Raw genomic sequence first — 56,527 nt, 5'->3', positions numbered from 1 at the left:
GTGTCGGCCGACGGTCCAGAGGTGGACGGCGTTGCGCTGCGGGCGGTGGCGTACGCGTTCCCAGTCGGGCAGCAGCCGGGTGATCAGGCCTTCGGCGTCGAGGGCCTCCCAGACGGCGACGGTGGGCTCTCCGGCGCCGAGGAGGGTGACGAACTCCTCGCGGGCTTCGGCGGGCCAGGGTACGGGCAGCGGCGGGGCGGTGGCGGCGAGCCTCCGGACGGCGTGCGGGGAGAGCGGCAGCCCGGCCTGGGCGGCCGCGGCGGCGGCCCGCAGCAGCAGCACCGGGTCGCGTTCGGGCCTGGCGGTACGGGCGAGGGCGACCTCCCCGTCGTGTTCGACGACGCCGTCGGCGAGGGGGGTGCGTTCGGGTTCGGCGCGCCGGGCGCCGCCGGTGAGGACGGTCCGGATCCGGCGGCGGGCGCTGCGGGCGCGCAGGACCCGGTGGACCTCGCGCCAGGTGACGTCGCCCGCGTAGGCGATGGTCCCGGCGGCCTCGTACACGCGGCGGAGCAGGGCGTCGGCGTCGAGGACGCCGAGCCGGGCGGCGGTCTGGTCCTGGTCCTCCAGGGCGAGCCGGTCGCCGGCGCGGCCGGTGGTGAGGTGGAGGGCGTCGCGGGTGTCGAGGAGGGTGCGGCGGGCGTCGGCGAGTCCGTCGCGCGGGGCGTCGGCCAGCCAGGAGGCGGCGACGGCGCGCAGTGCGGTGGCGTCCCGGAGTCCGCCGCGGGCCTCTTTGAGGTCGGGTTCGAGGAGGTGGTGGAGGTCGCCGTGGCGTTCGGCGCGTTCCCGGCAGAGTTCGGCGAGTTCGGGGAGGCGTCCGGGGGCGCGGTTGCGCCAGTCGGCGAGGACGGTGGCGCGCAGGGAGGCGACGAGTCCGGGGTCTCCGGCGACGGGCCGGGCGTCGAGGAGTCCGAGGTGGACCTTGAGGTCGGCGCCGGCGGTGGTACGGACCTCGGCGGGGGTGCGTACGGAGTGGTCGAGGGCGAGGCCGAGGTCCCAGACCGGGTACCAGATGCGGTCGGCGAGCGCGGCGACGGCACGGGGGTCGGCGGTGCCGTCGTGGAGGAGGAGCAGGTCGAGGTCGCTGCGGGGGGAGAGTTCGCCCCGGCCGTAGCCGCCGACGGCGACCAGTGCGGAGCCGGGTACCCGGGTGTCCCGCTGTGCGACGCGCATCAGATGGCCGAGCCACCGGTCGGTGAGTGCGGCGAGTGCGGCGCGGCGGGGCGCTCCGGGCGTCCGGGGGTCGTTGAGCAGGTGCAGCCGGGCTGCGGCGTATCCGGCGGCGGGCTCGGCGGCCCCGGGCGCCGGGCGGGCCGGGTCCGGCGCCCGTACAGGAGTCGCGGGGGTGGCGGGTGAACCGGCCGGCCCGGTTCCGGGCGCCGGGGGCGGGTCCGTCCGCGCTGTCGGTGGTTCGTGGCTCCGCACCATGGGTTTCTCCTCCGTTGGGTTCCCGCCGCCGTCCGGAACGCCCGGTCCCGGGTGCCGTGCACGGGCGCACGGCCCCGGGGCCCCGGGCGGTTCAGAGGGCGTCGGGCCCGCGTTCGCCGGTGCGGACGCGGACGGCCGTGTCGACGGGGACGCTCCACACCTTCCCGTCCCCGATCTTGCCGGTGCGGGCGGCCTTCACGACGACCTCGATGAGCTGTTCGGCGTCGTCGTCCTCGGCGAGGACTTCGATCCGGATCTTGGGGACGAGGTCGACGGTGTACTCGGCGCCGCGGTAGACCTCGGTGTGCCCGCGCTGGCGTCCGTAGCCGCTGGCCTCGGTGACGGTCAGGCCGTGGACCCCGAAGGCCTGGAGCGCCTCTTTGATCTCGTCGAGCCGGTGCGGTTTGACGACGGCGGTGATGAGCTTCATGCGTCCACCTTCCTGGTGCTGTCCACGGTCACGAGCAGATCGCCGGATTCACCGGGGTCACCGGAGGCTTCGGAGTCCGGGGCGGGGGCTGCCGCCGTCCGGGTGCCGGTGCCGCCGCCCGCGCCGCTGAAGTCGTACGCGGTCTCCGCGTGCTCGTGCCGGTCGATGCCGGAGATCTCGACCTCTTCGTCGACCCGCATGCCGATGGTCCGGTGGAGGACGAACGCCAGGGCGGCCGAGACCACCAGGGAGTAGGCGAGGACGGCCGCGACGCCGATGGCCTGCTTGCCGAGCTGTTCGAGACCGCCGCCGTAGAAGAGGCCCTTGGCGTCGGACTGTACGCCTCCGGTGGCGAAGAAGCCGACGAGGAGGGAGCCCGCGATACCGCCGACCAGGTGAACGCCGACGACGTCGAGGGAGTCGTCGTACCCGAGCTTGAACTTCAGTCCGACGGCCCAGGCGCAGAGCACACCGGAGATCGCGCCGACGGCGATGGCGCCGAGCGGGGAGACGGCGCCGCCCGCGGGGGTGATCGCGACCAGTCCGGCGACGGCGCCGGAAGCGGCGCCCAGGGTGGTGCAGGCGCCGTGCCGGAGCTTCTCGTACGCCAGCCAGGCGAGCATCGCCGCGGCGGTCGCGACCTGCGTGTTGACGAACATGACCGCCCCGACGCCGTCGTCGTTGCCGAGCCACGATCCGGCGTTGAAGCCGAACCAGCCGAACCACAGGAGGGCGGCGCCGAGCATCACCAGCGGCAGGCTGTGGGGCCGCATCGGGTCCTTCTTGAAGCCGACCCGTTTGCCGATGACGAGGATGACGCCGAGGGCGGCGGCCCCGGCGTTGATGTGGACGGCGGTGCCGCCCGCGAAGTCGATGACGCCCATCTCGAACAGCCAGCCGCCCGCGCCCCATACCCAGTGGGCGACGGGGAAGTAGACGACGGTGGCCCACAGGGTGATGAACAGGGCCCAGGCGCCGAATTTGACCCGGTCCGCGAGGGCGCCGCTGATCAGGGCGGGGGTGATGACGGCGAACATCAGCTGGAAGACGGCGAAGACGTAGACGGGGACGGTGTAGCCGTCCCAGAGTTCGGTGACGCCGATACCGCTCAGCCCGGCGTAGTCGGACGACCAGCCGATGACACCGCCGTGGTCGGTGCCGAAGGCGAGGCCGAAGCCGTAGAAGACCCACAGGAGGGTCACGATGCCGAGGCTGATGAAGCTCATCATCAGCATGTTGAGGGTGGATTTCACCCGGACCATGCCTCCGTAGAAGAAGGCGAGTCCGGGTGTCATCAGCATCACCAGGGCGGAGCAGATGAGCAGGAAGCCGGTGTTGGCGGCGGACAGTGCCGGGGCTTCCGCGGCTAGCGTCGGGATGCCTTCGGGCATCGGCGTCTCCTCGTCGTCGGTGCGGCCGCGTGCGGTGGGACCTGCGGGCGGGGCCGGGGACGGGCCCGCCCGGGGGACGTGGGGGGCATGGACGACGAGAGTGGCGTGGCGGGGTTTCGGGTGATGGGGCCGCTTGTTTCGCGCCGGTGACGAAGGGGGCGGCCGTGTTACGCGGCCATGAACGCCGCCGGCGGGCCGCAGGGGCACGGGGCGGGTACCGAGCCGGGTACGGGGTTCCGTACGGAGCGGATACGGGCCGGTACGGGCGGTGGCGGAGCCAGGACGGCACCGCGGGGCGGCCCGGGGCGGGTGTGCTCCGCCGGCGGGAACGGCATACGGGCCTTCGGGGCCGCCGGGGAGGCGGCGGGGCATCCGCCGGGGGCCGGGGGTGGACGCTCCCCCGGCCGGCCGGTCGTCAGACGGCCCGCGCGGTCTCCGGCAACTGCGCGGTCAGCTTGTCCGTCAGGTCGAGAACCTCGGCGACGTCACCGAAGTCCCGGGCCGCGGTGTCGACGGTCTTGCGGAGCCGGTTGTTGACGCGTTCGGAGCGGACCCGGCGGGCGACGGTCAGCGCCTGCCCGGCCAGTTCGGTGGCCTGTTCGGGCTCCCGCTTCAGCAGATGGACGGTGGCCATGCCGATCAGGTTCAGTGCGTAGGACCGCTGGTGGACCGGATCGTCGTGGAAGAGCCGGACCGCGCGGTCCATCAGGGGTTCGGCGAGGGAGGCGTAGGTCGGGCTGCGCCCGGCGACATAGGCGAGATCGCGGTAGGAGTGGGCGTTCTCGCCGTTCAGTTCGGCCTCGTTGAAGAAGCGGATCCAGTCCGGTTCGCGTTCGCCGTCGAGACCGGCGTCCGCGAAGGTGTCCTCGGCCATCCGGACGGCCCGTTTGCATTTGCTGGGCTGGCCCATATTGGCGTAGGCGCGGGCCTCCATCGCGTAGAGCATGGCCTGGGTACGGGCGGTGGCGCAGTCGCGGCTGCCGTACTGGGCGAGGTGGACGAGTTCGAGGGCGTCGTCGGGCCGGCCGAGGTGGATCATCTGGCGGCTCATGGAGGAGAGGATGTACGAGCCGAGCGGTTTGTCCCCGGCTTCCTTGGCGGCGTGCAGCGCGAGGACGAAGTACTTCTGGGCGGTGGGCTGGAGGCCGACGTCGTAGCTCATCCAGCCGGCCAGCTCGGCCAGCTCGGCGGCGCAGGTGAAGAGGCGGGCCGCGGAACGCTCCGGATGGGCTTCCTGGAGGAGGTCGGTGACCTCGTGGAGCTGGCCCACGACCGCCTTGCGGCGCAGCCCCCCGCCGCACTGGGCGTCCCACTGGCGGAACATGACCGTCGTGGACTCCAGCAGCTCCAGTTCGGGGCCGGAGAGCCGGGGCGGGCGGTGGCCGGACTGCGGTCCGGGGGCCGGGGTGCCGGGGGCGCCCGGTTCGCCGCCGGGGGTCGGCACCAGCCAGCGCTGCATCGGTTCGACGAGGGCGGGCCCGGCGGCCAGCGCCAGCGACGTACCGAGGAAGCCGCGCCGGGCCAGCATCAGGTCGCTGCGGGAGAACTCGCTGAGCAGGGAGACGGTCTGCGGCCCCGCCCACGGCAGGTCGACCCCGGAGGACGAGGGGGTCTGGTGTGCCGTGCGCAGCCCGAGGCTCTCGACGGCGACGACCGTGCCGAAGCGTTCGGAGAACAGTTCGGAGAGGATGCGGGGAATCGGTTCGCGCGGCTGTTCGCCGTCCAGCCAGCGGCGCACCCGGGAGGTGTCGGTGCTGATGTGGTGGGCGCCCATCTCCCGGGCCCGGCGGTTGACCTGCCGCGCCAGTTCTCCTTTGGACCAGCCGCTGCGTACGAACCACGAACCGAGCAACTCGTTCGGGCGCTTGCCGGTTCCGGTGTTCGCACCGGTTCCGCTGCCGTCCACTGGTACGCCCCCATTCATGAAGTTCATGAGGCCCGGGACGGAAACCCGGGGCCTGAAATCCGAAGCCGTCGGCCGGAATCCCCCACCGGCCGCTGCCAGGATGCCGCGGCCGGGAGCCTTATGTACGGAACTTGCAGAAAGGTCGACCGAATCCACACAGGTGAGCGGGGCGACTCCGGCAGGTCCGACGGCAGACACTGTCCCAGAGTTCGGGCACCGAAAGTAATCCTACGATCACCGCTCGATGCATCGGAATCCAGAAACGCCACCATTCGCCACCCCTTCGAATGAACTCCCCGGCCGCCGGGCGCGATTCACTTGACAGTGGGCGGGCCGAAGTCGGCGGATCGGTGCACCCGTCGGCGTGTGGCGCGAAGTTCACTCCCCCTCGCACCTCGGTGCGCCCTCACACCTTCACCGGTTGCGACGCTGTGCCACGAGGACACTTCGGGTCGTAACCACCGGCGAGCAGATGACGTTGGAGGGGGCATGGGCTTCACGATCGGCGGCAGCCGGGGGATCCGGGACATCCGGTCCGCCCGGCCCGGCTCTCGGCGTCGCGGACGCGCGGCGGAGCGTGCGGTGACGGCGGTGGCGGAGTACACCGGGCTGTGGGGCTGGGCCGTGGTGCCGGGCGCCGGGGCGGTGGCGGACGGCGGGGCCGGGCCGGGGGGCGGGTGCCCGTGCGGTGCCGCCGAGTGCCGCTCCCCCGGGGTGCATCCGCTGCCGTTCGCCGCGGAGATCCCGGCGGGTGCCACGCTCGACGAGGTGGGCGAGGCCTGGGCCGCGGTGGCCGGAGCGGCCGTGCTGCTACCGGTGGGGCGCTCCTTCGACGTACTCGATGTGGCGGCGGACGCCGGGCGGCGGGCGCTGGTGCGGATGGAGCGGATGGGGCTGCCGCTGGGGCCGGTCACGGCGGGCCCGGACGGGCGCTGCCGGTTCTTCGTGGCGCCGGGTGCCGCTGCCGCGCTGCCGGAGCTGCTGTACCGGATGGGCTGGGACGACGCCGATCTGGATCTGCACTGTCCGGGTCCGGACGAGTACATCGCCGCTCCGCCGTCGGAGTTCGCAGGGCCGGGCCCGGTCGACTGGCTGCGGCCGCCTTCGCTGGACACGGCCGCGGCGCCGCCGGAGGCCCGGCTGCTGCTGGGGACGTTGGCGTACAGCTGTCACCGCTCGGCGGTGCAGGGCTGCGCGGGGGACCGTACGTCCTGAGCGGCCCCGCCCCCGGCCCGGCCGCCGCGCCGCTGCGGGACGGCGGGCCCGGGGGCGCCGGCGGGTTCAGTCGCCGATGAGGGCGTCGACGAACGCCTCCGGCTCGAAGGGCGCGAGATCGTCCGGGCCCTCGCCCAGTCCGACGAGCTTCACGGGTACGCCCAGCTCGCGCTGGACGGCGACGACGATGCCGCCCTTGGCGGTGCCGTCGAGCTTGGTCAGGACGATGCCGGTGATGTCGACGACCTCGGCGAAGACCCGGGCCTGGACGAGCCCGTTCTGCCCGGTGGTGGCGTCGAGGACGAGGAGGATCTCGTCGAGCGGACCGTGCTTCTCGACGACGCGCTTCACCTTGCCCAGCTCGTCCATCAGGCCGGTCTTGGTGTGCAGCCGTCCGGCGGTGTCGATGAGGACGACGTCGGCGCCCTCGGCGATGCCCTCCTTGACGGCGTCGAAGGCGATGGACGCGGGGTCGCCGCCCTCGGGGCCGCGTACGGTACGGGCGCCGACCCGCTCGCCCCAGGTCTGGAGCTGGTCGGCGGCGGCGGCGCGGAAGGTGTCCGCGGCGCCGAGGACGACCGAGCGGCCGTCGGCGACCAGGACCCGGGCGAGCTTGCCGGTGGTCGTGGTCTTGCCGGTGCCGTTGACGCCGACGACCATTACGACGCCGGGGGTGTCGACGCCGCTCTCGGTCTTCACCGTGCGGTCGAAGCCGGTGCCGATGAGGGTGAGCAGTTCCTCGCGGAGCAGGGCGCGCAGTTCGTCGGGGGTACGGGTGCCGAGGACGCGCACCCGTTCGCGCAGCCGCTCCACCAGTTCCTGGGTGGGGGCGACGCCGACGTCGGCGATGAGGAGGGTCTCCTCGATCTCCTCCCAGGTGTCCTCGTCGAGGTGCTCACGGGACAGCAGGGTGAGCAGGCCCTTGCCGAGGGAGTTCTGGGAGCGGGCGAGGCGGGCGCGCAGCCGGATCAGCCGGCCCGCGGTGGGTTCGGGGACCTCGATTTCGGGGGCGGTCCCGGCGGGCGCCGGTGCGGCGGCCTCGCCGGGTGCCTCGGCGGGGGCTCCGGCCTCCGGGAGGCCGACCTCCTCGATGGTGCGGCGCGGTTCTTCCCGGGGTGTCTCCGCCTCGTCGCCGACATGCGGCTCGGCGGGCGGAGCGGTGATGGTCGGAGTGCTCTGCGGGGCCGACGGCGGCAACTGCTTCTTACGGCGGCCGCTGATCACGAGCCCGCTGATGGCGCCGACCGCGACCAGGGCGATGACTACAGCAAGGATGACGATTTCCATAACCCACCCAGTATCGGGCACACCCCCTCCGGGTCCGCCGGGCGCGCCCGGAACCGGAAGCGGCGGCTCCGGCCGGGGGCGGCGCGGGGGCCGGGTTCCGGCCGTCCTGTGCCCCTGGCAGGACCGGGCCGGGCGGGGGCGGTACGGGGTACGGCCCGGCGTTCCCGGGAGGGGCCGGTACGGGACCGGGTCCGATGGGGAGAAAACCGGATGACCCGCCCGGGACGGCCGGGTTAACGTCCCCGGCATGACCGTTGTGGACCATCGGACCATTCCGGACGCGCATCTGGACCGCGCTCTGGACCTGCACTATCTGGTGTTTTTGGAGAAGGACGCCGAGGGGGAGACCCGCAAGCTGCACCGGGAGATCCTGGAGCGCTGCGACGTCGTCGGCGCTTACGAGGGTGAGCAGCTGGTGGGGCTGCTGGCGGCGCGTCCGCTGTCGCTGTCGGTACCGGGCGGGGAGCTGGAGTGCGCGGGTGTGACCTTCGTCTCGGTGGCTCCGACGCACCGCAGACGGGGGGTGCTCCGGGGGATGATCGCGGAGCTGATGCGGCGGTGCGCCGGGCGGGGGGTCCCGCTGGCCGCGCTCTGGGAGTCGGATACGGCGATCTACGGGCGCTTCGGCTTCGAGCCGGCGACCCGTGCGTACACCGTGGAGATCGACACGGAGCATCCGCTGGCGCTGCGGATCGACCCGGACGAGCGGCCCCTGCGGCTGGTGTCTCCGGACGAGGCGCCGGGGGTCGTGGGCGCGGCGCATGCGGCGGCCCGCTCCGGGCGGGCGGGCCGGGTCGCGCGGGACGACTTCTGGTGGCGGCAGCACATCCTCCGGCCGGAGGACGTGGACGACGACGACTTCAGCCCGCCGCGGGTGGTGGTGCTGGGCGAGGCGGACGAGCCGCCCGCCGGTTACGTCATTTACCGGACCGCGTCCGACCGCGAGGGCCGGGGCAAGCTGCACATCGGTGAGCTGGAGGCCGAGTCGCCCGCGGTGGCGGCGGCGCTGTGGCGCTATGTGACCTCGGTCGACCTGGTCGACCAGGTGCGGGCGTGGGGGCGGCCGCTGGACGATCCGCTGCTGCGGTTCACCGCCGACCGGGACCAGATCAGTGTCGTCAAGGAGTTTCCCGCGCTCTGGCTGCGGCTGGTGGACGTGCCGGGGGCGCTGGCCGGCCGTACCTGGTCGGCGCCGGTCGACGTGGTGCTGGAGGTGACCGACGCGGCGGTGGCCGAGAACGCGGGCCGCTATCGGCTCGCCGTCGGCCCGGACGCCTCGCCGGGCGGTACGGGGCTGACGGCCCGGGTGGCGCGGACGGACGCGGCGCCCGATCTGACGCTCGACGTCCGTGAGCTGGCGGCCTGCTACCTGGGCGATCTCGACCCGGCCGAGCTGGTGCGGGCCGGTCTGGTCATCGAGCACACGGCGGGCGCCGCGGCGGCGCTGGGCGCGGCTTCCCGTACGGAGCTGCTGCCGCATACGACGGACGAGTTCTGACGGACGCCGGGCCCTCGGCGGGCGGCTCCGGACGATGCCGGGCCGAACGCTCCCGGCGAACGGGAAACGCTCCGCTCCGGTCCGGTCCGGTCCGGTCCGGTCCGGTCCGGTCCGGCGAACGGGAACGCTCCGGTCCGGCGAACGGTTCCCCGATCCCCTCCGGTGTCGGCCGGGACCCGAGGCGGAGTCCGGCAGCGGGCCGGGCCCGGGGCCGTACCGGGGGGGCATCGGCTCCGGGAAGCATCCGTCGCAGCACGCCGTCCGCCCGGAGGGCGGGGCCTGCGGCCGGGTGCGGGTATCCCCCGGGGCGCAGCGGGAAGGCGCTCGGGGTACCACCCGGCACACCTCACGAGTGCCCGTGCCGGGCGCCGAGGGCCGACCCGAGCGGGGAGCCGTAGCACCGGGAGGAACGGGCCGTCACACGCGGACCACGGCCCCCGGGGGCACATCCGGTATGCGGCAGCGGGGCGGATCCGTGAGCCGCGGCGACCCGCCCCGGCCGGGCACTCCGGAACCCCGGGGCCGCAGGCCGCGGGGTTCCGGAGCGTACAGCTCCGCACCCGAGCCGGAGGTACGGGCCGGCCCCCCTGCTACCCGGGAGGCACGCCGCCCGGCGGCAGGGCCGCTCCCCCGCCGCGCTGCCCGGCGGCCCAGTTCTGCAGCTCCGTCGTGGTCGCGCCCTCGACCTCCGCCAGCAGTCGGCGCCGCGCCTCCTCGTCCCGCTCCTCCTCGGGTACGAGACGGTGGCGCCGGATCGCCAGATGCAGCCGTGACCAGGCCTCCGCCGCCAGTACATACCGCTCGTTGTGATGGAAGACCTGGCGGAAGCCGCCGATGAAGACGGCGGCTCCGGCCAGGGTCGCGGTGATCGCCGCGGGTGCCTGGATGCCCGCCGCCACCACCGTGGCCGCCCCGGTGAGCAGGGCGGTCACTTCGGTGAACTGGTGTTTGCGGCGGCTGCGGTCGCGGATCCGCGCATACCAGGCGAGCTGTTCGCCGGCGTAGGCCAGTACGGCCTCGTCGGCCCCGGTGCCCGCGCCTTCGGGCTGCGACGGCGCCGCCGGCGGCGCCGGATCCGGTGTGCCGGGCTGTGCGGGCAACGGCTCCGGCCCGGAGGGTTCTCGGGGAATCGTCGGCATGAGCCCATGCTGCCCCACCGGCCTCCCGGCGTCGCCGCCCTTCACATCTGACGGTCCGTCAATTACGGTGCGCGCGCCGGACCCGCGACCGGCGGAGCGGAGGCAGCGCGCCATGACCTTCACCATCGTCCGCGTCAATCTCGTCGCCCCCGGGGCGTCCCCCGACGCGCTCGCGGCCCGCTACCGCACCGCGGTGGACATGGCGGTCTACGCCGACGGGCACGGAATCGCCACCGTCCAGACCGAGGAACACCACGGCGCCGAGAACAACTGGCTGCCCTCGCCGTTCGTCTTCGCCGGGGCGGTCCTGGGCGCCACCCGCCGGATCACGGTCACCGTCTCCGCCGCCGTCGGCCCGCTCTACGATCCGCTGCGGCTCGCCGAGGACATCGCCGTCCTCGACCTGCTGGGCTCCGGACGGCTGATCACGGTCCTGGGCATCGGCTACCGGCGCGAGGAGTACGAACGCTCCGGTGTGCCCTGGACCCACCGCGGCCCGCTCCAGGACGAAATCCTGGAGACGCTGCTCGCCGCCTGGTCCGGGGAGCCGTTCCCGTACCGCGGCCGTACGGTACGGGTCACGCCGCGTCCGTACACCCGCCCCCGTCCGCCGCTGCTGGTCGGCGGCTCGTCACGGGCGGCCGCCCGCCGCGCGGCCCGCCTCGGGCTGCCGTTCTTCCCCAGCGCCCATCTGCCGGACCTGGTGGCGTACTACGAGGAACAGCGGGCCCGGTACGGCACCAAGGGCTGGACCACCATGCCGGAACCGGTGACTCCGCTGCTGCACCTCTCCGACGACCCGGACCGCACCTGGGCCGTCCACGGCGCACACTTCCTGCACGAGGCCAGAACCTACGCCTCCTGGTCGGCACCGGGCGTCCGCTCCGCCGTCCGGTCGGGTGCGACGACGGTCGCGGAGCTGCGCGCCGAGGGCGTGTACCGGATCGTGACACCCGACGAGTGCGTGGCGCTGGCCGCCGGGGCGCCGTCGCTGATCCTGCACCCGCTCTGCGGCGGCATGCCGGAGGAGGAGGGCTGGCGGTCGCTCCGGCTGCTGTGCCGGGAGGTGGTTCCCCGCCTCGGGCGGCCGGCGCAGGCGGCGGGCGTTCAGCCCATCTCCTCCAGCGGCTTGCCCTTGGTCTCCCTGACGAAGAGCAGCACGAAGGGGATGGAGAGCGCGGCGAAGCAGGCGTAGATGATGTACGTGGCAGAGAGGTTCCAGTCCGCCAGGCTCGGGAAGCTGGCGGTGATCGCCCAGTTGGCGATCCACTGCGCGGACGCGGCGACACCGAGTGCCGCGGCCCTGATCTTGTTGGGGAACATCTCGCCGAGCAGCACCCAGACGACCACACCCCACGACAGGGCGAAGAACAGGACGAACACATGGGCGGCGACCAGGGCCACCGCCCCCTCCGTACCGGGCAGCTTGCCGTTGACCAGGGGCGCCGAGAAGGCCCAGGCCTCGAAGGCCAGGGCGATCGCCATTCCGGCGGAGCCGATCAGCGCCAGCGGCCTGCGGCCGATCCGGTCGACGAACACCATCGCGATCACGGTACCGACGATGTTCACGATGGAGGTGGTGAAGGAGTAGAAGAAGGAGCCGGAGGGGTCGATACCGACCGACTGCCAGAGCGTCGTCGAGTAGTAGAACACCACATTGATGCCGACGAGCTGCTGGAAGACGGAGAGCCCGATACCGACCCAGACGATCGGCAGGAATCCGAACCGGCTGCCGAGCAGGTCCCGGAACGTCGACTTGTGCTCGCGGCGCATCGCCTGTTCGATCTCGGCGACTCTGCGGTCCAGGTCGATGTGCTCGCCCTCGACCTCCGTCAGGACCTTCCTCGCCCGTTCGGTCTTGCCCGCGGACAGCAGATAGCGGGGCGATTCGGGGATGGCGAAGGAGAGCAGTCCGTACAGTACGGCGGGCACCACCATCACGCCGAGCATCCACTGCCAGGCCTCCAGACCGCCGATCTCGCCGCGCTGCTCGCCGTCGGCGAGCTGGAGGATGCCGAAGTTCACCAACTGGGAGACGGCGATGCCGATGACGATCGCCGCCTGCTGGAACGAGGCCAGCCGGCCCCGGTAGGCGGGCGGGGAGACCTCGGCGATGTACGCGGGCCCGATCACGGACGCCATACCGATCGCGAAACCGCCGATGATGCGCCACATCGCCAGATCCCACAGGGCGAACGGCAGGGCCGAGCCGATCGCGCTCGCGGTGAAGAGGACGGAGGCGATCCGCATACAGGCGATCCGGCCGATACGGTCGGCGATCCGGCCCGCGGTGGCGGCCCCGATCGCACAGCCGATCAGGGCGATCGCGATGACCTGGGCGAGTTCGGCGGAGCCGATGGCGTAGCGGTCGCGGATGGCCTCGACGGCGCCGTTGATGACCGAGCTGTCGTAGCCGAAGAGAAAGCCGCCCATCGCGGCCGCGGCGGTGATGAAGACGACATGGCCGAGATGCTCGGGATGGTCGGAAGCGGACCCCGGCGGGGTGGGTGGCTGCGCGGTGCTGGACACATCTACTCCTGGGGCCGACTCCGGTGGGAGCCCTTCAAGTGGCGCACACCTCGTGCCCGCCCACCACTTGAGCTGCTGCTTCAGTGTTCACGGCAGACACCGGCGGATGGGCCGATTCATGCGGGCCCGTCGGCCGCGAAGGCGGGCGTACGCCGGTTCGGAAGGCACCGCGGTACGGCGCGGCCCGCCGCCCCTGAACGCCGAGGGCGCTCCCCGCGGAGACCCGCCGCCGGGGCCCGCGCCCCCCCTCCGGGGCAATACACCTAGCGCAGGCGCTGGCTGACGACCTTGGAGACCCCGTCGCCCTGCATCGACACCCCGTACAGCGCGTCCGCGACCTCCATCGTGCGCTTCTGGTGGGTGATCACGATGAGCTGTGAGGACTCCTGGAGCTCCTGCATGATCCGGATCAGCCGCTGGAGGTTGGTGTCGTCGAGTGCCGCCTCCACCTCGTCCATCACATAGAAGGGGCTGGGCCGGGCCTTGAAGATGGAGACCAGCATCGCCACCGCCGTCAGCGAGCGCTCACCGCCGGAGAGCAGGGAGAGCCGCTTCACCTTCTTCCCCGGCGGCCGGGCCTCGACGTCCACACCGGTGGTGAGCATGTTCTCGGGGTCGGTGAGCACGAGCCGTCCCTCCCCGCCGGGGAAGAGCCGCGAGAACACCCCCTCGAACTCCCGCGCCGTGTCCCGGTACGCCTCGGTGAACACCTGCTCGACCCGTTCGTCGACCTCCTTGACGACCGTCAGCAGATCGGTCCGGGTCTTCTTCAGGTCCGCGAGCTGCTCGGAGAGGAACTGGTGGCGTTCCTCCAGCGCCGCGAACTCCTCCAGTGCCAGCGGGTTCACCTTGCCGAGCTGCTGGTACGCCCGCTCCGCGGCCTTCAGCCGCTTCTCCTGTCCGGCCCGGTCGAAGGGCCGGGGCAGGTTGCGGGGGTGCCCGGGGTCGTCCGGCAGCTCTTCGCCGTCGGCGGGCGGGGACGGCGGTACGGGCTGGTCGGGGCCGTACTCCGCGACCAGACCCGCGGGCTCGACGCCCAGCTCCTCCAGCGCCCGGGTTTCGAGCTGTTCGATCCGGAGGCGCTTCTCGGCGCCGAGGACCTCGCCCCGGTGCACCGAGTCCGTCAGCCGGTCCAGCGCACTCTTGAGTTCGCGGCCCCGGGCCCGGAACCGGCCGAGACCGGCTTCCCGTTCGGCCCGTGCGCCTTCGGCGGCGGTACGTTCCTCCGCGGCCCGGGCCAGGGACACCTCGACATGGGCCAGCAGACATCCGGCCCCGGCGCCGACGGCCGTGGCGACCGCGGCCTCGTGGCGCAGCCGGTCGCGGAGCCGTTCGGCACGGACCCGCGCTTCGCGCTCGGCGCGCGCCCCCCGGTCCAGGGCGTCCGCCCGGCCCACGAGGCCCTTGGCCCGCTCCTCGTGGGTGCGGACCTGGAGACGGGCCTCCATCTCGGTCTGGCGCGCGTTGGCCCCGTCGGCCGCGAGCCGGTCCCGTACCTGGGTGTCGGGCTCCTCCGTCTCCGTACCCCCGGGGACGTCCTCCTGCGCGGCGGCCAGCTTCGCGGCGAGTTCCCCGGCGTCGGTACGGGCCCGCTCCAGCGCCTCCCGGGCCCTGGCGACGGCCGCTTCGGTGCGCTCGGCCTCGCCGGTAGCGGCCCTGGCCTGGCCGGCGAGCCCCCCGAGGCGGCCGGAGAAGGCGGACTTCTCCCGTTCGGCGGTACGGCGCCGCTCGCCCAGTTCCTCGACGAGCGCGGCACAGGCGGTACGGTCCCCGGCGGCGCGCTCGCGGGCCTCGGCCAGTTCGGCGCAGCGGACGTCGAGTCCGGCGAGGGCGGCCGTGGCCTCGTCGACGGAGGCCTGGACCTCCAGCAGGCTGGGCGCCGCGGCCGAACCCCCCTGGGCGAAGTGCGCGCCCAGGACATCGCCGTCGGCGGTGACGGCGGTCAGCCCGGGGCGGGCGTAGACCAACTCCTCCGCCTCCTCCAGGGTGCCGACGACGACCGTGTCCCGGACGAGCCTGCGGACGGCGGGCATCAGTTCGGCGGGGCCGCGCACCAGATCGGCGACGCGCGGCGGCCCGCCGATGGTCCGGCCGGGTCCCGGCGCGGGGTCGACGGGGGCATCGGGGGCGTCGCCGAGCAGTATCGCGGCCCGGCCCGCCTCGGACTTCCGCAGCAGCCGCAGGGCTTCGGCGGCGGCCGAAGGGCCCGCCACGGCGACGGCGTCGGCGGCGGCGCCGAGGGCGGCGGCGACCGGGATCTCGTACCCCTGGGTGACGGAGAGCAGATCGGACGCCGGTCCCAGCAGCCCGGTGAGCTGCTCGCGGGCGGCCAGCAGCGCCCCGGTGCCGTCCTTGCGGCGCAGCCCGAGCGCGAGGGCGTCGCGGCGGGCGGCGACGGCGGCCCGTTCCCGTTCGGCGGCGGCCTGGGCGTCCCGGGCGGCGGTGAGCGCGTCCTCGGCCCCGGCCAGTTCGCGGCGGGCGGTGTCGTGGCGTTCGCCGAGTTCGGTGCCGCCCGCGTCGAGCCCGTCGGCCTCGGCCCGCAGCTCCTCGTACGCCTCCTGCGCGGTGACCGCCCGCTCCCGCGCCTCGTCCCGGGCGGCGGCCAGCCGTTCGATCTCGGCCTGGGCGGCGGCGGCCCGGCCCTGTGCCGCGGTGGCCTGGGCGCCGAGCCGGGCGAGCTGCTCGCGACGGTCCGCGATCGCACGGGCGACATCCTTGAGGCGGCGCTCCTCGGCGGCCCACTGCCGTTCCAGTTCGGCCCGGTGTTCGACGGTGTCCTCCAGGGCGCGTTCGGCCGCCTCCAGAGCGGCCGACAGTTCGGCCTCCTGTTCGCGGATCCGGGCGGCCTCGCGCTCCATGTCCTCGGGGTCCCGGCCGCGCCGCTCCTCCGTGGGCCGGTCGGTGGCGCTGCGGACCCGGGCGTCGGCGAGGGAGACCGTGCCGCGGACGCGTTCGGCGAGCCGGGAGAGTTCGTTCCAGGTCTGCTGGGCCCGCTCCAGCCGGGGCGCGAGCCTGCGTACCTCGTCCTCCAGTGCCGCCTCCCGGGCCAGCGCCTCCTTCAGCTCCCGCTCGGTGCCCTCCTTGCGCTCCTTCAGCGCGGCCTCGTCGGCGATCTCGGACCGCAGGGCCTCCCGGAGCCGGACCAGATCGTCGGCGAGGAGCCGCAGCCGGGCGTCCCGGAGATCGGCCTGGATGACGGCGGCCCGGCGGGCGACCGCGGCCTGCCGGCCCAGCGGTTTGAGCTGCCGCCGGAGTTCGTCGGTCAGATCCTGGACCCGGGCGAGGTTCGCCTGCATCGCGTCCAGCTTCCGCAGCGCCTTCTCCTTGCGCTTGCGGTGCTTCAGTACGCCCGCGGCCTCTTCGATAAAGGCCCGGCGGCCCATCGGATCGGCGTGGAGTACGGAGTCGAGCTGCCCCTGCCCGACGATGACATGCATCTCCCGGCCGATACCGGAGTCGGAGAGCAGTTCCTGGATATCGAGCAGTCGGCAGGTGTCCCCGTTGAGCTGGTACTCGCTGCCGCCGTTGCGGAACATGATCCGCGTAATGGTGACCTCGGCGTACTCGATGGGGAGGGCGCCGTCGGAGTTGTCGATGGTCAGGGAGACCTCGGCGCGGCCGAGCGGGGGGCGTCCGGTGGTGCCGGCGAAGATGACGTCTTCCATCTTTCCGCCGCGCAGCGATTTCGCCCCCTGTTCGCCCATGACCCAGGAGAGGGCGTCCACCACATTGGACTTGCCCGAACCATTGGGGCCCACGACACAGGTGATGCCCGGCTCGAACCGCAGAGTGGTGGCCGAGGCGAAGGATTTGAACCCGCGCAGGGTCATGGCCTTGAGGTGCACGCAGCCGGACTCTACCTTCCGCACCGCTCGGGAGACCGGTGGCCACCCGTGGTTCTCCTGCGGTTTCACCGTAGGAGGCGCAGGGCACACAGTGGGTAAGGAGCAGTCGTCGGCGCGGGGGCGCGGGCCAGGGGCCCGCATATGCGGCCGGCAGGGTCGGACAGCGGGGGAAGGACAGCGGAAAGACCTCGGTGAAAGCACCGGGCCGGACAGCGGAAAAGACGCGGCGGTAACACCGCGGCGGAAAGTACAGAGCGCAAGAAAGAAGGGACGCCGAGGCGTCCCTTGCATATCTTTGCGCGGTGTATCTCCGGCGGATCTCCTCCGCGCTCAGGTGAGCGCGGGCTCCGCCTGCGGTACGTCGATGTCGATGCTGTCGAGCAGCGAATCGCCGGGGTGCTGAGCAACGGCAGCACTCAGCGCGTCGTTCTCGGACTGGATCCGTACGAGTTCGGATTCGAGGTCCTGGACGCGCTGCTGAAGCCGTCGCATCTCGGCGAGGAGTCGCGGGTCGGAACCGCCGACGTAACCGAGAAGCGCCTTTGCCATGATGGATGGTCCTCCACAATGAGTGACCGACCGATGCGGTGTGGGTCGTGGGATTCGCACCCGCTGGTGCTCGGCAGTGGCGGTGACTGCTCTGGTCTCGCTGCGGTTCCTACTGCCGGACAGTCGGGGTGCGCGGGGCTTCCAGAGTCTCACCAAAAAGTTTGACGGTCAACACGATCACGCCCCTCTGGCGCGGCCGAACCGGTGCGCGTCCGGCCGCTCACAGGGCGGCACCGACGGCCTTCCGGGGCCCGGGGGCATGGAGATCATCCGTACTGGGGCGCAGCCTCGCACGTACCGCCGATATTGGCAACCACCAGGGGCTTTCTGCCCGGAGCGGGGGTCGGGGGGTGCCGGAACGCATCCGCCGTGCGGGTGGCCGGAGGGGCTGTCGGCGGGGTGCCCGTCAGCGGATCGCGAATCCGTCGTAACCACCGCGCGGAGTGTCCCAGATCTCAGTCACACCGTCGACGCGTCCGGGTGTGTCGCCGGAGCGAAGCCACTCCAGCAAACGGTGGCAATTCTCACGCGGCCCCTCGGCCACGATCTGCACCCTGCCGTCGTCGAGATTGAGGGCGAATCCCGTGAGCCCCCCGATCTCCAGAGCGTTTGCCCTGGTGAACCAGCGGAAGCCCACGCCTTGTACGCGCCCGCGTACCCAGGCGGTCAGTCGTGCGGCATCGTTCATGGCGTCACCGTAGCCTCCGAGTTGCTCACGGGACACTTCCGTCCCAGGGCTCATGGCGTACAGTCCCCTCGCAACGAACGTCACCCGTTCGGGCGAGCCTGTTTCCGGTTTTGCCCGGATGGGGTCCGGTAAGCGATGTGTTCGGCTTACTCCGGGCTCCACGGCAACTCCACGGCAAAAGGAAGGCACAGCCAGATGGGACGTCATCGAAGCGCCGGCAAGCGCAGGGGCGCGCCGCTGCGGACGGGGCTGCTGGGGGCCTCCGCCGCCGTGGCCATGGGTGCCGTGGCCGTCGCGTCCGGGCTGCTGCCGGGCGGCGACACCTTCGTCTCCGGCGGGGACGCATCCCCCGGCGGCGAGGTCCGCGCCGAGGGCCGGGCGACGCTGAACACCCAGGGCGACACCGGTGCCGGGCCGACCCCTCCGGCGTCCGGCGCCCCCACGGGCCCCACCGCCCCGCATCTGCCGTCGGCCTCCCCGACCGGCACCCCTGGCAAGGCGCCGTCCACCGCACCGCCCGGGAAGAAGACCGACCCGGCGGCCGGCCGGACCACCGAGTCCCGGACCCCGTCCGTCCCCGCGCAGAGGTCGCAGGAGCCGCGGACCGCCACCCCCGAGCGGGCCGTGCGCCCCTCCCCCACCCGCACCGCGGAGCCCCAGCGGAAAGCCGCCTCCACCACGGAGACGGCGATGGAGGCGGAGGTGCTGGAGCTGGTGAACCAGGAGCGTGCCAAGGTCGGCTGCAGCCCGCTGCGGTACGACGCCGCTCTCGCCCGCCTCGCCGGGAACTTCAGCGACGATATGGCGGTGCGCGGTTTCTTCGACCACACCGACCCGGACGGCGACTCGCCCTGGGACCGGGCGAAGCAGGCGGGTGTGAAGAACCTGGCCGCCGAGAACATCGCCCGCGGCCAGGCGGACGCGGAGGCCGTGATGGACGCCTGGATGAAGAGCGACGGACACCGCGCGAACATCCTCAACTGCGACTACAAGACCCTCGGCGTCGGCGTCCGGCTGGGCGGCGGCGGCCCCTGGTGGACGCAGAACTTCGGCTACTGACTCCGCCGGGCGCCTCGCCGGGCCGCCCTGCCCGGAGCTGCGGCCGGAGCCGTCAGGGCCGCGGCGGGCGCTGGCAGCGCGGGCAGTAGTAGCTGGACCGGTTCATCCACGGATTGCGGCGCATCGGTGAACCGCAGCGCCGGCACGGTTCGCCCTCCCGGCCGTAGGCGTCGAGCGACCGGTCGAAGTAGCCCGATTCGCCGTTGACGTTGACGTACAGGCTGTCGAAGCTGGTGCCGCCCTCCGCGAGGGCCGCCGTCATCACATCCCTTACATGGCCGAGCAGCTCGGTCGCCCGCGGCCGGGTCAGGGTCGCCGTGGGGCGGTCGTAGTGGAGCCTCGTCCGCCAGAGGGCCTCGTCCGCGTAGATATTGCCCACTCCGCTGATCAGCGACTGGTCCAGCAGCGCCCGTTTGACCGTGGTGCGCCGCAGTTTCAGCGCGTTCAGGAACGCCGGATCGTCGAAGGCCGGGTCCAGGGGGTCGCGGGCGATATGCGCGATGGCGTCCGGCAGCCCGTCGGGGGTGTTCTCGTGGACCGAGAGCCCGCCGAAGGTGCGCTGGTCGACGAAGCGCAGCTCGGTGCCGATGGAGTCGTCGAAACGGATCCGGATCCGCAGATGCCGTTCGTCGGGTGTGCCTTCGGGCTGGACCAGGAGCTGTCCGCTCATCCCGAGATGGCCGAGGAGTGAGCTGCCGGTCCGGCCCAGCGAGAACCACAGATACTTGCCGCGGCGGCAGGCGAGGCCGAGGCTCTGCCCGGTCAGCTGTGCGGTGAAGTCGACGGGCCCGGCCGGATGGCGGCGGACGGCGCGCGGATGGAGGACCTGTGCCTCGGCGATCGTCCGCCCGGTGACCCAGCGCAGGAGTCCCCTGCGTACGACCTCGACCTCGGGCAGTTCGGGCACGGAGTCCTCCGGATACGCTCTTGCCGACGTCCGCAGGGTACCTCCGAACGGGTGGTGCACAGCATCGAGCCCCCGTCCGGCCCGGACGGGGGCTCGACCTGCCGTGCGTCGCTACGGGAGCGACCGGGAATCAGGCGCGGGCCGACTCCTGGCCGTCGTTCGCCCCGCTCGCACCGGCCGCGGAGTTCCCGGCAGTGCCGTCGGCGGCTTCCGCTTCCGGGGCGTTGCCGGATACGGCGGCCGCCCGTGCGTCGGCGGCGGCGCGGATCTCCCGCCAGGCCGACTCGGCGGCCTGCTGCTCCGCTTCCTTCTTGCTGCGGCCGGTACCGGTGCCGTACGAGACACCACCGACGCGGGCAGCAGCGGTGAAGGTCTTCTCGTGGTCCGGACCCGTCTCGGTGACGAGGTACTCCGGGACTCCGAGGCCCTCGGCGGCGGTCAGCTCCTGGAGACTGGTCTTCCAGTCGAGTCCCGCGCCCAGGTTGGACGATTTCTCGATCAGCGGGTCGAAGAGCCGGTGCACCAGCTCGGACGCCGCGTCGAGTCCCCGGTCCAGATAGACCGCGCCGATCACCGCTTCGAGGGTGTCGGCGAGGATGGACGCCTTGTCCCGGCCGCCCGTGCCCTCTTCGCCCCGGCCGAGCCGGATGAAGGAGCCCAGGTCGAGCCCGCGGCCCACCCCGGCGAGTGCCCGGGAGTTGACGACCGCGGCCCGCAGCTTCGCGAGCTGCCCCTCGGGCAGATCGGGGTGGCTGCGGTAAAGGGTGTCGGTGACCACCAGGCCGAGGACGGAGTCCCCGAGGAACTCCAGCCGCTCGTTGGTGGGCAGCCCGCCGTTCTCGTACGCGTACGAGCGGTGGGTCAGCGCACGCACCAGAAGGGCGGACTCGACCTGGTAGCCGAGCCGCCCTTCCAGAAGCGTGTGGGACGAGGCTGCGTTGACTGCGTCGGCGTTGTCCGCCGGCTTTCCGTCACCGGCGTTGGACAGCTCTGACATCAGGCCTCTCACCAGCCGCTCAGACCTCGAGGACCTGGCGCTTGTTGTAGGTGCCGCAGCTCGGGCACGCGATGTGCTGCTGCTTGGGCTCCTGGCAACGCTCACACGAAACCAGGGTGGGGACCGCAGCCTTCCACTGCGACCGGCGGTGGCGCGTGTTGCTGCGCGACATCTTCCGCTTCGGAACAGCCACGGCTACTTCTCCTGCTTCTCGTCGACGCCGGCGTCGGCGCCGCCCATGTTGTCCTTCTCGCCGTCCCTCATGGTGCCGGCGAGTCCTTGCAGTGCCGCCCAACGAATGTCGGTGGCATCGTGGTGGTGGTCCGGGTCGTCGTCGAGCCGGATTCCGCACTGAGGGCAGAGTCCGGCACAGTCCTCCCGGCACACCGGCTGCATCGGCAGTGCGAGCACCACCGCGTCACGCAGCACGGGCTCAAGGTCGAACAGGCCGTCCTTGAGGAACACGACGTTCTCGTCCTCGGCATCGTCGCCGGGCGCCGCGGCGGCGCCGCGGATCCGGTCATCGGTGTCGGGGTACGTGAACATCTCCTGGAAGTCCGCGGCGACATCGAGGCGCAGCGGCTCCAGACACCTTACGCACTCCCCCTCGGCCGAGGCACGGGCGGTGCCTGTGACAAGCACCCCTTCCATGACCGACTCCAGCCGGAGCTCCAGCTCGACGGAGTCGCCCTCGGGAACTCCGACGACCTCCTCGATGCCGAGGTCCTTCGGCGCCGACACGCTGCGGGAGAGCCGCTGGAGCGCACCGGGACGCCGGCCCAGCTCGTGCGTGTCGAACACGAGGGGGTTGCGGTGGTCGAGGCGGGCGTTCAGGGCTGTTCCTGCTTTCACGTCGTGCCGATGCACCGGGCTGATGCTTCGGGGGATGGGCTGACGTCCCCAGCGACGGGGGAAGCGGGCAGCCGGGATCGCGAACGAGGCGCGACCGAAGAACCAGGATACTGGACCGGGCGCCGTCGGCCCAATCCGGCCCCCGGGGGCCGGGCCGTTCCACCGGGGCGACCGCCCTCAGCGACCCCCCGGGCCATAGGATTCGCCCGTTTCATGAATTTTATACGTTTCTTCCGGCCGGAGCCGGTGCGCGGGCTCGTACGGGGCCGGGACCCGGACCGGGTCCAGGGGGCGGGCGGGCGTCCCGTACGGGTCCGGCTGCTGTGCCGGGATCGAGGGCGCCGCCCCGTACCCCGGTCCGAAGGACTCCGGTACGGCGGCTCCCGCCGGCGGTCCGGCCGGTTCCGCCAGACCGGCCAGATACTCGGCGTCACTGGTGGCCCGCTCGGGGGCCGGGTCCGCCGGATCCGCCCAGGCCGCCGGAGCATCGAGCGGGAACCGCTCCTCCGGCGACTCCGTTGCCGTCCGGCCCTGGAGGGTGGTCCGGCCGCGTCCCACCGCGTCGAGGGTGCGGGTGAGCACCTCCTCGAAGGCGCCGAGGGTGGCGTCGGCGTAGGCCCCCGCGCCGCCGGGCGGCAGCGGGCCACCGTCCTGCGGACCGTCCGGGGCTCCGGCGGCCAGCCGTTCCCGGCCGAGGCCGACGGAGCCGATGGTGCGGGTGAGGACGACCTCGAAGTTGGCCAGCTTGGCGTCGACGTAGTCGTCGGCCTCGGCACGGATCTCCTCGGCGGCCCGGCGCGCCTCGTCGAGGATGCGGTCGGCCTCGGCCCGCGAGTCGAGGGCCACCCGGCTGCCGGAGAGCAGTTCGCCGCGTTCGGTGTGGGCGTCCCGGAGGATCCGCCGGGCCTCCTCACGGGCCCGGGTGACCGTCCGCTCCTGCTCTCCGATCAGCTCCCGGGCCCGGTCGAGGGAGCCCGGCAGCGCGGCCCTCGCCTCGTCGAGCAGGGTCAGCAGCTCGGCCCGGTTGACCACGCACGACGCCGACATGGGCAGGGCCCGGGCGCCGGTCACGACCGCCGTGATCTCGTCGAGCTTCTTCTGCACGTCCACCGTGGTCCGCCGCTTTCCGCACGCGTCGTCGCGCGCTGTCGGGACTGGCGCAGCCGACTGACTGGCGCAGCCGACTGTACGGGCCGCGGGCCGCGGCGCGCCGTCACTTCCCGGCGAGGCGGCGGCGGAGGGCTTCGTGGACCGGCGGGGGCAGCAGATGGGAGACGTCGCCGCCCCAGGCCGCGACCTCCTTGACCAGGCTGGAGGAGAGGAAGCTGTAGGTCGGGTTGGTGGGGACGAAGAGGGTTTCGACACCCGACAGGCCGTTGTTCATCTGGGCCATCTGCAGTTCGTAGTCGAAGTCGCTGACGGCCCGCAGGCCCTTCACGATGGCGGGGATGTCCCGCTCCTTGCAGAAGTCGACGAGGAGGCCGTGGTGGGACTCGACGACGACGTTCCCGTACTCGCCGGTCACCTGGCGGATCAGGTCCATCCGCTCCTCGACGGTGAACAGGCCCTTCTTGGAATTGTTGATCATCACCGCGACGTGGACGACGTCGTACAGCTTGGAGGCTCGGGCGATGATGTCGAGGTGGCCGTTGGTGATGGGGTCGAACGACCCCGGACAGACTGCGCGGCGCACTGGAAGTCCCTCGCTCTCCGGTCCGGTCATGAAGCGTCTTCGCACGTGGATGCCTCGTCGCAGACAGAGGCGGCGCGACCGTACCAAAACGTTCCCTCGCCGTAGCGACGGGATCGCAGCGGCTCGAATCCGGCGGGCCAGCGGAAGGTTCCGCCCCTGGTGCTCCGTTCCACGGTGACGAGCGCCTCCTCCGTCAGCCACCCCTGGGCGGCGAGTGTGAGGAGGATCTCCCGTAGATCATCGTCGGCGACGGCGTACGGAGGGTCGAGGAAGACGGCGTCGTAGGGCCCGGCCGGGGCCGGTCCTGCGACGATCTGCTCGGCCCTGCCGGTACGGACCTCCGCTCCCGGGAGCCCGAGGGCCCGGACGTTCTCCCGGATCACCCGGGCGGCGCGGGCGTCGGCCTCCACCAGCAGTGCGTGCGCGGCGCCCCGGGAGAGCGCCTCCAGGCCGACCGCCCCGGAGCCCGCGTACAGATCGGCGACCCGGATGCCCTCCACCGTGCCCAGCAGGGCCTGCCAGGTGGAGAAGAGTCCTTCGCGAGCCCGGTCGGACGTGGGGCGGGTGCCGGTGCCGGGGGGTACGGCGAGGCGGCGTCCGCCGGCGGTGCCGGCGATCACGCGGGTCATCTCGGTCCTCGGAGTCGGTGGGGAACGGCGGTGGCGGTCGGGTCGGGTCCCGCGGTGTGCGGGAACCGGCCGCCGTGATCAGTCTCTCAGCCGGACACGGGGATGCGCGCGGCCGGGCCGCGGTCCCGGCCGGGACCGTGCCCGAGCCCAGCGCGCCGTCCGCCCGACGGGCGGCGCCCACGGCCTTGCGCAGGGAGGGCGGGAGGGGCACCCGGGAATCCTGCGACACCGCCCGGGTCTCCCCCTCTCTGCCCGCGGCGTCCGGCTGGATCCGGTCGGGGAGCTACGACGGATGCAACGGACAAGGCCCCCTCGGCGTCGGCACTGCCACCTTCGCGGCCGAAGCCGGCAGTGCCGGGCACCCCCCTGGGCTGCTGCCCGGCGGGAGTGACCCCGGCCCCCCACCCGGGCCGCCGGGCGCGGGGGAAGCTCGGTGGCCGGGGCAACCCCGGCGGTAGCGGGGACGCGGTACGCGGGCCCGGCGCGATCCGGGAGGGACGGCTCAGCCCTTCTCCAGATACTGCTCGCGCTCCTCGTCCAGCAGGGCGTCGAGGGCGATCCGCAGTTCGGGGAGGCCGTCCAGACCGGGGTCCGCGGCGACGACGGCGGCGGCCTCCTCGCGGGCGGCCGCGATGATCTCCTCGTCGTCGATGACGGCGAGCATCCGCAGGGAGGAGCGGACACCCGACTGCGCCTGGCCGAGGACATCGCCCTCGCGGCGCTGTTCGAGGTCGATACGGGACAGCTCGAAGCCGTCGAGGGTGGCGGCGACGGCGGCGAGCCGGGACCGGGCCGGGCTCGCCTCGGGTGCCTCGGTGACCAGCAGACAGAGCCCGGGGGCCGAGCCCCGGCCGACCCGGCCGCGCAGCTGGTGCAGCTGGGAGACGCCGAACCGGTCCGCGTCCATGATCACCATCGCGGTGGCGTTGGGGACGTTCACCCCGACTTCGATCACGGTCGTCGCGACCAGGACGTCGACCTCGCCCGCGGCGAAACGGCGCATGACGCCGTCCTTGTCGTCCGGGGGCATCCTGCCGTGCAGCACCTCCACACGGAGCCCGGCCAGCGGGCCCGCGGCAAGGTCGGCGGCGACGTCGAGGACGGCCAGCGGGGGCCGTTTGCCGTCGGCGCCCTCGGCGGGCCCCGCGTCCGGGCCCGACTGCTTCTTCGACGGCTTCTCGTCGGCCTCGTCACCGATCCGCGGGCACACCACATACGCCTGGTGTCCCTTGCCGGCCTCCTCCCGGACCCGCTCCCAGGCCCGGGCGAGGAAATGCGGTTTGTCCTGGGCGGGCACCACATGGCTGGCGATCGGGGAGCGCCCGGCCGGGAGCTGGTCGAGGACGGAGGTCTCCAGATCGCCGAAGACCGTCATGGCGACCGTCCGCGGGATGGGGGTGGCCGTCATCACCAGCAGATGCGGCGGCTGCTGCCCCTTGGAGCGCAGCGCGTCCCGCTGCTCCACCCCGAAGCGGTGCTGTTCGTCGACGACGACCAGACCGAGGTCGTGGAACCGGACCTTGTCCTCGATCAGGGCGTGGGTGCCGATGACGATGCCCGCCTCGCCGGTGACCAGGTCCAGCAGGGCCTGGCGCCGGGCCGGGACGCCCATCGAGCCGGTGAGGAGCACGATTTTGGTGGCGTGTTCGACGCCGCCCAGCATGCCGCCTTCGGCCAGGTCGCCCATCATCTCCACGATGGAACGGTGGTGCTGCTGGGCCAGCACCTCGGTGGGGGCGAGCATCGCGGCCTGGCCGCCCGCGTCGACGACGGCGAGCATCGCCCGCAGGGCGACCAGGGTCTTGCCGGAGCCGACCTCGCCCTGGAGCAGCCGGTGCATGGGGTGTTCGGTGGCCAGATCGCCGAAGATCTCGGCGGTGACCTTCCGCTGGCCCTCGGTGAGGGTGAACGGGAGCCGGGCGTCGAAGGCGGTGAGGAGTCCGTCCGGCGCGGGTCGGCGGGCGACCGCGGGGAGCTGGGCGTCGGCGTACCGCCGTCTGGCGAGGGCGACCTGGAGGACGAAGGCCTCGTCCCATTTGAGCCGGGCGCGGGCGTCCTCGATATCGGCCTTCGTCCGGGGCCGGTGGACCTTGAGCAGGGCCTCCGGCAGCGGTACGAAGCCGCGGCCCTCGCGGAGCGCCTCCGGCAGCGGGTCGACGGCCTCCCCGGCCCGCGGCAGCACCGCGTCCACCGCCTTGGCGATCTTCCAGGACTCCATGCCCTTGCAGGCGGGGTAGATCGGGATGAGGGCGCCCGCCCAGGACTCGACGGCGGAGGAGTCGGCCCCCCCGGCCCCCTCTGCCGCCTCGGTGCCGTCCGCGCCCAGTTTTGCGTAGGTGGGATGGGCCAGTTGCAGCTTGCGGTTGAAGACCGACACCTTCCCGGCGAACATGGCGCGGCTGCCGGGCGGCAGTTCCGACTGGGGTTTGTGCACGCCGCGGCCGAAGAACACGAGCTGGAGCCGGCCGCTGCCGTCGGTGATCGTCAGCTCCAGGCGTTTGCCGCGGCCGCCGTTGAAGGTGTGGACCCGGGCGTCCGCGACCTGGGCGACCACCGTGACGTCCTCGTCGAGCGGCAGCTCGGAGAGCCGGGTCAGCTGGCCCCGCTCCTCGTACCGCCGCGGATAGTGGTGCAGCAGATCCCCGACGGTGTGCAGACCGAGCTGCTCGCCGAGCACCTTCGCGGTGGCGGGGCCGAGCGTCTTCTTGAGGGGTTCACTCAGGACGGACACGGCATCCATTGCACACCACGCCACCGACAATCGGGGCCGCCGCCCCTCCCGGAGGGTGTCACTCCACCCCGATGAGCAGCGGGCTCGCGCCGTGGCCGCTCTCGTACACGACCGTGTCCACCGCCAGGTGCGCGTCACGTACGTGCCGCTCCAGCCGTGCGGCGGTGCCGGGGCCGTCGGGCAGATCGGCGGAGAGGACCAGGGTCACCAGTTCGCCGCCCGCGGCCAGCATCCGGTCCAGGACCGCGACGGCGGTGGCGGTGAGGTCCGTACCGATGACGGCGACGTCGCCGTCGATCAGTCCGAGGACGTCACCGGCCTGGCAGACGCCCGCGGTGGTCCACGAGCGGTGTTCGGCGACCGCCAGTTCGGCGTAGCGGGTGGCCCCGGCCGCCGCGGTCATGGCGACGACGTCCTCGTCGAAGCGGCGCGCCGGCTCGTGGACGGCGAGGGCGGCGATGCCCTGGACGGCGGCGCGGGTGGGGATCAGGGCGACCCGGACGCCTTCGGTACGGGCCTGTTCGGCGGCGGCCGCGGCGGTGTGCCGCAGTTCGGCGGAGTTCGGCAGGAGGACCACCTCGCGGGCGTGGGCGCGGCGGATCGCGTCCACCAGCTCGCCGCTGGCGGGCGGTTCCCCGGGGCGGGCCAGGACGGTGACCGCGCCCGCCTGCGCGCACAGCCCGGCGAGCCCCTCCCCGGGGACGACCACCACGACCGCCCGCTGGACCTGCTCGGGGACGGGCGCGGTGGCCCCGGCGAGATGGGTGATCCGGATCCGGTGCGGGCGGCCCGCCTCCACACCGGCCTCCACGGCGGCGCCCGCGTCGTCGACATGGACGTGGACGTTCCACAGGCCGTCGCCGCCGACGACCACCAGGGACTCCCCCAGGGCGTCGAGCCGGGCCCGCAGGGCGGCGACCGCCGGATCGTCGGCCTCCAGGAGATAGATCACCTCGAAGGCGGGGCCGTCGCCGCCGCAGGCTCCGACGGCCGACCCGGCATCGGCGGAGGCGGACGCGGACACGGAGGCGGACGCGGTCACCGGCCCGTGACCGGCAACGGGGCCGCGGGCGGGCGCGGCGGGCGTCTCGCCGGTGACCGCGGCGACCAGGGCCCGCAGCACCGCCAGGAGCCCCATGCCCCCGGCGTCCACGACCCCGGCGCGGGCCAGCACGTCGAGCCGGTCCGGGGTCTCCGCCAGGGCCTCGCGGGCGGCCTCGTAGGCGGCGCGGGCGGCGGCCGCGTCACCGGGTCCGGCCGCCCGGGCTCCGGCGGCGGCCGCGTCCGCGACGGTCAGGACCGTGCCCTCCACGGGATGCGCCACGGCCTCCCGGGCCAGGACGGCCGCCCGGTCCAGGGCATCGGCGATGCCGCCGCCGTCCGCGACGCGCTCCGCGATACCGCGCAGCAGCTGGGCGAGGATGGTGCCGGAGTTCCCGCGGGCGCCCAGCAGGGCCCCGTGCGCCATGGCCCGGATCACCGCGGACGTCTCGGGCTCTCCGGCGGCGCCGAACAGGCCTGGTCCTGCCTCGTGGGCCGCGAACACCGCCTCCACGGCCGTGGCCGCGGATTCGGCGGTCAGATACAGATTGGTGCCGGTGTCACCGTCCGCGACCGGGTAGACGTTGATCGCGTCGATCTCCTCGCGCTCCCGGCCCAGCGCCTCCAGCGCCCCCGCGCACCAGACCCGTACCGCTGCGGCGTCGAGTTTCTGCGGCACCTGGGGATCCTCCTCGGTACGGGCGTGGGCGCGGTCGCACCGCAGGGTAGCCGCCGGACCGGCCGTCCCCTCCGGGACCCGGTCCGGCGGCGAGGGGGAGGCATGGTAGTTTCGTTGAAAGGGCGGAGCCGTTGTATGCTGCTCCGGTTGCCTGATGAACATCAGGCACCCATCCCCCGGCAAAGCCACCGAGTCAGCTTCTGATTTCCGGCCTCGCCGGAATTCACTGTACGTGCATCTGAAGTCTTTGGAGTGACCCGTGGCTGCCAACTGCGACGTCTGCGGCAAGGGGCCGGGCTTCGGCAACAACATCTCCCACTCGCACCGCCGTACGTCCCGTCGCTGGAACCCGAACATCCAGCGCGTGCGTGCCGTGGTCGGTCGGACGCCGAAGCGGCTCAACGTCTGCACCTCGTGCATCAAGGCCGGCAAGGTCTCGCGCTAACAGCGGACGCCCCGTCGCTAGCGCAGCCCCCCGGTTGCCTGACCAGGCGGCCCACCTTTCGAGGTGGGCCGCCTGGTCTTTTTGCCGTGGTGCCGGTGCCACTCCGGGACGGTGCCGGGGGTACGGGACCCCTCGGGCCCCGTACCGGCCGGTCCTCAGTGCGGCCCGGTCCCGCGCCAGCCGTGGTGCACCGGCCCTATCCCGGCGCCCAGCGGAAAGCCCGCCGCGATCGCGCCCGTGACGTACTCCTTGGCCGCCGCCACCGCCTCCGGCACCGGCAGGCCCTTGGCCAGGCCCGCGGCGATCGCGGACGCCAGGGTGCAGCCCGTGCCGTGGGTGTGCCGGTTGTCGAAGCGGGGGGCGCGGAACCAGTGTTCCTCGGTGCCGTCGGTCAGCAGGTCCACCGCGTCGCCCGCGAGGTGCCCGCCCTTGATGAGGGCCCAGCGCGGCCCGAAGCCGAGGACGGCGTCGGCGGCCCGCCTCAGCCCCGTCTCGTCCCCGGCGACGACCCCGGTGAGCTGGGCGACCTCGTCGAGATTGGGCGTGGCGACGGTGGCGAGGGGCAGCAGGGTCCGGCGTACGGAGTCCAGCGCGGAGTCCGCGAGCAGGGCGTCCCCGTGCTTGGAGACCCCGACCGGATCGACGACGACGGGCGCGTCGGTGGTCGCGAGGAGGGCGGCGACGGTCTCCACCAGCCCGGCGGAGGCCAGCATGCCGGTCTTGACGGCCTGTACGCCGATATCGTCGACGACGCTGCGGTACTGGGCGCGTACCGCTTCGGCGGGCAGCTCCCAGAAGCCCTGGACGCCGACGGAGTTCTGCGCGGTCACCGCGGCTATGACGCTCATGCCGTGGGTTCCGAGGGCGAGCATGGTCTTCAGGTCGGCCTGGATGCCGGCGCCGCCGCCGGAGTCGGATCCGGCGACGGTCAGCACCCGGGGCGGCACGGAAGGCGCGCGGGACGCGGTAGGCGCGGTGGGCGGAGTGGGTGCGGTGGGCGGGGTCACGATCCGTCTCCGAAGTGGTCCCAGCCGCTGCCGCCGTGCCAGGGAATGCCGTCGACGGTGACCCGGGGTGCGGCCGAGGGCTTGAGGACCTCCCCGATGGTCTTCCAGCGGGCGGGGAGTTTGGCGTCCGGCGGGAAGGTGGCGACGATCGCGTGGTCCTCTCCCCCGGTGAGCACCCACTGGACCGGATCGACGCCGACCGCCTGCCCGATGTCGTGCATCTGGCTGGGGATGTCGATGGCGCCGGAGCGCAGGTCGATCCGGACCTTGCTGGCCTCCGCGATATGGCCGAGATCGGCGATCAGACCGTCACTGACGTCGCACATCGCGGTGGCGCCGAGTCCGGCGGCGGCCGGGCCCGCGTGGTAGGGCGGCTCGGGCCGCCGGTGCGCCTCGACGAAGGCGCGGGGGGAGCGGAAGCCGCGGGAGAGCACCGCATGGCCCGCGGCGGACCAGCCGAGCCAGCCGGTGTAGGCGACGACGTCACCGGGTCTGGCCCCGCCGCGGGTGACGGGCTCATGGCCGCGGAGATCGCCGAGCGCGGTGATGGCGAGGGTGATCACCTCTCCGCGTACGACATCTCCGCCGACCACCGCGGCCCCGGCGACCTGGCATTCGTCGCGGATGCCGTCCATCAGCTCGGTCGCCCAGGTGACGGGGAGATCGGCGGGGACGACCAGACCGAGGAGGAGGGAGGTGGGGACGGCGCCCATGGCGGCGATGTCGGCCAGATTCTGCGCGGCGGCCTTGCGGCCCACGTCGTACGCGGTCGACCAGTCGCGGCGGAAGTGCCGGCCCTCCAGCAGGATGTCGGTACTCGCCACCACCCTGCGGTCGGGCGCGGCGACCACGGCCGCGTCGTCACCGGGTCCGATCCGGACCGCGGGGGTCGAGGTGAGCCGGGAAGTGAGCTCTTTGATCAGGCCGAACTCTCCCAACTCGCCCACAGTGCCCTTCACCCGAGTCTCACCTCTCCGTCGTCCCGCCGGACCACCCGGCCGGGCTGTCGTGCTGTGGTGCCGTTCGCCGCGAGCCGCCGCGGGACGCGCCGTTCCGCGGCCGGACCGGCCCGGTCGCGGGGCGCCGGGGGGCTCGGTACCGTCAAGGGACGCGTCAACGTGCGCTCGACGCACGCCACACTACGGACGCCTCCCGGCGCGCGGGTCTCCCCGTCGCCCGTGGCGACGCGATACCGTGGCGTCTCTCTCTCCCCCCTGGGGTTTCCCCACCCGAGTCGCCGGCGGCGCCGAGGGCACCGTTGACCGGGGAAGCACACCCAGGGCCGCCCTGGAGGTTCCGTGGTACAGGCGTACATCCTGATTCAGACCGAGGTCGGCAAGGCGTCGGCCGTCGCCGAGACCATCGGCAAGATCCCGGGAGTGATGCAGGCCGAGGACGTCACCGGCCCCTATGACGTGATCGTGCGGGCCCAGGCGGACACGGTGGACGAGCTGGGCCGTCTGGTCGTCGCCAAGGTCCAGCAGGTGGAAGGCATCACCCGCACACTCACCTGCCCGGTCGTCCACCTGTAGCCCCCGTCTACGCTTGGCCGGTGACTTCCGCCCGCCGGTCCCGCTCCCGCTCCCACGGCCGTCCCCGCTTCCGCTCCGCGGCGCCGTCCCTGCGTCTCGCCCTGTCCGCGGCCGTGCTCCTCGCCGTCACCGCATGCTCCGCGGACCGGGCCGAGGTCGCCGTCCCCCGCCCTCCGGAGGGGGAGTCGGCGCTCTGCGAGGCGCTGGACGGGCAGCTTCCGGAGACGGTCGGCGGACAGGACCGCTCCGACCCCGAGCCCGCGTCGAAGCTGACCGCGGGCTGGGGCGACGCCGCGATCGTACTGCGCTGCGGCATTCCCCGGCCCGCGGGGATCAGTGATCCCGCGGCGCAGGCGGTGGAGGCGGACGGGGTGAACTGGATGCTGGAGCGGACCGGGGAGGGTACCCGCTTCACGACGACGTACCGCGAGACGTACGTCGAGGTGTCGATGGACGAGCGGTACGCGAACGACGCGACCCCGCTGGCCCAGTTGGCCGACGCGGTGAAGGAGACCGTGCCGGCCACGCTGGAACTGCCGTGACGGCCGCCCGCGCGGGGCGGGCGGCCCGGGTCAGCGCAGGCCGGTGGTGCGGCGCAGCGCGGCCCCGATGAGCCGGTCGACCAGTTCCGGGTAGGCGACCCCGGTCTCCTGCCACATCCGCGGGTACATCGAGATCGGGGTGAACCCGGGCATGGTGTTGATCTCGTTGATGACGAACCGGCCGTCGGTGGTCAGGAAGAAGTCGGCGCGGACCAGGCCCTCGCAGCTCGTCGCCTCGAAGGCCTCGACGGCGAGCCGGCGGACCTCGGCGGTCTCCTCCTCGGTGAGCGGGGCGGGGACGACACCGTCGGCCGAGTCGATGTACTTGGCGTCGAAATCGTAGAACTGCCCGTCCTGGTCGACCAGGATCTCGGCGGGGACGCTGGCCCGCGGCCCGTCCTCGAACTCCAGCACCCCGCACTCGATCTCACGGCCGCGGACCATCGCCTCGACGATGATCTTCGGGTCGTGGCGGCGGGCGGATTCGATCGCGGCGTCAAGTCCTTCGGCGGACTCGACCTTGGTGATACCGATGGACGAACCGGCCCGGGCGGGCTTCACGAACAGCGGCCAGCCGTGCTCGTCGGCGAAGCCCAGGAGCAGCTTGCGGGCGGCGCCGGGGTCGCGCTCCCAGTCGCGGGGGCGGATGACCTCGTACGGTCCGACGGGCAGCCCGTAGGAGACGAGGATCCGCTTCATGTACTCCTTGTCCTGGCCGACGGCCGAGGCGAGGACGCCGGAGCCGACGTACGGCACTCCGGCCAGCTCCAGCAGGCCCTGGAGGGTGCCGTCCTCGCCGTAGGCGCCGTGCAGCACCGGGAAGACGACGTCGACCTCGCCGAGGGTCTTGGGGACGGCGCCGGGCTCGCTGTAGACGAGTTCGCGGTTGCCGGGTTCGGCGGAGAGCACCACGGCCCCGGAGGCCCCGTCGGCCAGTTCGGCCACGTTCGGGGTGCGCCGTTCGGTGATGGCCATCCGGTCGGGGTCGTCCGCGGTCAGCACCCAGCGTCCGTCGAGCGTGATGCCGACGGGGATGACGTCGTACTTCGTCCGGTCGATGGCGCGGAGCACGGCGCCGGCGGTGACCGTGGAGATCCCGTGCTCGGAGCTGCGCCCGCCGAAGACGACGGCGACCCGCGGCTTACGGCCCTGCGGATCGGGGGTCTGGGGGAGGTTCTCGGTGCTCATATCGCCCTGAGACTACCGTGCGAACCGTCATCCGACAGGGCGGCTCCGCCGGGGTGGGTGGAAGGTGCGGGGGCGCCGCGGCCGCCGTACCGGCTGCGCGGTGGTGGCCGGACGGTTCGGCTCCGTGTCCGCCGCCGCCCCGGCCCGCCGTCCGTCCGGCCCCGGTGCCGGCGGGGATTTCACCCCGCCGGCCGCCGGACAGCCTCCGGCGGAAGCCGGTCCGGCGGGCGTACCGGAGCCGGAACCGCGGCCCGCGAACCGGGCCGGGCCGGTGGCGCAGCGCGGGGAGCGGCCCGGCGGGCCGGGCGGCCCCGCCGGGGTCCCGTCCCGGCTGGAAGGCCCGGCACCGCACCGGCGGGCAGCACCGGCAACACGCCCCGGCCCGGCCGGAGAACCGCACCGGATGCACGGCCTCCGGGTACGGAAGACGGTCACCGCGCCGCGGGTACGGGGTTCGGGCCCGGGGGCGCCGCCCCGGGACACTCGACCGCACCGGAGACGGGTCAGCGGCGTTCGGGTTTGGCGCTGCGCGACATCAGTTCCTTCAGGGCCACCGCCGGGGGCTTGCCGTCGTGGACGATGCCGACGACGGTCTCGGTGATGGGCATGTCGACACCATGGCTGCGGGCCAGGTCCAGCACCGATTCGCAGGACTTGACGCCCTCCGCGGTCTGCTTGGTGACCGCGATGGTCTGCTCCAGCGTCATGCCCTTGCCGAGGTTGAGCCCGAAGGTGTGGTTGCGCGAGAGCGGTGACGAGCAGGTGGCCACCAGATCGCCCAGTCCGGCGAGTCCGGAGAACGTCAGCGGGTCGGCGCCCATCGCGAGCCCGAGGCGGGTGGTTTCGGCGAGGCCGCGGGTGATGAGGGAGCCCTTGGCGTTGTCGCCGAGGCCCATACCGTCGGCGATACCGACCGCGAGGCCGATCACGTTCTTCACCGCGCCGCCGAGTTCGCAGCCGACGACGTCGGTGTTGGTGTACGGGCGGAAGTACTGGGTGTGGCAGGCGGACTGGAGGCGCCGCGCCACCGCCTCGTCCCGGCAGGCGACGACCGCGGCGGCGGGCAGCCGCTGGGCGATCTCCCGGGCGAGGTTGGGGCCGGTGACCACGGCGACCCGCTCCGCGGGCACCCCGGCGACCTCCTCGACCACCTGGCTCATCCGTTTGGTGGTGCCGAGTTCGACGCCCTTCATCAGGGAGACCAGCACCGTGTCGGCGGGCAGCAGGGGCGTCCAGGCGGCGAGATTGGCGCGCAGGGTCTGCGAGGGCACGGCGAGCACCGTGAAGTCGGCGCCGTCCAGTGCCTCGGCGGGGTCGGTGGTGGCCCGCAGCCCGGCGGGGAGTTCGATTCCGGGCAGATAGTCGGGGTTGGTACGGGTGGTGTTGACGGCCTCGGCCAGTTCGGGGCGCCGCCCCCAGAGGGTCACCTGGCAGCCCGCGTCCGCGAGGACCGTGCCGAAGGCGGTGCCCCAGGAGCCGGTTCCGAAGACGGCTGCCTTGACGGGCCGGTCGGCGTGGTGGGCCGAGTCTGTCACTGCTTTCCTTCCCCTGCGGCCTTGCGCCGCTGTTCTTCCCGGGCCTTGCCGTGGTCCCACGGCCGGTCCGGTGCCTTCTCGCCGCGGACCTCCTCCAGAAGGCCGGTGATGGCGCTCATGATGGCCTCCGTGGCCTCGCGCAGCACCTCGGGCGTCGGTTCCCGATCGTAGAACCTGCTCAGGTCGACGGGCGGCCCGGCCTGCACGATCAGGGTTTTCCGGGGGAAGAGCCGGACCTTGTTCTCCCGGGCGTACGGCGGCATCGCCAGGTTCGCGCCCCACTGGGCGACCGGGATGACGGGCACCCTGGTCTCCAGGGCGATCCGGGCCGCACCGGTCTTTCCCGCCATGGGCCAGGTACCGGGGTCGCGGGTGATGGTGCCCTCGGGGTAGAAGGCGACGCAGTCGCCCCGTTCGATGGCGTCCACGGCGGACCGGTAGGCGTCGAGGGCGTTGGTGCTCTCGCGGTAGACGGGGATCTGTCCGGTGCCGCGGAGCATCATGCCGACGAACGGCGTGGAGAACAGCGGGGCCTTTGCGAGAAAGCGCGGGACGCGTCCGGTGTTGTACTGGAAGTGGGCATACGAAAGGGGGTCGAGATATGAGTTGTGATTGACCGCGGTGATGAATCCGCCGTCGGCCGGAATGTGTTCCGCGCCGCGCCAGTCCCGCTTGAAGAGAACCAGTAGCGGCGGTTTGGCGATGACCGCCGCCAGGCGGTACCAGAAGCCGATTTTTCGGCGGGACACGCGGACACCCTTTCTTCTGCGGACGCGTACGAGCCCCGGACGGACTCACCGGTCACCGGGCTGCCGCCCGGTGGCGGGGATCAAGTCTCGCCCCGGCCCTCCGGTCTGTCGAGCACACCGTACGCCCCGGTCACCGGGGCGCGCCCCGCCGTGCGCCGGGGCCGGGCGACAATGGGGTCCGATGACACACGGACGGAGCGCCGCACTGGACAGCGATGCACGGGCCCACTGGTCCCTGGTGATCCCCCTCAAACCCCTTGCGGTGGCCAAGAGCCGGCTCGCCGGTGCCGTCGCCGCGGCCGTCCGGCCCGAGGTGGTGCTCGCCTTCGCCCAGGACACGGTGTCCGCGGCGCTGGACTGTCCGGCCGTACGGGATGTGGTCGTTGTCACGGACGATCAGCTCGCGGGGGCGGAGCTGGCGGCGCTGGGGGCCCGCATCCTGGCCGATCCGCCGGGGGCGGGCCTCAATGCGGCGCTGGCGCACGGGGCGCATTCGGTGCGGCTGCGGCGCCCGGACGCGGCGGTGGCCACGCTGAACGCGGATCTGCCGGCGCTGCGGCCCGGCGAACTGGCCCGGGTGCTGGACCGTGCGGCCCGGTTCCCGCGGTCCTTCCTGCCGGATGCCGCGGATATCGGGACAACCCTGCTGACGGCCGCGCCGGGCGCCGGGCTGCGGCCCGCGTTCGGGGGTGCGTCGCGGCGCCGGCACACCGCGTCGGGGGCGGTGGAGCTGCGCCTGCGGGAGGTGGATTCGGTCCGCCGCGACGTCGATACGCCCGAGGACCTGGCGGCCGTGCTGCGCCTGGGCGTCGGGCCGCATACGGCGGCCGGACTGGCCCGGGTCCGGCTGCGGGTGGACGCCGAGGGCTGAGGGCCGTCCCTTAGGCTGCGGGTATGCAGGCGACCTCGTACACATACGACCCCGAGACCCGCCGCGGCAGTGTGCTGCTGGACGACGGCACGCCGGTGGATTTCGACGCCGCCGCCTTCGACGCGGGCGGGCTGCGGCTGCTCCGGCCCGGTCAGCGGGTCCGCATCGAGACCGAGGGCCGGGGCGCCGGGCTGCGGATCACCCTGGTGACGCTCCAGACCTTGTAGGCCCCGTCCGGAAGGCGGCCGGGCCGGGCCGGGTGGATCTCGTCCCTGCCGGAACGCCCGTACGGGGGACCCCGGACACGCCGCGGGCCGGGCTCCCCCAGAGGAGCCCGGCCCGGCGCGTGAGTGGCCTTTGCGGCGGGTGCCGCTTACCGGTGGCGGCCTTGGCCGGCCGACCTACCGCTTGCGCGCGGTGGTCTTCTTCGCGGCGGTCGTACGCGCCGTCGTCTTCTTGGCCGGGGCCTTCTTGGCGGTCGCCTTCTTCGCCGGGGCGGTCTTCTTGGCGGTCGCCTTCTTGGCGGGGGCGGCCTTCTTGGCCGTGGTCTTCTTCGCCGCGGCCTTCTTGGTGGTCGTCGCCTTCTTGGCCGCGGTCTTCTTCACCGCCGCCTTCTTGGCGGGTGCCGCCTTCTTCGCCACGGTCTTCTTCGCGGCGGCCTTCTTGGCGGTGGCCTTCTTGGCCGCGGCCTTGGCCGTCGTCCGGGTGGAAGCGCCGCCCGAGAGGCTGCCCTTGGGGGCCTTCTTGACGGAGACCTCGCCGCCGCGCGGCAGCTTCTTCGCCCCGCTGACCAGGTCCTTGAAGCCCTGGCCTGCGCGGAAGCGCGGGACGGAGGTCTTCTTGACCCTGACCCGCTCACCCGTCTGAGGGTTGCGGGCATAGCGGGCGGGGCGTTCGACCTTCTCGAACGAACCGAAGCCGGTGACCGAGACCCGGTCTCCGCCGACGACCGCGCGGACGATCGCGTCCAGCACCGCGTCGACCGCGTCGGCGGCCTGCTGGCGGCCGCCGAGCTTGTCGGCAATCGCTTCTACGAGCTGCGCCTTGTTCACGTCTTCCCCTTCGGAGACATTGCCGGACCGAATCTGTCCAGGCTTTTTCGCACGTTAGGCAGATATATACCGCAAATCAAACACGAAACGGGCTAATCACCCTAGTGCCGCAATGAAGTCGACCGCTCTTGTCTCCGCATGCCGCTCCTTCGCGAGCCGGGATGTCAGTCGCCGCCGGGGATTCGACCCTCGTCGATGTCCCGCATCAAGCGGTCCAGACGCCGTGCCGCGTCCGGGAGATCGTGCTTTGCCGCGGCCGTGATGACCAGCAGCTTCCGGGAGAGCGCCGTCCTTGCGCCCTCCGGGACTTGCAGTGTGCGCACTACGGTGTGCGCTTCCTTCAACCGGGCCGCGACGACCCCGTACAGGTCGAGTTGATTGTCGCGTTCCATGCACCGATTGTGCCATCTGAGGCGAGTTGTCGCCCGGCGGGCCCTCAACAGACGACTGCGCCCCCCACCGGACGGTGGGGGGCGCAGTCGGGGATAAGCCCTGATCAGACCCGATCAGACCTGAACAGTGCTGGGTTTGTAGGCGGGCCTGGAGGCCTCGTAGGCCGCGATGTCCGCTTCGTTCTGAAGGGTGAGGCTGATGTCGTCCAGCCCGTTCAGCAGCCGCCAGCGGGCGTTCTCGTCCAGTTCGAACGGGGCGGTCAGCCCGGCGGCCCGGACCTCGCGCGCTTCCAGGTCCACGGTGACCTCGGCGGTCGGGTCGTCCTCCGTCAGCTGCCACAGGGCGTCGACGGCCTCCTGGGGCAGGACCACGGTCAGCAGACCGTTCTTCAGCGAGTTCCCGCGGAAGATATCGGCGAAGCGGGCCGAGATGACGGCCTTGAAGCCGTAGTTCTGGAGCGCCCAGACGGCATGCTCACGGGAGGAGCCGGTACCGAAGTCGGGGCCCGCGACCAGGACGGTCGCCCCCTGCCGCTCCGGGCGGTTGAGCACGAACTCGGAGTCCTTGCGCCAGGCCTCGAAGAGCCCGTCCTCGAAGCCGTCGCGGGTGACCTTCTTCAGCCAGTGGGCCGGGATGATCTGGTCGGTGTCGACATTGCTGCGGCGCAGCGGGACGGCCCGGCCGGTGTGGGTGGTGAAAGCTTCCATGGTGATCAGACTCCAGCGGGCGTACGGGCGGCGTCGATATCGGACAGGTCGGCCGGGGAGGCCAGTGTGCCCACCACCGCGGTGGCGGCGGCGACCTGCGGCGACACCAGATGGGTGCGGCCGCCCTTGCCCTGCCTGCCCTCGAAGTTGCGGTTGGAGGTGGATGCGGAACGCTCGCCCGGCGCCAGTTGGTCGGGGTTCATACCGAGGCACATCGAACAGCCCGCGTGCCGCCATTCGGCGCCCGCGGCGGTGAAGACCTTGTCCAGGCCCTCCGCGACGGCCTGGAGGGCGACCCGGACCGAGCCGGGGACGACCAGCATCCGGACCCCGTCGGCGACCTTGCGGCCGTCGAGGACGGCGGCGGCGGAGCGCAGGTCCTCGATCCGCCCGTTGGTGCAGGAGCCTACGAAGACGGTGTCCACATGGATGTCGCGCAGCGCCTGTCCGGCGCTCAACCCCATGTACTCCAGGGCCTTTTCGGCGGCCAGCCGCTCCGAAGCGTCCTCGTACGAAGCCGGGTCGGGGACCGCGGCGGAGAGCGGGGCGCCCTGGCCGGGGTTGGTGCCCCAGGTGACGAACGGGGAGAGCGCGGCGGCGTCGATGACGACCTCGGCGTCGAAGACCGCGTCGTCGTCGGTGCGCAGGGTCTCCCAGTAGGCGACCGCCGCGTCCCAGTCGGCGCCCTCGGGGGCGTGCGGGCGGCCCTGGAGATAGTCGAAGGTGGTGCGGTCGGGGGCGATCATGCCGGCCCGGGCGCCCGCCTCGATGGACATATTGCAGATGGTCATCCGGGCTTCCATCGAGAGCTTCTCGATGGCGGAGCCGCGGTACTCCAGGACATAGCCCTGGCCGCCGCCGGTACCGATCCTGGCGATGATCGCCAGGATCAGGTCCTTGGCGGTGACGCCGTCGGGCAGCTCGCCCTCGACGGTGATCGCCATGGTCTTGGGGCGGGCCAGCGGCAGGGTCTGGGTGGCCAGCACATGCTCCACCTGGGAGGTGCCGATACCGAAGGCCAGCGCGCCGAAGGCGCCGTGGGTGGAGGTGTGCGAGTCACCGCAGACCACCGTGGTGCCGGGCTGGGTCAGTCCGAGCTGCGGTCCGACGACATGGACGACGCCCTGCTCGATATCGCCGAGCGGGTGGAGCCGTACCCCGAATTCGGCGCAGTTGCGGCGCAGCGTCTCCAGCTGGGCGCGCGAGACCGGGTCGGCGATCGGCTTGTCGATGTCGACGGTGGGGGTGTTGTGGTCCTCGGTGGCGATGGTGAGGTCCAGCCTGCGCACGGTGCGGCCGCTCATCCGGAGACCGTCGAAGGCCTGGGGGCTGGTCACCTCGTGCAGCAGGTGCAAATCAATGTAGAGCAGGTCGGGCTCACCTTCGGCGCGCCGGACGACATGGTCGTCCCAGACCTTCTCCGCCAGTGTCCTACCCATCGCTTTACCTCCGCCCGGCCACGGTGCCGGCCTACCTGGATATTCGGGTGCGGGCCCGGTGCTCGCCGGCCCGCCCCTACAGACTGGCGGGTTCTCCGGAAAATTGAACTTGCGTTTCACAGTGTGAGACGCGAATATCGTTTCATGGACAACTCTAGCGGCGTCGGCGTTCTCGACAAGGCGGCTCTGGTACTGAGCGCACTGGAGTCCGGTCCGGCCACCCTCGCCGGGCTGGTCGCGGCCACCGGGCTCGCCCGGCCCACGGCTCACCGACTGGCTGTGGCACTGGAACACCACCGGATGGTGGCGAGGGACATGCAGGGCCGGTTCATCCTCGGTCCGCGGCTGTCCGAGCTGTCCGCCGCGGCGGGCGAGGACCGGCTGCTGGCGACGGCGGGGCCGGTGCTCACGCATCTGCGGGACGTGACCGGCGAAAGCGCCCAGCTCTACCGGCGCCAAGGCGATATGCGGATCTGTGTGGCGGCCGCGGAACGGCTGTCCGGACTGCGGGACACCGTGCCGGTCGGCTCCACGCTCACCATGAAAGCGGGATCGTCGGCGCAGATCCTGATGGCCTGGGAGGAGCCCGAGCGGCTGCACCGGGGTCTCCAGGGCGCCCGTTTCACCGCGACCGCCCTCTCGGGCGTCCGGCGCCGGGGCTGGGCCCAGTCCATCGGCGAGCGGGAGCCGGGAGTGGCCTCGGTCTCCGCGCCCGTGCGCGGCCCGTCCAACCGCGTGGTCGCCGCCGTCTCGGTCTCCGGACCGATCGAACGGCTCACCAGGCACCCGGGGCGGATGCACGCCCAGGCCGTGATCGACGCGGCGGCCCGGCTGAGCGAGGCCCTGCGCCGCAACGGCTGAGCCGGCCCTTCCCCGACCACCCTTTCCCGTTTCCGCCTCCCCGTCCCGCACCCGGTCGCCCGCCGTCGCGATCCGGTGGCCGGGGCGGGGAGTTGCTCCCTCTCCGGCCGGCGCCGCGCGCGGGGACGGAAAAGGAGCAGGCCCTCCGCGCTGACGCGGAGGGCCTGCTCCCCTCTGTACCCCCGACCGGATTCGAACCGGCGCTACCGCCTTGAGAGGGCGGCGTGCTAGGCCGCTACACAACGGGGGCAAATCTGAGATCCACGGGACCGTGCTGGGCTACCAGGACTCGAACCTAGACTAAATGAACCAGAATCACTCGTGCTGCCAATTACACCATAGCCCATGGTGGTTTAGACCAGTACCCCCGACCGGATTCGAACCGGCGCTACCGCCTTGAGAGGGCGGCGTGCTAGGCCGCTACACAACGGGGGCCCTAGCGATCCTGCATCGTGCGCACCGGGAGCTACCCGATGATGCGTACGCGGGAAGGATCTGTACCCCCGACCGGATTCGAACCGGCGCTACTGCCTTGAGAGGGCAGCGTGCTAGGCCGCTACACAACGGGGGCTTTGCAGATAAGCTCTGCGAGCTGGCCTACCAGGACTCGAACCTAGACTAACTGAACCAGAATCAGTCGTGCTGCCAATTACACCATAGGCCACCGGAGCGCAACCCCTCGACGGGGATTTGCTCGGCTTGCGCCTTCCTGCCGGGCCTTTCGGCCCTCTCGGGCGGCGCAGGAAGAACATTACCCGAAGGTGGACGGCGCTCCAAAACGGGTATCCCCCGCCAACAGGCCGGGCAACTGGCCGAGACCGGTGATCGTGACCAGGTCCGGCCGTCCGCCGCGGCCGGTGCGGTCCAGCCAGATTCCCCGCAGGCCGGCCTCGACGGCCCCGCGGGCGTCGATATCGGGTTCGTCCCCCACGTACGCCACCTCGTGCGGCGGCAGCCCCACGGCCTCGCAGGCGGCGTGGAAGGCCTCGGCGGCGGGTTTGGAGATGCCCAGGTCGGCCGCGCAGACCAGGGCCTCGAAGCGGTCCCGTACCCCCAGGGTCCGCAGTTTGTGCTCCTGCACCTCGGAGGCGGAGTTCGACAGGACCGCGTGCCGGTAGCCGGCCAGGTTGTCGAGGGCGGGCACGGTGTCCGGGAAGAGCGACCAGGCGGCCTCGTAGTGGGTGATGTACCGGCCGAACCAGGCGTCGGCCTCGGCGTCGTCCAGCGCCAGACCGGTGAAGGTACGGACCCGGTCGCGGCGCTGGCCGGGGAAGTCGACCTCGCCCGCCGCGAAACGTGCCCAGTGCCGGGCGGTGGCCCGCTGCCAACGGCCGAGGGCCTGCTCGACGGAGGTTTCTCCGTCGAGCAGGCCCTCGGCGTGCAGATGCTCGCGCATTCCGGCGATATCGGCGCCGCGGTAGTCGAAGATCGTGTCGTCGATGTCCCAGAGGATCGCGCGAATCGTCATGCCGGAAGACTATGCGGCCGGCTGGGCCGCCAGCCGGGCCAGGGCCGCGTCGATCCGGGCCAGGGTCCGGTCGGCGCCCAGGATCTGGAGGGATTCGAAGAGCGGCAGTCCGACCGTGCGGCCGGTGACCGCGACCCGGACCGGGGCCTGGGCCTTGCCGAGCTTGAGGCCATGGGCCTCGCCGGCGGCTAGGACGGCCTCCTTGAGCGCTTCGGGGCTGCTCCAGTCGGCCGCGGCGAGCTTCTCGCGCGCGGTGACCAGCAGCTCGGCCGCGCCCGGCTTCATCGCCTTCGCCCACGAGGCCTCGTCGTCGACGGGCTCGTCGCGGAAGAGGAAGTCGACGTTGGCGGTGATGTCCGAGAGGACGGTGAGCCGGGTCTGGGCGTACGGGGCGATCGCCTCCCAGGCGGCCCGGTCGAACCGCTCCGGCTCCCAGTCGGCGTACGGGGCGGTCAGCCAGGGCTCGCAGGCCTCGGCGAAGGCCTTCACGTCCAGACGGCGGATGTGGTCGGCGTTGATGGCCTCGGCCTTCTTCAGGTCGAAGCGGGCCGGGTTGGCGTTGACGTCCGCGATGTCGAACTTCTCCACCAGCTCGGCGACGGAGAACACGTCCTGGTCGGCGGAGAAGGACCAGCCGAGCAGCGACAGATAGTTCAGCAGGCCCTCGGGGAGGAAGCCGCGCTCGCGGTAGAGGTTGAGGGAGGCCTGGGGGTCGCGCTTGGAGAGCTTCTTGTTGCCCTCGCCCATGACGTACGGCAGATGCCCGAAGGCGGGGATCTCCTTGGCCGTGCCCAGTTCGATCAGCGCCTTGTAGAGCGCGATCTGCCGCGGGGTGGAGGAGAGCAGATCCTCGCCGCGCAGTACGTGGGTGATCTCCATCAGGGCGTCGTCGACCGGGTTGACCAGGGTGTACAGCGGGGCGCCGTTGGCCCGGACGATGCCGTAGTCGGGCACGTTCTCCGGGGTGAAGGTCAGCTCGCCGCGGACCAGGTCGGTGAAGGTGATCGGCTCGTCGGGCATCCGGAAGCGGACGATGGCGGCCCGGCCCTCGGCCTCGTAGGCGGCCTTCTGCTCGGCGGTCAGGTCGCGGCAGTGGCCGTCGTAGCCGGAGGGGCGGCCCTCGGCGCGGGCGGCCTCGCGGCGGGCGTCCAGCTCCTCGGTGGTGCAGTAGCAGTGGTAGGCGTGTCCGGCCTCCAGCAGCCTGCGGGCGACGTCCGCGTAGAGGTCCATCCGCTGCGACTGGCGGTACGGAGCGTGGGGGCCGCCGATCTCGGGGCCCTCGTCCCAGTCCAGGCCCAGCCAGCGCATCGAGTCGAGCAGCTGCTGGTACGACTCCTCCGAGTCCCGGGCCGCGTCGGTGTCCTCGATGCGGAAGACCATGGTGCCGCCGTGATGGCGGGCGAAGGCCCAGTTGAAGAGGGCGGTGCGGACCAGGCCCACATGGGGGTTGCCGGTCGGAGAGGGACAGAAACGTACGCGGACGTTCGCGTTAGCCACGCTTGATCACCTTGTTGGTGAGAGTGCCGATGCCTTGGATGGTGACGGCGACCTCGTCGCCGACGTTGAGCGGTCCGACTCCGGCCGGGGTGCCCGTGAGGATCACATCGCCGGGCAGCAGCGTCATGGCCTCGGAGATGTTGACGATCAGATCCTCGATCGGGTGGATCATCTCGCTGGTGGAGCCGAGCTGGCGCTGTTCGCCGTTGACCGTGCACTGGATGGTCAGGTCGCCCGCGGCGGCGGGGTCGATGTCCGTCTCCACCCAGGGGCCGAGGGGGCAGGCGCCGTCGAAGCCCTTGGCCCGCGCCCACTGCTTCTCCCGGAGCTGGATATCACGCGCGGTGACGTCATTGGCGCAGGTGAAGCCGAGGACGACGTCCTTGACCCGGTCGCGCGGCACGTCCCGGCACATCCGGCCGATCACCACGGCCAGCTCGGCCTCGTAGTGGACTTCCGCCGAGAAGGAGGGGTAGGCGATCGCGTCGCCGGGGCCGATGACCGAGGTGGACGGCTTGATGAAGGCGAAAGGCTCGGCGGGGGGCTCGTGGCCCAGCTCCGCCGCGTGCGCCGCATAGTTGCGCCCGAACGCCACCACCTTGCTGGGGAGCACCGGCGGCAGCAGCCGGACCTTGTCCAGGGGGACCTTGGTGCCGGAAAGCTCGAAGTCCGCGAACGGAACGCCCTTGATGATGTCGAGGACGAGCCCGTCGGGGGCCTCGCCCTCGACCGCGCCGAAGGCAACATGGCCGTCGATGGAGAACCTGGCGATGCGCACGGGATGCCGCTGCCCCTCTGTTGCTGATGATGTCGCTGATGACACTGCCGGAGTCCGACGCTCCAGGCTAACGCGGCGGCGGGCCCGGCCGCCCGGCGCACGGCCGAGCCCCGGGGGCAGCCGGGGGACGGCCCCCGGGGCTCGGGGAGGTGCTGCGGCGGTGCCCGCCGGGCTCCGGGAACGGCAGGGCCTCCCCGGACCCGGCCTTCAGGAGGCCGGGGCCTCCATCAGGACCGTGCGGCGCGGGTTGGCCGTGCTCGTCGGGAGGTCCAGGGAGTGCTCCTGCCGCTCCGGAGCCGACAGCTCACCGGCGTCCTTGAGGTGCATCAGGGTGGTGCGGCGGGGGTTGGCTATCGTGCGGAGCAGCATGGTCGTCTTCATCGGCTGTCTTCAGACCCATCGGCGTAGGGCCGCCCGTGCGGGGCGGCGCTTTACAACAGAGGCGCTCTTGTCTAACGCGACAGGTTAAACATCCGAATCCCGGCAAAGCCGTGGAGGACATGTGTGACTGGTGTGAGTTTCCTCACCAACGTCCGGTCAAAGTCGCTGTTTTTGGACATTACATACCGTCAAATTCAACCAGCGAAACGGACATTGCCTACCTGAAGCGGCGATTCCGCTGCCGATCACAACGACCTGGGCATGGGCCACTCGCTCCCCGCACCCCGGTGACTCATCCGTGAAAGTCCGATTCACACCGTAAGTCTTTCAACGATTCGTGACTCGACACTCACACCGTGTCACCCAGGTCACAGCACGGTACGCGGCCCTTGTTGGAGATCCGGCACTGTGCTGGAATTCCACGCACCGCCGCAGACACATTCCGGCGCGCAAGCGGCGCAACGCAGCGCCGAGCGGCGGCGGGAAAGGGGGAGAGCGCCGGTACTCACACCACCAGAGGCGCGGATCCGCGCCTCGCCAGACACCGACACCGTTCTGCCGCCGTACGAGTCGTAGGGCAGCGGAACGCCTGGTTCAGAGGTTGCGACGCTAGTGCAGGGACGTTTCAAGAGGGACCCCCAGGGCCGAGGGGAAGCCGCGGCGGGACAGGAACCGCGCGGCGGGGCCGAACACGGCTCCTCGCCCCAGCACATCCAGCACGCCCAGAATCCGGCGCAGACCCCGGCCCAGGGCCCCACGGCTCCCGGTGGTGACCGGAGCCCCGGCCGTCCCGGCTCCCGTCCCGGCCCCCCCTCCGGCCCCGGCGGCTCCCCCGCCCAGGGCGGCGGCAGGCCCGGCGCCCCCTCCGGCGGTCCGGGCGGACCGGCCGGCCCGCAGGGACCCCAGGGCCCCGCGGGCGGCGGCCCCTCCGCCGTCCCCGGCCCGGCGTCCGGCGACGGAGAGTCCGAGGGTTCCCCGGGCCGGGTGGACACCGGCTCCCGGATGGCCCTGCGCAACTGGCGCATCAGCACCCGTCTGGTCTCCCTGCTGACCCTTCCCGTGGTCGCCGCGACGGCGCTGGGCGGGCTGCGGATCAACGAGTCCCTGGACCGTATGGACCAGCTCGAACACATGCAGCTGCTCACCGATATGTCCCAGGAGGCGAGCAAGCTCGCCATCGCGCTCCAGTACGAGCGGGACACCACGGCCGGCCCGCTGTCGAACAACCCGAACGCCGGTGATTTCAAGGTCACCGAGCCCCGCGAGGCCACCGACCGAGCGGCGAAGATGTTCATCGACGGGGCCGTGGGCGTCGACATCGTCGACGGCGACGACACGATCAATGCCTTCCGCACCACGCTGGCCCAGATCTACGGCCAGCTCAGAGGCCTCAAGGACATCCGGGAAAAGGCGTACGTCAACAAGAACTCCCACGCCCTGACCATCGAGGCCTACCACCAGCTGATCAACTCGCTGCTCGACCTCTCCCTGGAAATGGCCCAGGCGACCAACAACCAGGACATGATCAAGCGCGCCCGCACGCTGGCCGCCTTCGGCGCCGCCAAGGAGTACGCCTCCATCCAGCAGGCGGTGATCGCGGCCGCGCTGCCCGGCGGCGGCGGGCAGAAGAACTCCAATCTCTCCGAGGCCGACCGGCTCTACGGCCTGGGCGCCCTCCAGGGCATGGAGAACTCCCTCAAGAAGTTCAGCAACGCCTACGAGTCCCTGAACGGCGACGCCGCCGAAGTCCTGAGCACCATGGACAGCCGCCCCGGCGTCACGACCGTCGCCGAACTCACCAGGCGCGTTCTCAACAATCCCAACGTGCTGCGGAACGAGCGGGCGCAGTCGCATCTGGACTGGACCGACGCCTACGGCCAGCGCATCAACGCGATGAAGCTCATCGAGACCTCCCTCCTCGACGATCTGGAGGCGAAGGCCCGCGAGCTGCGCGAGGAGTCGAAGCGCGACGCGATCATCAACGGTGCGCTGATCGCCCTCGTCCTCGGGGTCTCGCTGGTGGGCGCCTTCATCGTGGCGCGCTCCATGATCCGGTCGCTGCGCCGGCTCCAGGACACCGCCACCAAGGTCGCCCAGGAGCGGCTGCCCGAGCTGGTCAAGCAGCTCTCCGAGTCGGACCCGGAGGACGTCGACACCTCGGTGGAGTCCGTCGGTGTCCACTCCCGCGACGAGATCGGCAAGGTGGCCGCGGCCTTCGACGAGGTGCACCGCGAGGCGGTCCGGCTCGCCGCCGAGCAGGCCCTGCTGCGGGGCAACGTCAACGCGATGTTCACCAACCTCTCGCGCCGCTCCCAGGGTCTGATTCAGCGTCAGCTGTCGCTGATCTCCGAGCTGGAGTCCCGCGAGGCCGACCCGGACCAGCTGTCCTCCCTCTTCAAGCTGGACCACCTCGCGACCCGTATGCGCCGGAACGGCGAGAACCTCCTCGTCCTCGCGGGCGAGGAGCCCGGCCGCCGCTGGACCCGTCCGGTGCCGCTGGTCGACGTGCTGCGCGCCGCGGCGTCCGAGGTGGAGCAGTACGAGCGCATCGAGCTGGCGGCGGTCCCCGCGACCGAGGTCGCCGGCCGGGTCGTCAACGACCTCGTGCACCTGCTCGCCGAGCTGCTGGAGAACGCCACCTCGTTCTCCTCCCCGCAGACCAAGGTCCGGGTCACCGGTCATGCCCTGCCCGACGGGCGGGTGCTGGTCGAGATCCACGACACCGGTATCGGCCTCTCCCCCGAGGATCTGGCCGCGATCAACGAGCGGCTGGCCTCGCCGCCGACCGTGGACGTCTCGGTCTCCCGCCGCATGGGTCTGTTCGTGGTCGGCCGGCTGTCCCTGCGGCACGGCATCCGCATCCAGCTCCGCCCCTCGGAGTCCGGTGGTACGACCGCGCTGGTCATGCTGCCCGTGGACGTCGCCCAGGGCGGGCGCAAGCCCCCGGTCGCGCCGGGCGCGCCCGGCGGTGCCGGTGCCCCCGGCCGGACGCCTCCGCCGAACGGTGGCGCGCCCCTCGGCTCCGGCCCCGGAGGCGCCGCGAACGGCGGGCGTCCCGGCGGCCCCGGCGCCCCGTCCGGCGGACCGCTCGGCGCGGGTGCGCCGCGCGGCCAGGTCGGTGCGGGCGCGGGTTCCCGGGCGGCGCTGCCGTCCCGTGACGGCGGCCCCGGCAACGGACGCCCGCAGGGCGGCGGTCTCGCCGGAGCCTTCGGCAACCGCGGTGCCCAGCGCGGCGGATCCGGCCCGGCCCCCGGTGACACCGCGGCGCTGCCGCGGCTCGGCGCCGACGGCCGTCCGGTCCCGGCGCGCAACGAACTTCCGGACGGGGGCCGCGGCCGTCCCGCGGGCCCGAGCTGGGGCAGTGACCAGCGCCCCGGCGGCTCCCCCGGCCAGAACGGCCAGAACGGCCGGCCCGGTCAGAACAGCGGCTCGGACGGCCGGCCCGGTCAGCCCGGTCAGCCTGGTCAGCCCGGTCAGAACAACGCCGACGGCGGCCAGAACGGTCCCGGCGGTCTGCCCGGCCGCGGTGCCGACGCGGTGCGCGGTCACGACGACCCGGGGACCCCTCAGGGCCCCGGCGGGTCGGCGGAGTTCCCGCGCCAGGAGTACGGCGCTCCCCCGGTCCGGCAGTCCCCCGCGGGCCTCGCCCCGGGCGGTTTCGAGGCCCCGGCCTCCCCGCAGCCGGCGCCGGGCACCCCGCCCGGCCAGTACGTCCGCAACGATGTGTTCGGACCGCCCGCCCAGGGCGGCGGGCCCACCCGGCCCGCCCCGGCCGCGGACCTGTTCGCTCCGCCGCAGGGCATCCGTAACACCACGGACGGTGCGGACAGCGCGGACCGCGGCCCCCGTTTCGGCGATCCGGCCGGTCCGCCGTCCGCAGGGCAGTTCGCCCGCCCGCGGACCGGTGCGCCGCAGCCGCCCGAGCCGGGCCGGGCGCCCGCGCCCCGCGGCTACGAGGAGCAGTCGGGTGTCGCCCGTAACGCGCTGCCTCCGCAGCCGCGTCACGAGGCGCTGCCGCCCGCCCCCGGTGACGGCGGTACGCCGCTGTACGACACCTTGGAGACGGACTGGTTCCGCGCCCAGCACTCGGGTGCCCAGAACCCGGCTCCGCAGCACCCGGCCCCGCTGCAGCCGCAGGACCAGGGCGGCCGGCACTCTGCCGACCCGAGCGGGACGCAGGACCGGCCGGGCGCCGGGCAGCAGTCCCACGAGGCCGTCGTCCAGCAGACCCAGCCGATCCCGCAGATCGGCCGGGACGGGCAGGGCGCTCGGGGCCCCCAGGGGTTCCAGGACAGCCGTCCGCTCCCGTACGACCGGGGCGTGCCGCAGTCCGGCCACCCCGGCGGGTTCGACCAGACGGGCCAGGCGGGCCGGTTCGGCACGGCCGGTGCCGCGGCGCCGGCGCCGCAGCCCCCGGTGCCCCCGGCGGGCGGCCCCGAGGCGGGTCCGGGCGACGCGGGCTGGCGGTCCTCCCCCAACGACGAGCTGGTGCGCCAGGCCGAGCGGGTCAGGAAGCCCGCATCGGGCGGTGTCACCACGTCCGGTCTGCCCCGCCGTGTCCCGCGCGCCAATCTCGTCGCGGGTACGGCACAGCAGTACGGCAGCCAAGGCGGTCCTTCCGTCTCGCGCGCACCGGACGACGTCCGCGGCCGGCTCACCAACCTCCGGCGCGGCATCCAACAGGGGCGCGAGCAGAACAGCTCGTCGACCGGCAGCTTCGACCTCGGCCCCACACACCAGCAGGAGCGTTAGTTGAGCCCGATGAGCCAGGCGGCGCAGAATCTGAACTGGTTGATCACGAACTTCGTGGACAACACCCCCGGGGTGTCCCACACGGTGGTGGTCTCCGCCGACGGTCTTCTGCTGGCCATGTCCGAAGGATTTCCGCGTGACCGTGCCGATCAGCTGGCGGCGGTCGCTTCCGGACTGACCTCGCTGACCGCGGGCGCCTCCCGCATCTTCGAGGGCGGTGCCGTGAGTCAGACGGTCGTCGAGATGGAGCGGGGTTTCCTCTTCCTGATGTCCGTCTCCGACGGTTCGTCGCTGGCCGTACTGGCGCACCCGGAGTGCGATATCGGTCTGGTGGGCTACGAGATGGCCCTGCTGGTGGACCGGGCGGGCAATGTGCTCACCCCGGATCTCCGTGCCGAGCTTCAGGGAAGCCTCTTGCACTGAGCCACCGGGTTCCCGGTTCCCCAGCCCGCGCCATCGCGCCCGTCAGCCCTCGCCCCGGTCGCCACCGCCCCCACCGGCCGCACCGACGGCACGCCATCCACTTGCTGTCCCGCCCGGAGGACTTCATGACCCCGCCACCCGCCTCACATGATCCGTACGGTGTCCAAACCGACTACGGCGTGGACGGCGACCAGCCGCTGGTGCGGCCGTACGCCATGACGGGCGGCCGGACCCGGCCGCGCTACCAGCTCGCCATCGAGGCCCTGGTCAGTACCACCGCCGATCCGTCGTTGCTGGGCGGGCTGCTCCCCGAGCACCAGCGGATCTGCCATCTGTGCCGTGAGGTGAAGTCGGTCGCGGAGGTGTCGGCGCTGCTGTCGATGCCGCTGGGCGTGGCCCGGATCCTGGTGGCGGACCTGGCGGAGGCCGGCATGGTGGCGATCCACCAGCCGGGCAACGGCGACGCCGGCGGTACGCCGGACGTGACACTGCTCGAAAGGGTGCTCAGTGGACTTCGCAAGCTCTAGCGGCGGTACGGCTCCGAGATCGACCACCAGCGCGAAGATCGTGGTGGCGGGTGGTTTCGGCGTGGGTAAGACCACGTTCGTCGGCGCCGTCTCGGAGATCAACCCGCTGCGTACCGAAGCCGTCATGACCAGCGCATCCGCCGGTATCGACGACCTCACCCACACCGGCGACAAAACCACCACCACCGTCGCCATGGACTTCGGCCGCATCACCCTCGACCAAGACCTCATCCTCTACCTGTTCGGCACCCCCGGACAGGACCGCTTCTGGTTCATGTGGGACGACCTCGTCCGCGGCGCCATCGGCGCCGTCGTCCTCGTCGACACCCGCCGCCTCGCCGACTGCTTCCCCGCCGTCGACTACTTCGAAAACAGCGGCCTCCCCTTCGTCATCGCCCTCAACGGCTTCGACGGACACCAGCCCTACACCCCCGAAGAAGTCCGCGAAGCCCTCCAGATCGGACCCGACACCCCCATCATCACCACCGACGCCCGGCACCGCGGCGACGCGAAGAGCGCCCTCATCACCCTCGTCGAACACGCCCTCATGGCACGGCTCAAGTAGACGCCGGGATACGGTAGTTGTCGTAACCAAGCAGGTAGGCAAGCAGGTGCGGACTGTGTCCTTTGACACGGTCCGCCCGCATGTTCATAACGTTTCGACATGGAATTGTGGTCCTGCGGACACCCGATGCGGTCACCCGGTGTCCCTGCGCTCACGAAACGCACGACTTTTGAAGGGGCTCGCTCTTTATGCCCGTTTTATCGCGCGCTCCGACGACCCGGAATGGCTGATTCCAACTGTTTGGAACGGACCCCGTCCGCGTGCTGAAATTCGACGAACTTCCGAGTAGTACGGCTCAGAACGAAACACGGCACAGCATGGGTGTCGGCGCCGAGAGGTTGTTGGTCGAGTGAGGCGAAGCAGCACAGGCTCCGCAGAGCAGCAGGCGCGGGGCAATTTCACCCCGCCGTCGCGTGCGGAGGCGTCGCCCGGTGAGGAGCCGGAGCCCGCTTCCCCCGCCCAGAGCGGCGGGAGCACCAGCCGGTTCTCCCCGCGCAACTGGTCCGTACCGACCCGGCTGAACGCGATCCTGCTGCTGCCCGTGCTGGTCGGTCTGTTCATGGGCGGCTTCCAGGTCAGCGGGTCGATCGACACCTGGGACGAAGCCAAGGACGCCGAGCAGACGGCGAAGATCGTGCGGGCCGCGTCGGAGTACGGCGCGGCCCTCCTCAACGAGCGGGACCTGACCGCCGAACCGCTGCTGAAGTCGCCCACGCCCAACGAGGCCGTACAGAAGGTGCGGGCCACCACGGACGCGGCGAAGGCGGCGTTCGACCGCGCCACCCGGGATGTGCCGCCGGGGCACGGTCTGGAGCGGCGTCTCGAAATCTTCCGGGGCGAGGAGAAGGAGCTGGCCGATCTGCGCGCCAACGCCTATCGCCCCGCCACCGACCCGGTCGGCACCGAAGAGGGCTATGTCCAGGTGCAGCACTCGCTGATGGCGTTCGCCAATGAGCTGGGTCTCGGCACCGGCAATGTCACCAGTTACGGCAGGACCGTTTACGCGGTTCAGCTCGCCAAGGCCGCGGAGTCGCTCCAGCGGTCCATCGGCATCCATCTTCTGGTGCGCCCCAACAGCCGTGAGAACGTCCGGGACAAGCAGGTCACGGCGTTCAACTCGTACAACTATCTGGAACAGATCGCGGTCGCGGAATTCCAGTCCGGCGGTACGCCGGCGGATGTGGAGCTGCTGAAGGGCCTGATGCGCAAGGCCGCCGAGCAGGGCGCCCAGCGGCTCCAGGAGTCCGGCACCACCAGCGCGGCGGGCCCCGACGGCACCGTCTTCAGCGGAATGGCCCAGCGGATCGGCAGCGGGGCCTCGCCCCGGGATCTGGCGGCCGCGGGCATCACGGCCCAGACCTGGACCGCCGTCGCCACCGCCAAGTTCGAGGGCTATCTCCAGGTCGAGACCGAGCTGGTGGACCGGGCGGTGGCCGAGGCCTCGTCGATCTCCGCCGACGCCCGCCGGGACGCGATCCTCAACGGGGCGATCGTCGTGATCGCCCTGCTCGCCTCCTTCGTCCTGGCCGGTGCCGTGGCCCGGCAGATGAGCCGGTCGATGCGGGAACTGCGCTCCGCCGCCTTCGCCATCGCGGAGCAGCGGCTGCCGCTCCTGGTCGACCAGCTCTCCCGGACCGAGCCCGGACGGGTCGACACCCGGGTCGAGCCGATCCCGATCGACACCCGCGACGAGATCGGCGAGGTGGCCCGCGCCTTCGACCAGATCCACCGCGAGGCGGTCCGGCTCGCCGCCGAGCAGGCCATGCTGCGGGGCAACGTCAACGCGATCTTCACCAATCTCTCCCGCCGCAACCAGTCGCTCATCGAGGGCCAGCTCACGCTGATCACCGAGCTGGAGAACAACGAGGCCGACCCGGAGCAGCTGGACAATCTGTTCCGCCTCGACCATCTGGCCACCCGGATGCGCCGCAACGGCGAGAACCTCCTGGTCCTCGCGGGCGAGGAGCCCGGCCGCCGCTGGAACCAGCCGGTACCGCTGGTCGATGTGCTGCGGGCGGCCTCGTCCGAGGTGGAGTCGTACGAGCGGATCGAGCTGTCCGGCGTACCGGAGACGGATATCCACGGCCAGTCGGTCACCGACCTGGTGCATCTGCTGGCGGAGCTGCTGGAGAACGCCACCACCTTCTCCTCCCCCCAGACCAAGGTGCGGGTCACCGCGACCCGGCTGCCCGACGGCCGGATCATGGTCGAGATCCACGACAAGGGCATCGGGCTGACCGCTGAGGACTTCGCGGACATCAACCACAAACTGGCGAACCCGCCGATCGTGGACGCCGCCGTCTCCCAGCGCATGGGCCTGTTCGTGGTCGGCCGCCTCGCGGACCGGCACGGTATCCGGGTCCAGCTCCGCCCCTCGGGCGAGCAGGCGGGCACCACGTCCCTGGTGATGCTCCCGGACGCGATCACCCACGGCGGTGGCGGCGAGCCGGTGCCCCAGGGCGATTTCACGGTCTCGGGGATCATCCCGGAGCAGGAGGGCGGCCGGGGTCCGGCCCAGGTCCCGTCCGCGCCGGTGCGGACCGCCGCCGAACTCGGTTTCGACGACTCCCGGTACGAGCAGCCGCAGTCCGGCGGACGCGGTCTCGATCCGGTGGGCCGCTCCCTGGCCCGCGGCGGGCGGCGGGCGGCGCTGGAACCCCGGAACCCGCAGCAGCCGGCCGCCGAACCGGCGGAGGGCTATCAGCAGCCCGCGGCGGCGCAGCCGTACGACGGCTACGGCCAGAACGCGTTCCCGGGCCAGGCACAGGGAACGGCGCAGGGGCAGAACCAGGGACAGAACCAGGGACAGGGGGCCGACGCCTTCCCGGCGACCGGTCCCGCGGCCGGCTTCCCCGTCCAGGGCGGGGTCGCGGATCCGTACGCGGCCCCGGGCTCCGCTGCCGCCTTCCCCGCACCGGATCAGAGCGGCACCACCGCTCCGTACGGATCCGGACAGCAGGCGTACGACGGCTACCCGTCCGGCGGTTACCCCGGCGGCGAGGCGCACCACACCCAGCCGATGCCGGTCTACCAGGATCCGTACCCCTCCCAGGGGCAGGCCGCCCTGCCCGGAGCCGGAACGGCGCCGGACTCCCCGGCCACCCATGCGGCCCAAGGCTCCCAGCACCAGGCGGGCAGCTATCCGGAATCCGGCTTCCCGGATTCGGCGACGGGTGAGCAGCCGTATGGAAACGCCTGGAACACCCGGCGCCAGCAGGACGACTGGCCGGATCCGAACACGGTTTCCGGCGGGTACGAACAGGAGTACCGCGGGGAATCGGAATCCGGCCACGGCGCCACCACCACGGGCCGGGAGAGCGTAGGCTTCGAGCGTCCGGGACCTTCTCCGAGCAGCGGTCACGAGCTGACCGACGCCGGTCTGCCCCGTCGCGGCGCACTGCGTCCGCGGCCCGAGCAGGACGTGCAGCGGCAGCAGCAGTGGCAGCCGTCCGGGGAGCAGGTTCCGCAGGCGCCGCAGGGTGCTCGGCCCGAGGCGGTCACCGACAGCGGCAACGGGGCCGCGGACGACGGTGCGCAGGACTGGCGGTCGGCCAACGACGAACGCTGGCAGCGGGCGGAGAAGCTGCGGGAGCCGAAGGCGGGCGGGGTCACCTCGTCCGGGCTGCCGCGCCGGGTGCCCAAGGCCAACCTCGTCGAGGGCACCGCGGAGGAGACACCTCAGCACGGGCTTCCGCAGATCTCGCGCGCCCCGGAGGACGTTCGTGGCAGGCTGAGCAATCTGCGCCGCGGCGTCCAGCGGGGGCGCAGCGCGGGAACGGACACGAACGGACCGGGCACCTACGATCATCAGGGTGGTCCGGGCAGTACCTACAACCAGGAGCGTTAGTGTGAGCCCGATGAGCCAGGCGGCGCAGAATCTGAACTGGTTGATCACCAACTTCGTGGACAACACCCCCGGGGTGTCCCACACGGTGGTGGTCTCCGCCGACGGACTCCTGCTGGCGATGTCCGACGGCTTTCCCCGTGACCGTGCCGATCAACTGGCCGCGGTGGCTTCCGGACTGACCTCGCTGACCGCGGGTGCCTCCCGCATCTTCGAGGGCGGTGCCGTCAACCAGACGGTCGTCGAGATGGAGCGGGGTTTCCTCTTCATCATGTCCATCTCCGACGGTTCGTCGCTGGCCGTACTGGCCCACCCGGAGGCCGATATCGGTCTGGTGGGCTATGAGATGGCCCTTCTGGTGGACCGGGCGGGCAATGTGCTCACCCCCGACCTGCGGGCGGAACTCCAGGGCAGTCTGCTCAACTGACCGGTCAACCCACCGGCGGACAGGGCCCCTTGTGCCACCGCACCATTAGGGTGCGGTGGCAGTGGCGGCTTCACAGGGACAGCGAACGGCACGCGCAGTCGGAGGAGGACACGTGGCAACACCACCGGGCGAACGCCCTTATGACGGCGGTGCACAGCAGCCGGAAGGCGAGCAATCCCACCACGGCTACCCCTTTCCCCCGGCCCCGGGCAGAGCGGACGGCCGTCCTTCGTGGTCCGCGCCGGAGCCGGCGCAGGAGCCGTACCGGCAGCCGTACGAGCCTTCGTACGGTGCTTCGTACGATCCCCGGTACGGGGCGCAGCAGGCGGGCGGTCCCGGGCCGTACGATCCGGGGACGCCCCAGCCACCGCACCAGCCCCATCAGCCCTACCAACCGCACCAACCGCACCAACCGCACGATCAGTACGACCGGCACGGCGGCTACGGTCAGCCGGGCGGACGGCACGGGGTGCCGGGTCCGGCCCAGCAGCCCGGCCAGCCCCGGCCCTACCAGCAGCGGCCCCCGGGGCGCCGCAGGCCGGAGCCCGCGCCCGGACAGGGCGGGCCCAGTCCGCTGGTGCGGCCGTACGCCATGACGGGCGGCCGGACCCGGCCGCGCTACCAGCTCGCCATCGAGGCCCTGGTCAGTACCACCGCCGATCCGTCGAGGCTCCAGGGCCAGTTGCCCGAGCACCAGCGGATCTGCCGGCTGTGTTTCGAGATCAAGTCGGTCGCCGAGATCTCGGCACTGCTCTCCCTTCCCCTCGGCGTTGCCCGGATCCTCGTCGCCGACCTGGCAGAGGCCGGACTCGTCGCCATCCACCAGCCCGGCGGGGACGACACCGCCGGCGGTCAGCCAGACGTGACACTGCTCGAAAGGGTGCTCAGTGGACTTCGCAAGCTCTAGCGGCGGCGCGCCTCGCTCAACCACCAGCGCGAAGATCGTGGTGGCGGGCGGCTTCGGCGTGGGTAAGACCACGTTCGTCGGCGCCGTCTCGGAGATCAACCCGCTGCGTACCGAAGCCGTCATGACCAGCGCATCCGCCGGTATCGA

The 56,527-nt window shown here is 72.3% G+C and carries 49 protein-coding genes, 5 tRNA genes and 1 pseudogene (1 of these 55 cut by a window edge); 18 read left to right on the top strand and 37 right to left on the bottom strand.

Annotated features, from left to right (window positions below):
- The 4 genes from ACIQ9E_RS27915 to ACIQ9E_RS27900 form a co-directional block, all read right to left on the bottom strand.
- A protein-coding gene (locus tag ACIQ9E_RS27915) for a [protein-PII] uridylyltransferase (protein ID WP_403711654.1) crosses the window boundary here: on the bottom strand, positions 1-1,425 show its 5' portion. 1,143 nt of this gene lie to the left of the window's left edge; the window shows 1,425 of its 2,568 coding nt (coding positions 1-1,425); the start codon lies at positions 1,423-1,425; the stop codon falls past the left edge of the window.
- Between the two features lie 91 nt (positions 1,426-1,516).
- Positions 1,517-1,855, bottom strand: a complete 339-nt coding sequence (locus tag ACIQ9E_RS27910; RefSeq protein ID WP_006346309.1) for a P-II family nitrogen regulator — start codon at positions 1,853-1,855, stop codon at positions 1,517-1,519.
- Positions 1,852-3,246, bottom strand: coding sequence for an ammonium transporter (locus ACIQ9E_RS27905; RefSeq protein ID WP_403711651.1), 1,395 nt, complete (start codon positions 3,244-3,246; stop codon positions 1,852-1,854). Before ACIQ9E_RS27905 ends, ACIQ9E_RS27910 begins: the two co-directional genes overlap by 4 nt.
- 415 nt (positions 3,247-3,661) lie before the next feature.
- Complete coding sequence (locus tag ACIQ9E_RS27900) at positions 3,662-5,170, bottom strand: hypothetical protein (protein WP_403711819.1); 1,509 nt, start codon at positions 5,168-5,170, stop codon at positions 3,662-3,664.
- A 471-nt stretch (positions 5,171-5,641) separates the two neighbouring features.
- Here ACIQ9E_RS27900 and ACIQ9E_RS27895 point away from each other — a divergent pair, with 471 nt between their 5' ends.
- Positions 5,642-6,367, top strand: a complete 726-nt coding sequence (locus tag ACIQ9E_RS27895) for a bifunctional DNA primase/polymerase (RefSeq protein ID WP_403711649.1) — start codon at positions 5,642-5,644, stop codon at positions 6,365-6,367.
- Between the two features lie 66 nt (positions 6,368-6,433).
- Here ACIQ9E_RS27895 and ftsY read toward each other — a convergent pair whose 3' ends face one another.
- Complete coding sequence (gene ftsY / locus ACIQ9E_RS27890; protein WP_403711647.1) at positions 6,434-7,654, bottom strand: signal recognition particle-docking protein FtsY; 1,221 nt, start codon at positions 7,652-7,654, stop codon at positions 6,434-6,436.
- 247 nt (positions 7,655-7,901) lie between these two features.
- Between ftsY and ACIQ9E_RS27885 the strand changes: the two genes are divergently transcribed.
- Positions 7,902-9,152: a GNAT family N-acetyltransferase gene (locus tag ACIQ9E_RS27885; RefSeq protein ID WP_403711645.1), complete on the top strand. Its 1,251-nt coding sequence runs from the start codon at positions 7,902-7,904 to the stop codon at positions 9,150-9,152.
- A 590-nt stretch (positions 9,153-9,742) separates the two neighbouring features.
- On the opposite strand, the gene ACIQ9E_RS27880 is transcribed toward ACIQ9E_RS27885, so the two are convergent.
- Entirely contained in the window at positions 9,743-10,291 is a 549-nt protein-coding gene (locus tag ACIQ9E_RS27880; protein WP_403711643.1) for a DUF4231 domain-containing protein, read from the bottom strand.
- Between the two features lie 112 nt (positions 10,292-10,403).
- Here ACIQ9E_RS27880 and ACIQ9E_RS27875 point away from each other — a divergent pair, with 112 nt between their 5' ends.
- A complete protein-coding gene (locus ACIQ9E_RS27875; protein WP_403711641.1) occupies positions 10,404-11,486 on the top strand; it encodes an LLM class flavin-dependent oxidoreductase in 1,083 nt (360 codons plus the stop codon).
- Here the strand turns inward: ACIQ9E_RS27875 and ACIQ9E_RS27870 are convergent.
- The 4 genes from ACIQ9E_RS27870 to ACIQ9E_RS27855 all read right to left on the bottom strand — a co-directional run bounded on the left by ACIQ9E_RS27870 (position 11,399) and on the right by ACIQ9E_RS27855 (position 17,902).
- On the bottom strand, positions 11,399-12,820 hold the full coding sequence (locus tag ACIQ9E_RS27870) for a sugar porter family MFS transporter (protein WP_403711639.1): 1,422 nt from the start codon (positions 12,818-12,820) through the stop codon (positions 11,399-11,401). The two genes, ACIQ9E_RS27875 and ACIQ9E_RS27870, sit on opposite strands and share 88 nt — an antisense overlap.
- A 263-nt stretch (positions 12,821-13,083) precedes the next feature.
- The gene (gene smc / locus ACIQ9E_RS27865; RefSeq protein ID WP_403711637.1) at positions 13,084-16,665 is read right to left on the bottom strand and encodes a chromosome segregation protein SMC; all 3,582 of its coding nucleotides are present in this window, start codon (positions 16,663-16,665) and stop codon (positions 13,084-13,086) included.
- Positions 16,666-16,995: 330 nt separating this feature from the next.
- The gene (locus tag ACIQ9E_RS27860) at positions 16,996-17,214 is read right to left on the bottom strand and encodes a hypothetical protein (RefSeq protein WP_006346319.1); all 219 of its coding nucleotides are present in this window, start codon (positions 17,212-17,214) and stop codon (positions 16,996-16,998) included.
- A gap of 406 nt (positions 17,215-17,620) precedes the next feature.
- Positions 17,621-17,902 (bottom strand): acylphosphatase, encoded by a 282-nt coding sequence (locus ACIQ9E_RS27855; RefSeq protein WP_146482524.1) that lies wholly within the window; start codon positions 17,900-17,902, stop codon positions 17,621-17,623.
- Between the two features lie 195 nt (positions 17,903-18,097).
- Between ACIQ9E_RS27855 and ACIQ9E_RS27850 the strand changes: the two genes are divergently transcribed.
- Positions 18,098-18,961, top strand: coding sequence for a CAP domain-containing protein (locus tag ACIQ9E_RS27850; protein WP_403711634.1), 864 nt, complete (start codon positions 18,098-18,100; stop codon positions 18,959-18,961).
- Positions 18,962-19,013: 52 nt separating this feature from the next.
- Here ACIQ9E_RS27850 and mutM read toward each other — a convergent pair whose 3' ends face one another.
- The 9 genes from mutM to ACIQ9E_RS27805 all read right to left on the bottom strand — a co-directional run bounded on the left by mutM (position 19,014) and on the right by ACIQ9E_RS27805 (position 28,490).
- Positions 19,014-19,868 carry a bifunctional DNA-formamidopyrimidine glycosylase/DNA-(apurinic or apyrimidinic site) lyase gene (gene mutM / locus ACIQ9E_RS27845; RefSeq protein WP_403711632.1) on the bottom strand — a complete coding sequence of 285 codons (855 nt, stop codon included), beginning with the start codon at positions 19,866-19,868 and terminating at the stop codon, positions 19,014-19,016.
- Positions 19,869-19,998: 130 nt separating this feature from the next.
- Complete coding sequence (rnc, locus tag ACIQ9E_RS27840) at positions 19,999-20,865, bottom strand: ribonuclease III (RefSeq protein ID WP_403711629.1); 867 nt, start codon at positions 20,863-20,865, stop codon at positions 19,999-20,001.
- Positions 20,866-20,884: 19 nt separating this feature from the next.
- Positions 20,885-21,058 carry a 50S ribosomal protein L32 gene (gene rpmF / locus ACIQ9E_RS27835; protein ID WP_026165248.1) on the bottom strand — a complete coding sequence of 58 codons (174 nt, stop codon included), beginning with the start codon at positions 21,056-21,058 and terminating at the stop codon, positions 20,885-20,887.
- A gap of 2 nt (positions 21,059-21,060) precedes the next feature.
- Positions 21,061-21,717: a YceD family protein gene (locus ACIQ9E_RS27830; protein ID WP_403711627.1), complete on the bottom strand. Its 657-nt coding sequence runs from the start codon at positions 21,715-21,717 to the stop codon at positions 21,061-21,063.
- 177 nt (positions 21,718-21,894) lie between these two features.
- Positions 21,895-22,827, bottom strand: a complete 933-nt coding sequence (locus ACIQ9E_RS27825) for a cell division initiation protein (protein ID WP_403711625.1) — start codon at positions 22,825-22,827, stop codon at positions 21,895-21,897.
- A gap of 103 nt (positions 22,828-22,930) precedes the next feature.
- Positions 22,931-23,410, bottom strand: coding sequence for a pantetheine-phosphate adenylyltransferase (gene coaD, locus ACIQ9E_RS27820; protein WP_403711623.1), 480 nt, complete (start codon positions 23,408-23,410; stop codon positions 22,931-22,933).
- Between the two features lie 26 nt (positions 23,411-23,436).
- Positions 23,437-24,039: a 16S rRNA (guanine(966)-N(2))-methyltransferase RsmD gene (rsmD, locus tag ACIQ9E_RS27815; protein ID WP_403711621.1), complete on the bottom strand. Its 603-nt coding sequence runs from the start codon at positions 24,037-24,039 to the stop codon at positions 23,437-23,439.
- A gap of 502 nt (positions 24,040-24,541) precedes the next feature.
- A complete protein-coding gene (recG, locus tag ACIQ9E_RS27810) occupies positions 24,542-26,779 on the bottom strand; it encodes an ATP-dependent DNA helicase RecG (protein ID WP_403711619.1) in 2,238 nt (745 codons plus the stop codon).
- Positions 26,780-26,828: 49 nt separating this feature from the next.
- Complete coding sequence (locus ACIQ9E_RS27805; protein ID WP_403711617.1) at positions 26,829-28,490, bottom strand: DAK2 domain-containing protein; 1,662 nt, start codon at positions 28,488-28,490, stop codon at positions 26,829-26,831.
- 259 nt (positions 28,491-28,749) lie between these two features.
- Here ACIQ9E_RS27805 and rpmB point away from each other — a divergent pair, with 259 nt between their 5' ends.
- Entirely contained in the window at positions 28,750-28,935 is a 186-nt protein-coding gene (rpmB, locus tag ACIQ9E_RS27800) for a 50S ribosomal protein L28 (RefSeq protein WP_003957616.1), read from the top strand.
- Positions 28,936-29,090: 155 nt separating this feature from the next.
- Here the strand turns inward: rpmB and thiD are convergent, their stop codons facing one another.
- Together thiD and ACIQ9E_RS27790 are read right to left on the bottom strand one after the other, a co-directional pair.
- Positions 29,091-29,942, bottom strand: a complete 852-nt coding sequence (gene thiD / locus ACIQ9E_RS27795; RefSeq protein ID WP_403711615.1) for a bifunctional hydroxymethylpyrimidine kinase/phosphomethylpyrimidine kinase — start codon at positions 29,940-29,942, stop codon at positions 29,091-29,093.
- The gene (locus ACIQ9E_RS27790) at positions 29,939-30,901 is read right to left on the bottom strand and encodes a thiamine-phosphate kinase (RefSeq protein WP_403711613.1); all 963 of its coding nucleotides are present in this window, start codon (positions 30,899-30,901) and stop codon (positions 29,939-29,941) included. The genes thiD and ACIQ9E_RS27790 overlap by 4 nt, the downstream gene beginning before the upstream one ends.
- Positions 30,902-31,240: 339 nt before the next feature.
- Here ACIQ9E_RS27790 and ACIQ9E_RS27785 point away from each other — a divergent pair, with 339 nt between their 5' ends.
- Both ACIQ9E_RS27785 and ACIQ9E_RS27780 read left to right on the top strand, forming a co-directional pair.
- A complete protein-coding gene (locus ACIQ9E_RS27785) occupies positions 31,241-31,474 on the top strand; it encodes an Lrp/AsnC family transcriptional regulator (protein WP_006346334.1) in 234 nt (77 codons plus the stop codon).
- Positions 31,475-31,494: 20 nt separating this feature from the next.
- Positions 31,495-32,016 (top strand): DUF3515 domain-containing protein, encoded by a 522-nt coding sequence (locus tag ACIQ9E_RS27780; protein ID WP_403711611.1) that lies wholly within the window; start codon positions 31,495-31,497, stop codon positions 32,014-32,016.
- A 30-nt stretch (positions 32,017-32,046) separates the two neighbouring features.
- Here the strand turns inward: ACIQ9E_RS27780 and ACIQ9E_RS27775 are convergent, their stop codons facing one another.
- The 3 genes from ACIQ9E_RS27775 to ACIQ9E_RS27765 all read right to left on the bottom strand — a co-directional run bounded on the left by ACIQ9E_RS27775 (position 32,047) and on the right by ACIQ9E_RS27765 (position 35,488).
- Positions 32,047-33,204, bottom strand: coding sequence for a D-alanine--D-alanine ligase family protein (locus ACIQ9E_RS27775; RefSeq protein WP_403711609.1), 1,158 nt, complete (start codon positions 33,202-33,204; stop codon positions 32,047-32,049).
- 503 nt (positions 33,205-33,707) lie between these two features.
- Positions 33,708-34,739 (bottom strand): NAD(P)H-dependent glycerol-3-phosphate dehydrogenase, encoded by a 1,032-nt coding sequence (locus ACIQ9E_RS27770; RefSeq protein ID WP_403711607.1) that lies wholly within the window; start codon positions 34,737-34,739, stop codon positions 33,708-33,710.
- A complete protein-coding gene (locus ACIQ9E_RS27765; protein ID WP_403711605.1) occupies positions 34,736-35,488 on the bottom strand; it encodes a lysophospholipid acyltransferase family protein in 753 nt (250 codons plus the stop codon). Before ACIQ9E_RS27765 ends, ACIQ9E_RS27770 begins: the two co-directional genes overlap by 4 nt.
- Positions 35,489-35,669: 181 nt before the next feature.
- Between ACIQ9E_RS27765 and cofC the strand changes: the two genes are divergently transcribed.
- Positions 35,670-36,359, top strand: coding sequence for a 2-phospho-L-lactate guanylyltransferase (gene cofC, locus ACIQ9E_RS27760; RefSeq protein ID WP_403711603.1), 690 nt, complete (start codon positions 35,670-35,672; stop codon positions 36,357-36,359).
- Positions 36,360-36,382: 23 nt separating this feature from the next.
- Positions 36,383-36,586 (top strand): hypothetical protein, encoded by a 204-nt coding sequence (locus tag ACIQ9E_RS27755; protein ID WP_403711601.1) that lies wholly within the window; start codon positions 36,383-36,385, stop codon positions 36,584-36,586.
- Between the two features lie 174 nt (positions 36,587-36,760).
- Here the strand turns inward: ACIQ9E_RS27755 and ACIQ9E_RS27750 are convergent, their stop codons facing one another.
- The 4 genes from ACIQ9E_RS27750 to leuC form a co-directional block, all read right to left on the bottom strand.
- Complete coding sequence (locus ACIQ9E_RS27750) at positions 36,761-37,411, bottom strand: HU family DNA-binding protein (protein WP_006346341.1); 651 nt, start codon at positions 37,409-37,411, stop codon at positions 36,761-36,763.
- A gap of 164 nt (positions 37,412-37,575) precedes the next feature.
- On the bottom strand, positions 37,576-37,803 hold the full coding sequence (locus ACIQ9E_RS27745) for a hypothetical protein (RefSeq protein ID WP_006346342.1): 228 nt from the start codon (positions 37,801-37,803) through the stop codon (positions 37,576-37,578).
- 114 nt (positions 37,804-37,917) lie between these two features.
- A complete protein-coding gene (gene leuD, locus ACIQ9E_RS27740; protein ID WP_403711599.1) occupies positions 37,918-38,511 on the bottom strand; it encodes a 3-isopropylmalate dehydratase small subunit in 594 nt (197 codons plus the stop codon).
- 5 nt (positions 38,512-38,516) lie between these two features.
- Complete coding sequence (leuC, locus tag ACIQ9E_RS27735; protein WP_403711597.1) at positions 38,517-39,950, bottom strand: 3-isopropylmalate dehydratase large subunit; 1,434 nt, start codon at positions 39,948-39,950, stop codon at positions 38,517-38,519.
- A gap of 144 nt (positions 39,951-40,094) precedes the next feature.
- On the opposite strand from leuC, the gene ndgR reads away from it, so the two are divergent.
- On the top strand, positions 40,095-40,811 hold the full coding sequence (gene ndgR, locus ACIQ9E_RS27730) for an IclR family transcriptional regulator NdgR (protein WP_006346345.1): 717 nt from the start codon (positions 40,095-40,097) through the stop codon (positions 40,809-40,811).
- A gap of 177 nt (positions 40,812-40,988) precedes the next feature.
- Here ndgR and ACIQ9E_RS27725 read toward each other — a convergent pair.
- The 9 genes from ACIQ9E_RS27725 to ACIQ9E_RS27685 all read right to left on the bottom strand — a co-directional run bounded on the left by ACIQ9E_RS27725 (position 40,989) and on the right by ACIQ9E_RS27685 (position 44,935).
- Positions 40,989-41,061, bottom strand: a tRNA-Glu gene (locus ACIQ9E_RS27725).
- Positions 41,062-41,085: 24 nt separating this feature from the next.
- Positions 41,086-41,157: transfer RNA gene (locus ACIQ9E_RS27720), tRNA-Gln, on the bottom strand.
- A 16-nt stretch (positions 41,158-41,173) separates the two neighbouring features.
- Positions 41,174-41,246: transfer RNA gene (locus ACIQ9E_RS27715), tRNA-Glu, on the bottom strand.
- 63 nt (positions 41,247-41,309) lie between these two features.
- Positions 41,310-41,382, bottom strand: a tRNA-Glu gene (locus tag ACIQ9E_RS27710).
- A 21-nt stretch (positions 41,383-41,403) separates the two neighbouring features.
- A tRNA-Gln gene (locus ACIQ9E_RS27705) sits at positions 41,404-41,475 on the bottom strand.
- Between the two features lie 87 nt (positions 41,476-41,562).
- Positions 41,563-42,279 (bottom strand): HAD family hydrolase, encoded by a 717-nt coding sequence (locus tag ACIQ9E_RS27700; RefSeq protein WP_403711595.1) that lies wholly within the window; start codon positions 42,277-42,279, stop codon positions 41,563-41,565.
- A 9-nt stretch (positions 42,280-42,288) separates the two neighbouring features.
- Positions 42,289-43,776, bottom strand: coding sequence for a glutamate--tRNA ligase (gltX, locus tag ACIQ9E_RS27695; RefSeq protein ID WP_403711593.1), 1,488 nt, complete (start codon positions 43,774-43,776; stop codon positions 42,289-42,291).
- Positions 43,769-44,554: a fumarylacetoacetate hydrolase family protein gene (locus tag ACIQ9E_RS27690; protein WP_403711591.1), complete on the bottom strand. Its 786-nt coding sequence runs from the start codon at positions 44,552-44,554 to the stop codon at positions 43,769-43,771. Before ACIQ9E_RS27690 ends, gltX begins: the two co-directional genes overlap by 8 nt.
- A 207-nt stretch (positions 44,555-44,761) precedes the next feature.
- Positions 44,762-44,935: a hypothetical protein gene (locus ACIQ9E_RS27685; protein ID WP_403711589.1), complete on the bottom strand. Its 174-nt coding sequence runs from the start codon at positions 44,933-44,935 to the stop codon at positions 44,762-44,764.
- Between the two features lie 612 nt (positions 44,936-45,547).
- Here ACIQ9E_RS27685 and ACIQ9E_RS27680 point away from each other — a divergent pair.
- The 8 genes and pseudogenes from ACIQ9E_RS27680 to ACIQ9E_RS27645 all read left to right on the top strand — a co-directional run.
- Positions 45,548-49,687, top strand: a complete 4,140-nt coding sequence (locus tag ACIQ9E_RS27680; protein WP_403711587.1) for a nitrate- and nitrite sensing domain-containing protein — start codon at positions 45,548-45,550, stop codon at positions 49,685-49,687.
- Positions 49,688-49,696: 9 nt separating this feature from the next.
- Positions 49,697-50,110, top strand: coding sequence for a roadblock/LC7 domain-containing protein (locus tag ACIQ9E_RS27675; protein ID WP_006346351.1), 414 nt, complete (start codon positions 49,697-49,699; stop codon positions 50,108-50,110).
- A 125-nt stretch (positions 50,111-50,235) separates the two neighbouring features.
- Positions 50,236-50,637 carry a DUF742 domain-containing protein gene (locus ACIQ9E_RS27670; protein WP_040913992.1) on the top strand — a complete coding sequence of 134 codons (402 nt, stop codon included), beginning with the start codon at positions 50,236-50,238 and terminating at the stop codon, positions 50,635-50,637.
- Positions 50,618-51,202 carry an ATP/GTP-binding protein gene (locus tag ACIQ9E_RS27665; protein WP_130585191.1) on the top strand — a complete coding sequence of 195 codons (585 nt, stop codon included), beginning with the start codon at positions 50,618-50,620 and terminating at the stop codon, positions 51,200-51,202. Before ACIQ9E_RS27670 ends, ACIQ9E_RS27665 begins: the two co-directional genes overlap by 20 nt.
- 349 nt (positions 51,203-51,551) lie before the next feature.
- The gene (locus tag ACIQ9E_RS27660; RefSeq protein WP_403711584.1) at positions 51,552-55,049 is read left to right on the top strand and encodes a nitrate- and nitrite sensing domain-containing protein; all 3,498 of its coding nucleotides are present in this window, start codon (positions 51,552-51,554) and stop codon (positions 55,047-55,049) included.
- A 10-nt stretch (positions 55,050-55,059) separates the two neighbouring features.
- Positions 55,060-55,473 (top strand): roadblock/LC7 domain-containing protein, encoded by a 414-nt coding sequence (locus tag ACIQ9E_RS27655; protein WP_006346354.1) that lies wholly within the window; start codon positions 55,060-55,062, stop codon positions 55,471-55,473.
- A gap of 112 nt (positions 55,474-55,585) precedes the next feature.
- Complete coding sequence (locus ACIQ9E_RS27650) at positions 55,586-56,380, top strand: DUF742 domain-containing protein (protein WP_403711582.1); 795 nt, start codon at positions 55,586-55,588, stop codon at positions 56,378-56,380.
- Positions 56,361-56,527, top strand: a pseudogene (locus ACIQ9E_RS27645) (ATP-binding protein); the annotation flags it as partial. The gene ACIQ9E_RS27650 and the pseudogene ACIQ9E_RS27645, both read left to right, overlap by 20 nt.

This window comes from Streptomyces sp. NPDC094448 (assembly GCF_044763775.1).
Lineage (GTDB): Bacteria > Actinomycetota > Actinomycetes > Streptomycetales > Streptomycetaceae > Streptomyces.
The sequence above is the reverse complement of the archived record's forward strand: the minus strand, read 5'-3'. Positions and strand labels throughout refer to the sequence as shown.

Bases quoted from the DNA above. Each gene is read 5' to 3' on its own strand.
- rsmD (WP_403711621.1), bottom strand. From the start codon at position 24,039: ATGACCCGCGTGATCGCCGGCACCGCCGGCGGACGCCGCCTCGCCGTA.
- ACIQ9E_RS27895 (WP_403711649.1), top strand. From the start codon at position 5,642: ATGGGCTTCACGATCGGCGGCAGCCGGGGGATCCGGGACATCCGGTCC.
- ACIQ9E_RS27670 (WP_040913992.1), top strand. From the start codon at position 50,236: ATGACCCCGCCACCCGCCTCACATGATCCGTACGGTGTCCAAACCGAC.
- ftsY (WP_403711647.1), bottom strand. From the start codon at position 7,654: ATGGAAATCGTCATCCTTGCTGTAGTCATCGCCCTGGTCGCGGTCGGC.
- rnc (WP_403711629.1), bottom strand. From the start codon at position 20,865: ATGTCAGAGCTGTCCAACGCCGGTGACGGAAAGCCGGCGGACAACGCC.
- ACIQ9E_RS27700 (WP_403711595.1), bottom strand. From the start codon at position 42,279: ATGACGATTCGCGCGATCCTCTGGGACATCGACGACACGATCTTCGAC.
- ACIQ9E_RS27905 (WP_403711651.1), bottom strand. From the start codon at position 3,246: ATGCCCGAAGGCATCCCGACGCTAGCCGCGGAAGCCCCGGCACTGTCC.
- ACIQ9E_RS27910 (WP_006346309.1), bottom strand. From the start codon at position 1,855: ATGAAGCTCATCACCGCCGTCGTCAAACCGCACCGGCTCGACGAGATC.
- ACIQ9E_RS27685 (WP_403711589.1), bottom strand. From the start codon at position 44,935: ATGAAGACGACCATGCTGCTCCGCACGATAGCCAACCCCCGCCGCACC.
- recG (WP_403711619.1), bottom strand. From the start codon at position 26,779: ATGGATGCCGTGTCCGTCCTGAGTGAACCCCTCAAGAAGACGCTCGGC.
- ACIQ9E_RS27860 (WP_006346319.1), bottom strand. From the start codon at position 17,214: ATGGCAAAGGCGCTTCTCGGTTACGTCGGCGGTTCCGACCCGCGACTC.
- leuC (WP_403711597.1), bottom strand. From the start codon at position 39,950: ATGGGTAGGACACTGGCGGAGAAGGTCTGGGACGACCATGTCGTCCGG.
- ACIQ9E_RS27855 (WP_146482524.1), bottom strand. From the start codon at position 17,902: ATGAACGATGCCGCACGACTGACCGCCTGGGTACGCGGGCGCGTACAA.
- cofC (WP_403711603.1), top strand. From the start codon at position 35,670: ATGACACACGGACGGAGCGCCGCACTGGACAGCGATGCACGGGCCCAC.
- ACIQ9E_RS27675 (WP_006346351.1), top strand. From the start codon at position 49,697: ATGAGCCAGGCGGCGCAGAATCTGAACTGGTTGATCACGAACTTCGTG.
- ACIQ9E_RS27850 (WP_403711634.1), top strand. From the start codon at position 18,098: ATGGGACGTCATCGAAGCGCCGGCAAGCGCAGGGGCGCGCCGCTGCGG.
- leuD (WP_403711599.1), bottom strand. From the start codon at position 38,511: ATGGAAGCTTTCACCACCCACACCGGCCGGGCCGTCCCGCTGCGCCGC.
- ndgR (WP_006346345.1), top strand. From the start codon at position 40,095: ATGGACAACTCTAGCGGCGTCGGCGTTCTCGACAAGGCGGCTCTGGTA.
- ACIQ9E_RS27875 (WP_403711641.1), top strand. From the start codon at position 10,404: ATGACCTTCACCATCGTCCGCGTCAATCTCGTCGCCCCCGGGGCGTCC.
- ACIQ9E_RS27880 (WP_403711643.1), bottom strand. From the start codon at position 10,291: ATGCCGACGATTCCCCGAGAACCCTCCGGGCCGGAGCCGTTGCCCGCA.
- ACIQ9E_RS27755 (WP_403711601.1), top strand. From the start codon at position 36,383: ATGCAGGCGACCTCGTACACATACGACCCCGAGACCCGCCGCGGCAGT.
- ACIQ9E_RS27900 (WP_403711819.1), bottom strand. From the start codon at position 5,170: ATGAATGGGGGCGTACCAGTGGACGGCAGCGGAACCGGTGCGAACACC.
- ACIQ9E_RS27885 (WP_403711645.1), top strand. From the start codon at position 7,902: ATGACCGTTGTGGACCATCGGACCATTCCGGACGCGCATCTGGACCGC.
- ACIQ9E_RS27775 (WP_403711609.1), bottom strand. From the start codon at position 33,204: ATGAGCACCGAGAACCTCCCCCAGACCCCCGATCCGCAGGGCCGTAAG.
- ACIQ9E_RS27745 (WP_006346342.1), bottom strand. From the start codon at position 37,803: ATGGAACGCGACAATCAACTCGACCTGTACGGGGTCGTCGCGGCCCGG.
- ACIQ9E_RS27655 (WP_006346354.1), top strand. From the start codon at position 55,060: ATGAGCCAGGCGGCGCAGAATCTGAACTGGTTGATCACCAACTTCGTG.